General features: G+C 63.3%; 50 protein-coding genes (1 of these 50 running past the window's edge). 21 read left to right on the top strand and 29 right to left on the bottom strand.

Annotated elements, in window-relative coordinates; translation table 11 throughout:
• The 3 genes from BX591_RS32725 to BX591_RS32715 all read left to right on the top strand — a co-directional run.
• Positions 1-602, top strand: partial view of a PIN domain-containing protein gene (locus BX591_RS32725; RefSeq protein WP_111935462.1) — the 3' portion only. It extends 451 nt beyond the left edge of the window; only the last 602 of its 1,053 coding nucleotides appear in the window; the start codon falls outside the window, past its left edge; it ends in the stop codon at positions 600-602.
• 87 nt (positions 603-689) lie between these two features.
• The gene (locus tag BX591_RS32720; RefSeq protein WP_146749844.1) at positions 690-1,466 is read left to right on the top strand and encodes a hypothetical protein; all 777 of its coding nucleotides are present in this window, start codon (positions 690-692) and stop codon (positions 1,464-1,466) included.
• 318 nt (positions 1,467-1,784) lie between these two features.
• On the top strand, positions 1,785-2,228 hold the full coding sequence (locus tag BX591_RS32715; protein ID WP_146749843.1) for a hypothetical protein: 444 nt from the start codon (positions 1,785-1,787) through the stop codon (positions 2,226-2,228).
• Between the two features lie 73 nt (positions 2,229-2,301).
• On the opposite strand, the gene BX591_RS32710 is transcribed toward BX591_RS32715, so the two are convergent.
• The 4 genes from BX591_RS32710 to BX591_RS32695 all read right to left on the bottom strand — a co-directional run bounded on the left by BX591_RS32710 (position 2,302) and on the right by BX591_RS32695 (position 7,569).
• On the bottom strand, positions 2,302-3,282 hold the full coding sequence (locus BX591_RS32710; RefSeq protein WP_111935459.1) for an integrase: 981 nt from the start codon (positions 3,280-3,282) through the stop codon (positions 2,302-2,304).
• Between the two features lie 435 nt (positions 3,283-3,717).
• Positions 3,718-4,953 (bottom strand): glycosyltransferase, encoded by a 1,236-nt coding sequence (locus BX591_RS32705; RefSeq protein ID WP_111935458.1) that lies wholly within the window; start codon positions 4,951-4,953, stop codon positions 3,718-3,720.
• On the bottom strand, positions 4,950-5,651 hold the full coding sequence (locus BX591_RS32700) for a TetR/AcrR family transcriptional regulator (RefSeq protein ID WP_420849450.1): 702 nt from the start codon (positions 5,649-5,651) through the stop codon (positions 4,950-4,952). Before BX591_RS32700 ends, BX591_RS32705 begins: the two co-directional genes overlap by 4 nt.
• A 223-nt stretch (positions 5,652-5,874) precedes the next feature.
• A complete protein-coding gene (locus BX591_RS32695) occupies positions 5,875-7,569 on the bottom strand; it encodes a methyl-accepting chemotaxis protein (protein WP_420849451.1) in 1,695 nt (564 codons plus the stop codon).
• Positions 7,570-8,040: 471 nt separating this feature from the next.
• Here BX591_RS32695 and BX591_RS32690 point away from each other — a divergent pair, with 471 nt between their 5' ends.
• From BX591_RS32690 to BX591_RS32655, 8 genes are all read left to right on the top strand, one after another.
• Positions 8,041-8,613 (top strand): TetR/AcrR family transcriptional regulator, encoded by a 573-nt coding sequence (locus BX591_RS32690; protein WP_111935455.1) that lies wholly within the window; start codon positions 8,041-8,043, stop codon positions 8,611-8,613.
• A 56-nt stretch (positions 8,614-8,669) separates the two neighbouring features.
• Positions 8,670-9,545, top strand: coding sequence for an SDR family NAD(P)-dependent oxidoreductase (locus BX591_RS32685; RefSeq protein WP_111935454.1), 876 nt, complete (start codon positions 8,670-8,672; stop codon positions 9,543-9,545).
• Positions 9,546-9,677: 132 nt separating this feature from the next.
• Positions 9,678-10,628, top strand: coding sequence for an SDR family oxidoreductase (locus BX591_RS32680; RefSeq protein ID WP_111935453.1), 951 nt, complete (start codon positions 9,678-9,680; stop codon positions 10,626-10,628).
• Positions 10,625-11,326, top strand: a complete 702-nt coding sequence (locus tag BX591_RS32675; RefSeq protein WP_111935452.1) for an NAD(P)H-binding protein — start codon at positions 10,625-10,627, stop codon at positions 11,324-11,326. The genes BX591_RS32680 and BX591_RS32675 overlap by 4 nt, the downstream gene beginning before the upstream one ends.
• A 155-nt stretch (positions 11,327-11,481) precedes the next feature.
• Positions 11,482-12,993 carry a sensor domain-containing diguanylate cyclase gene (locus BX591_RS32670; protein WP_111935451.1) on the top strand — a complete coding sequence of 504 codons (1,512 nt, stop codon included), beginning with the start codon at positions 11,482-11,484 and terminating at the stop codon, positions 12,991-12,993.
• Positions 12,994-13,127: 134 nt separating this feature from the next.
• Positions 13,128-13,757, top strand: a complete 630-nt coding sequence (locus BX591_RS32665; RefSeq protein ID WP_111935450.1) for a DUF2239 family protein — start codon at positions 13,128-13,130, stop codon at positions 13,755-13,757.
• Positions 13,758-14,132: 375 nt separating this feature from the next.
• A complete protein-coding gene (locus BX591_RS32660) occupies positions 14,133-15,698 on the top strand; it encodes a methyl-accepting chemotaxis protein (protein ID WP_111935449.1) in 1,566 nt (521 codons plus the stop codon).
• Between the two features lie 204 nt (positions 15,699-15,902).
• Positions 15,903-17,210 carry a solute carrier family 23 protein gene (locus BX591_RS32655; protein ID WP_111935448.1) on the top strand — a complete coding sequence of 436 codons (1,308 nt, stop codon included), beginning with the start codon at positions 15,903-15,905 and terminating at the stop codon, positions 17,208-17,210.
• A gap of 94 nt (positions 17,211-17,304) precedes the next feature.
• On the opposite strand, the gene BX591_RS32650 is transcribed toward BX591_RS32655, so the two are convergent.
• Entirely contained in the window at positions 17,305-18,960 is a 1,656-nt protein-coding gene (locus BX591_RS32650; protein ID WP_111935447.1) for a Na+/H+ antiporter, read from the bottom strand.
• A 423-nt stretch (positions 18,961-19,383) separates the two neighbouring features.
• Between BX591_RS32650 and BX591_RS32645 the strand changes: the two genes are divergently transcribed.
• A complete protein-coding gene (locus tag BX591_RS32645; protein WP_111935446.1) occupies positions 19,384-20,652 on the top strand; it encodes a sensor domain-containing phosphodiesterase in 1,269 nt (422 codons plus the stop codon).
• A gap of 57 nt (positions 20,653-20,709) precedes the next feature.
• Positions 20,710-21,399, top strand: a complete 690-nt coding sequence (locus BX591_RS32640) for a copper homeostasis protein CutC (RefSeq protein WP_111935445.1) — start codon at positions 20,710-20,712, stop codon at positions 21,397-21,399.
• Positions 21,400-21,538: 139 nt separating this feature from the next.
• On the opposite strand, the gene BX591_RS32635 is transcribed toward BX591_RS32640, so the two are convergent.
• The 4 genes from BX591_RS32635 to BX591_RS32620 form a co-directional block, all read right to left on the bottom strand.
• Positions 21,539-25,126, bottom strand: a complete 3,588-nt coding sequence (locus BX591_RS32635) for an indolepyruvate ferredoxin oxidoreductase family protein (protein WP_111935444.1) — start codon at positions 25,124-25,126, stop codon at positions 21,539-21,541.
• 223 nt (positions 25,127-25,349) lie between these two features.
• Positions 25,350-26,831 (bottom strand): YfcC family protein, encoded by a 1,482-nt coding sequence (locus tag BX591_RS32630; RefSeq protein WP_111935443.1) that lies wholly within the window; start codon positions 26,829-26,831, stop codon positions 25,350-25,352.
• A gap of 17 nt (positions 26,832-26,848) precedes the next feature.
• Positions 26,849-27,619: an IclR family transcriptional regulator gene (locus tag BX591_RS32625; RefSeq protein ID WP_111935467.1), complete on the bottom strand. Its 771-nt coding sequence runs from the start codon at positions 27,617-27,619 to the stop codon at positions 26,849-26,851.
• 10 nt (positions 27,620-27,629) lie between these two features.
• Positions 27,630-28,538, bottom strand: coding sequence for an N-formylglutamate amidohydrolase (locus tag BX591_RS32620; protein WP_111935442.1), 909 nt, complete (start codon positions 28,536-28,538; stop codon positions 27,630-27,632).
• 399 nt (positions 28,539-28,937) lie between these two features.
• Between BX591_RS32620 and BX591_RS32615 the strand changes: the two genes are divergently transcribed.
• Positions 28,938-30,044, top strand: a complete 1,107-nt coding sequence (locus tag BX591_RS32615) for a porin (protein WP_111935441.1) — start codon at positions 28,938-28,940, stop codon at positions 30,042-30,044.
• Positions 30,045-30,124: 80 nt separating this feature from the next.
• Here BX591_RS32615 and BX591_RS32610 read toward each other — a convergent pair whose 3' ends face one another.
• The 8 genes from BX591_RS32610 to BX591_RS32575 all read right to left on the bottom strand — a co-directional run bounded on the left by BX591_RS32610 (position 30,125) and on the right by BX591_RS32575 (position 38,474).
• On the bottom strand, positions 30,125-31,105 hold the full coding sequence (locus BX591_RS32610) for an ion channel (RefSeq protein ID WP_111935440.1): 981 nt from the start codon (positions 31,103-31,105) through the stop codon (positions 30,125-30,127).
• Between the two features lie 130 nt (positions 31,106-31,235).
• A complete protein-coding gene (locus BX591_RS32605; RefSeq protein ID WP_111935439.1) occupies positions 31,236-31,481 on the bottom strand; it encodes a hypothetical protein in 246 nt (81 codons plus the stop codon).
• A gap of 69 nt (positions 31,482-31,550) precedes the next feature.
• Positions 31,551-31,781: a hypothetical protein gene (locus BX591_RS32600; RefSeq protein WP_035553892.1), complete on the bottom strand. Its 231-nt coding sequence runs from the start codon at positions 31,779-31,781 to the stop codon at positions 31,551-31,553.
• A gap of 120 nt (positions 31,782-31,901) precedes the next feature.
• Positions 31,902-32,837, bottom strand: coding sequence for a carbohydrate kinase family protein (locus BX591_RS32595; RefSeq protein WP_111935438.1), 936 nt, complete (start codon positions 32,835-32,837; stop codon positions 31,902-31,904).
• Positions 32,834-34,117: an AGE family epimerase/isomerase gene (locus BX591_RS32590; RefSeq protein WP_111935437.1), complete on the bottom strand. Its 1,284-nt coding sequence runs from the start codon at positions 34,115-34,117 to the stop codon at positions 32,834-32,836. Before BX591_RS32590 ends, BX591_RS32595 begins: the two co-directional genes overlap by 4 nt.
• Positions 34,114-35,100: a LacI family DNA-binding transcriptional regulator gene (locus BX591_RS32585; protein ID WP_111935436.1), complete on the bottom strand. Its 987-nt coding sequence runs from the start codon at positions 35,098-35,100 to the stop codon at positions 34,114-34,116. Before BX591_RS32585 ends, BX591_RS32590 begins: the two co-directional genes overlap by 4 nt.
• Positions 35,101-35,322: 222 nt before the next feature.
• Entirely contained in the window at positions 35,323-37,173 is a 1,851-nt protein-coding gene (locus BX591_RS32580; RefSeq protein WP_111935435.1) for an EAL domain-containing protein, read from the bottom strand.
• Between the two features lie 275 nt (positions 37,174-37,448).
• Entirely contained in the window at positions 37,449-38,474 is a 1,026-nt protein-coding gene (locus BX591_RS32575; RefSeq protein ID WP_111935434.1) for a bile acid:sodium symporter family protein, read from the bottom strand.
• A gap of 568 nt (positions 38,475-39,042) precedes the next feature.
• Here BX591_RS32575 and BX591_RS32570 point away from each other — a divergent pair.
• From BX591_RS32570 to BX591_RS32560, 3 genes are all read left to right on the top strand, one after another.
• Positions 39,043-39,606 carry a hypothetical protein gene (locus tag BX591_RS32570; RefSeq protein WP_111935466.1) on the top strand — a complete coding sequence of 188 codons (564 nt, stop codon included), beginning with the start codon at positions 39,043-39,045 and terminating at the stop codon, positions 39,604-39,606.
• Between the two features lie 576 nt (positions 39,607-40,182).
• Complete coding sequence (locus BX591_RS32565; protein ID WP_111935433.1) at positions 40,183-41,268, top strand: porin; 1,086 nt, start codon at positions 40,183-40,185, stop codon at positions 41,266-41,268.
• Between the two features lie 221 nt (positions 41,269-41,489).
• A complete protein-coding gene (locus BX591_RS32560) occupies positions 41,490-42,428 on the top strand; it encodes a LysR family transcriptional regulator (protein ID WP_111935432.1) in 939 nt (312 codons plus the stop codon).
• A gap of 32 nt (positions 42,429-42,460) precedes the next feature.
• Here BX591_RS32560 and BX591_RS32555 read toward each other — a convergent pair whose 3' ends face one another.
• Entirely contained in the window at positions 42,461-43,420 is a 960-nt protein-coding gene (locus tag BX591_RS32555) for an NAD(P)H-dependent flavin oxidoreductase (protein ID WP_111935431.1), read from the bottom strand.
• A gap of 292 nt (positions 43,421-43,712) precedes the next feature.
• Between BX591_RS32555 and BX591_RS32550 the strand changes: the two genes are divergently transcribed.
• A complete protein-coding gene (locus BX591_RS32550) occupies positions 43,713-44,603 on the top strand; it encodes an alpha/beta fold hydrolase (RefSeq protein ID WP_111935430.1) in 891 nt (296 codons plus the stop codon).
• 47 nt (positions 44,604-44,650) lie between these two features.
• Here BX591_RS32550 and BX591_RS32545 read toward each other — a convergent pair whose 3' ends face one another.
• Positions 44,651-45,121 (bottom strand): Lrp/AsnC family transcriptional regulator, encoded by a 471-nt coding sequence (locus tag BX591_RS32545; RefSeq protein ID WP_111935429.1) that lies wholly within the window; start codon positions 45,119-45,121, stop codon positions 44,651-44,653.
• A gap of 120 nt (positions 45,122-45,241) precedes the next feature.
• Here BX591_RS32545 and BX591_RS32540 point away from each other — a divergent pair, with 120 nt between their 5' ends.
• A complete protein-coding gene (locus tag BX591_RS32540; protein WP_111935428.1) occupies positions 45,242-46,141 on the top strand; it encodes a DMT family transporter in 900 nt (299 codons plus the stop codon).
• 255 nt (positions 46,142-46,396) lie between these two features.
• Here the strand turns inward: BX591_RS32540 and BX591_RS32535 are convergent, their stop codons facing one another.
• The 6 genes from BX591_RS32535 to BX591_RS32510 all read right to left on the bottom strand — a co-directional run bounded on the left by BX591_RS32535 (position 46,397) and on the right by BX591_RS32510 (position 50,600).
• Entirely contained in the window at positions 46,397-47,350 is a 954-nt protein-coding gene (locus tag BX591_RS32535; RefSeq protein ID WP_111935427.1) for an MBL fold metallo-hydrolase, read from the bottom strand.
• Positions 47,347-47,814: a MaoC family dehydratase gene (locus BX591_RS32530; protein WP_111935426.1), complete on the bottom strand. Its 468-nt coding sequence runs from the start codon at positions 47,812-47,814 to the stop codon at positions 47,347-47,349. The genes BX591_RS32535 and BX591_RS32530 overlap by 4 nt, the downstream gene beginning before the upstream one ends.
• On the bottom strand, positions 47,811-48,038 hold the full coding sequence (locus BX591_RS32525) for a DUF1289 domain-containing protein (RefSeq protein WP_111935425.1): 228 nt from the start codon (positions 48,036-48,038) through the stop codon (positions 47,811-47,813). Before BX591_RS32525 ends, BX591_RS32530 begins: the two co-directional genes overlap by 4 nt.
• 4 nt (positions 48,039-48,042) lie before the next feature.
• The gene (locus BX591_RS32520) at positions 48,043-48,564 is read right to left on the bottom strand and encodes a YbaK/EbsC family protein (RefSeq protein WP_111935424.1); all 522 of its coding nucleotides are present in this window, start codon (positions 48,562-48,564) and stop codon (positions 48,043-48,045) included.
• A 55-nt stretch (positions 48,565-48,619) separates the two neighbouring features.
• The gene (locus tag BX591_RS32515) at positions 48,620-49,546 is read right to left on the bottom strand and encodes a hydroxymethylglutaryl-CoA lyase (RefSeq protein ID WP_111935423.1); all 927 of its coding nucleotides are present in this window, start codon (positions 49,544-49,546) and stop codon (positions 48,620-48,622) included.
• Between the two features lie 112 nt (positions 49,547-49,658).
• On the bottom strand, positions 49,659-50,600 hold the full coding sequence (locus tag BX591_RS32510; protein ID WP_111935422.1) for a 2-hydroxyacid dehydrogenase: 942 nt from the start codon (positions 50,598-50,600) through the stop codon (positions 49,659-49,661).
• Positions 50,601-50,961: 361 nt separating this feature from the next.
• On the opposite strand from BX591_RS32510, the gene BX591_RS32505 reads away from it, so the two are divergent.
• Entirely contained in the window at positions 50,962-51,564 is a 603-nt protein-coding gene (locus BX591_RS32505; protein ID WP_111935421.1) for an RBBP9/YdeN family alpha/beta hydrolase, read from the top strand.
• 149 nt (positions 51,565-51,713) lie between these two features.
• On the top strand, positions 51,714-52,739 hold the full coding sequence (locus BX591_RS32500; protein ID WP_111935420.1) for a sulfate ABC transporter substrate-binding protein: 1,026 nt from the start codon (positions 51,714-51,716) through the stop codon (positions 52,737-52,739).
• A gap of 109 nt (positions 52,740-52,848) precedes the next feature.
• On the opposite strand, the gene bioB is transcribed toward BX591_RS32500, so the two are convergent.
• Genes bioB through bioA form a run of 4 tightly spaced genes read right to left on the bottom strand, consistent with a single transcriptional unit; the run spans position 52,849 to position 57,239 of the window.
• On the bottom strand, positions 52,849-53,928 hold the full coding sequence (gene bioB / locus BX591_RS32495) for a biotin synthase BioB (protein ID WP_111935419.1): 1,080 nt from the start codon (positions 53,926-53,928) through the stop codon (positions 52,849-52,851).
• A gap of 34 nt (positions 53,929-53,962) precedes the next feature.
• On the bottom strand, positions 53,963-54,694 hold the full coding sequence (gene bioD, locus BX591_RS32490; RefSeq protein WP_111935418.1) for a dethiobiotin synthase: 732 nt from the start codon (positions 54,692-54,694) through the stop codon (positions 53,963-53,965).
• Positions 54,691-55,875 (bottom strand): 8-amino-7-oxononanoate synthase, encoded by a 1,185-nt coding sequence (gene bioF, locus BX591_RS32485; protein WP_111935417.1) that lies wholly within the window; start codon positions 55,873-55,875, stop codon positions 54,691-54,693. Before bioF ends, bioD begins: the two co-directional genes overlap by 4 nt.
• On the bottom strand, positions 55,875-57,239 hold the full coding sequence (gene bioA, locus BX591_RS32480; protein WP_111935416.1) for an adenosylmethionine--8-amino-7-oxononanoate transaminase: 1,365 nt from the start codon (positions 57,237-57,239) through the stop codon (positions 55,875-55,877). Before bioA ends, bioF begins: the two co-directional genes overlap by 1 nt.
• Between the last annotated feature and the right edge of the window lie 432 nt (positions 57,240-57,671).

The raw sequence follows: 57,671 nt of genomic DNA, 5'->3' as shown, positions 1-57,671 counted from the left end.
TGGCTGACGCTGTGCTGATCGAGACGTACTTCGAGTGTGTGCGAACGATGAGCGGTGCAGGCCAGCGGTTCGCATTTGTAACCCACAACAAGCACGACTTCAGTAACGTCAACGGCAATCAGAAGCTGCCACACGCAGACTTGGCTGCTTCGTTCTCGAAGATCAAGTCGATGTACTTCATCAACTTGGCTGAGTGTTTGCGACGTATCGACCCGATGCGCTCTACCTATGCAATGTGGGAACAGGAATGGGACCAAGAGCCGAGAAGTCTTTCGGAGATGCTAGATGCTATGCACCGGCTGACGACGCAGGTCTGGTACAACCGGCACAAGTACACCGCATGGCAAGTCGAAAAGGGCAAGGTCAAGATCGTCAGTCGGGAAGAATGGGAGGAACGATGGAGCAGACGCAGGAGGAGTGCCCAAACTCACATCGCGGAAGACATTTGGAAAGGTGCGTTGAAGTCCGCAAAGAAGGCCGAGCGGGAACTCGGCGAAGGTAACTTCGGACCTTGGTCCGACTTCGAGTGGGGAATGATTAACGGCAAACTGTCGGCGCTGAGATGGATGCTGGGCGAGGATTGGGACGAGTTGTACACGTAAGCTGCTTTGCCGTTATTGCTGCAAGCGTAGAATCGTTGGCGATCAAGATCAACAAAAATCCGAGGGTGCCCTATGCCGACATGCTTTGTGATTCAACCGTTCAACGACACTTATAACAAGCGGTTCGACAGCCTTTATAAGCCAGCCATTAAAGCGGCAGGTATGACGGCTTATCGCGTGGATCAGGACTCGTCCGCCGTGGTTCTGGTGGAAGCCATAGAGAAGAACATTAAGCGGGCGGCTGTTTGCCTCGCCGACATCTCGGAAGACAATCCAAATGTTTGGTACGAGCTTGGGTTCGCCTATGCAGCCGGACGACCGGTTGTGATGGCATGTTCCGACCAGCGAGGGAAGACCGGGAAGCCGTTCCCATTCGACATCCAGCACCGCGCCATCGTCACGTATAAGACAGAAGCACCGCAGGACTTTCAGGTGTTTCAGGAACGGCTGACCGAGCGGCTGAAGGCGATGCTTGAACAGGGCGAAACGCTGGAAGAAATGGCGGAACAAGCTAGTGTTGCCAGCGTAGATGGTCTCTCATCTCAAGAACTGAATGTTCTGGCGGTAACAGCCAGCAGTGTCACTCAAGACGACCACGCAACATCCGTATGGTCGGTTAGGAATGACTGTGAACGGGCGGGACTGAACAACCTCGGATTCAACCTTGGGTTACGGCGATTGAAGGTCAAGAAGTTCGTTGAAACGGTCGATATTGAGGACGAGCGTGGTGATCCATACCCCGGTATTCAAGTTACCGATCTGGGATGGCAGTGGATCGAGGCAAATGAAGACAAGTTCACTTTTCACTCAGCGGGCGTTAAGAAGGGCGGCTTTGAAGAGATGGATGACAGCATTCCGTTTTGACGCATAACTCTTCTCTTCGTCGCAGACAAAGGGGGAATGGTGACGCCTTGCTATGCTTGTACCGCGCTGATTGACACTGATTGCCATAAGGGCCCGCATCGGGAACTGGCGGCGTTCACTGGCGACTTGCAGTTGAACACTCACGCGATATTAATCGGGTGGGAGAGTTCGACATACAGGTGCCGGGAGTGCGCTACGATCTTGATTCGGCCAAACTACAAGCACTCGCCGAACGAAACGTGGCGTCGCTGTCCGTGGACGGTCGCGTCGTGATTCCATCGATCATATTGCGCGGAGCGGCTCTCGGGGTACCGAGGTATGACCAAGGCGAAGCATCCACACCACCGACGCGAACTGCTGAGTCGGTACGGGCGCATCACAAGTTGGCACGCGAGCCTAACGGAGCGTGTGGATCGACCTCGCGGTTGTCCCCCGGAGCGCGAAAGTCGTACCTCAATTGTGTTGGAGGGAGAGTTCACCGAACCGGTACGCGACGTGACCCGGTTCTTGATCCAAGTGTCGCCGACTGACAAGCCGGATGTTGGAAATACTGATGTGCCTAACGTCGGGGTATTCATCTCCCTCAAACCGGAGTTGCAGGGCGTGGTTGATATGACAGATGGCCATTTTCGGGAGTTGCTGACTTTCGCCTCGTCGGGCCGTTTGACATGGTGCCACGTCGCATTCACGGTGCCGTTTCGTCGGTCTGCTTTCATCGTCAGTATCGATTTCACCACGCGCCCGCCTGACGACGAGACTTAAACGGTGTAGATGCGCCCCTCCGATCTGCGTTCCGTCGAGGGGCGAACTCCATAACGCGGCGTTCTGGCGACGGTCATCCAAGTTTCATGGCTAATTCGCCGGGGTCAATCGACACGTACCGTTGAAGCATGTTCGCCGTTGTGTGACCGGATATAGCACGAAGTTCCAGAACGGACAATCCCTGCTTCGCCAACCTTGTCAGTGCATCGTGCCTGAGATCGTGGAACGTGAAGTTGACGACACCGGCCCTCGCAACCGCCCGTTCGTATGCCTGCTTTACGGCTTCCATTGAGACAGGGAAGACTCGTCCGTCAAGGCTGCGAGGTAGCGTTTCCAGAATCGCGATGCATGTAGTGGATAGTGGAATCTTTCGCGGATGCCCTGCCTTCGTCATTTGCAGGGTCGCCGTTCGGCGTGTCAAGTCAACGTCTCGCCATAACAGCGCAAGGATTTCGCCGCGTCGCGCAGCGGTTTCCAGCGCGAACACCACAACAGGCTTTATCCACGGGTTATGGCACTGACCGCATGCCGAGACAAGCGCAATTCTTTCTGACGTAGTCAGCACACGATCTCGGGCTTTGCCGGACCTTGGCTTCCTGATGAGGCCAACGGGATTGCTCGGAAGATGAATTCCCCATTCTCGGATCGCGACGCTGAAAACGTGTCCCAGAAGCTGAAGTTCGCGCAGTGCCGTGCCGGACGAAACTTGGCTTAGCCGGGAGTCCCGCCACGACGCGATCATCTGTGGCGTTATGGTTGACGGAGCATGCTTCGCGAGGCTGAGTTTCTTGAAGCTTTCAATTCTGTAGGATTCGGCGCGACCTCCCCGTTTTCCATTGCTGACTTCCTTCGCGTATCTGTCAAGAAGTTCTCCTAAGGTCGTCTGGCGATCTTTTCCGTCGTCGATCCAGTGTCCGGCGTCGATAAGACGTTCTTGCTGTCTCGCCCACTTCTCCGCATCTTTCTTCAGGGCGAATGTCTTGGATTGGACCGGGTAGCCTTGTCGTTTGACGATTGCCTGCCAACGGTCGTTGCGTTGTCGTATGGTTGCCATCACTTCTCCGAGGGTGACAGCAGGGTGACAAGCCAGTCCGACAAACGGGGGCACGTAACGCTAACTCCTTGAATCCCAAGATCGTTTGTACGGTCCCGAAGCTGGGAGAGCGTCGCGTTCGCAATGCGAAGGTCGGGAGTTCGATCCTCCTCCTCTCCACCAATGAATATTGAAGGGTTACAGGTCATTTTCCTGTAACCCTTTTTTGTTCCTGCCTCCCGGGAAGGACCCGTACACCCATGTCGTGTCCTCGTCCCCACCAAGTGAGACCTACGTATAAAAAAATAACGAAATTATTCTCGATAAAAAACTCCAAACCTCCAGCCACAAAGCTTTTTCGAACAAAATTTTCGACGCCGTCAACGAGCCACCTGTCACGAAACTCGACACCACCGAATAACGCCCACGGGCACGATCACGTCCATTAACTGGACACTACCCGCCCCCCATCATCGCCTCAATCAACAACACCGCCCTGCCCACCCCATCCTCCTCCCGCATCCGCCCACCAACCGCTCGAGCGCGACCGCGAACCTCAGCTCTCTCCGCATAATCGATAGCACGAGAAAGCGTGGCCGCCCGCAAATCCCTCCCATCCACCGCTTCACCCGCAATACCAGCGCCCTGAAGCCGGCTAGCCCAAAAAAACTGATCCCCCGCAAACGGAACCACCACCGAAGGAATGCCGGCCCGCGCGGCGGAATGACTCGTCCCCGACCCGCCGTGATGAACCACGACGGACGTCCTCGGAAACAACCAGTCATGAGGAACATCGCCGACCACATGAAAGTTCGCGGGCAAGCGTGAAACGTCCATCTCGCTCCAGCCGCGATGAATCAAAGTCCGCCTGCCGTCCGCAGCGGCAATCACTTCCGCCAGCGTCGCTTGTGCATCGAACGACGTCATGCTGCCGAAGCCGACGTAAATCGGCGCCTCGCCTTGAGCCAGAAACTCCGCCAAATCCGGCGGCGGCGTCCAGCCAGACGACGGCGCAACCCATTGCCCGCACAAGTTCGCATTGGCAGGCCAGTCCGCAGGCAATCTCACCAGACCAGGCGAGATGCCGTAGAGCATCGGATGGTCGCTCCACAACCGTTGCCTCGGCGGCAGCTTGCAAACCGCCGCACGCGCCGCGTTGATCTCCTTGCGAAACGCGCGCCACAAAACGCCGTTGACGAATCCATGGCTGGCGCGGTTCAGAAACGAGGGAAACCGTGCCGACGGTAAGAAAGGCGAGGCAAAGGCCCGCGTCGGGGTGATGGGAATGAGGCCGGCGCCGATCGCTTTGACGCCCAGGTACTCCGCAGCCGAGAACCCCACGAATGCCGCGAGCCCCGAGGCGATCACGGCGTCGCATCCCTCGCCAGCCATCACCGTTTCGCGCAGCCAGGATTGCGCGTTGTCATTCGCAATACCGGCCAGCGCCTTCGCGGTGTTCCTGAAGCGGCTTCTTCCCGCCACCGCGCCGGCGCCCATCAACGCCGGCTGCAACGTAGCCTTGATATCGCCGGCCAATGCGCTCACCGGAACACCCAAGGCCCGTGCCGAATCGAGCGTTGCGGCGTCGCCCAGTAGGCGCGCGTCATGCCCCGCCTCGGCGAGCGCAGCACACAACGCCGCTAACGGTCGTGTATCGCCCTCGGTGCCGTAAGTGACGACGACGAATTTCATGACTTCCGTGCCTTCCCGCCTGCCGAGATGGTCGACCTGCTCGCGCCGTTGACGAACAGATCGGTAACCGCGGCGAACTCGCGTTTCAGTTTGAGTCCCGGCAAGGTCAGCCAGCGCATCAGCGCACCGAGATACAGGTGATGGAAGAGGGCGGCCAGATGAGCCGCGGGGAGATCGTCGCGCAACTCGCCTGAGGCCTGGCCTTTGGCGATCAGCAACGCAAAACCGTCGGTCATATCGGCCTTCGGAGCGTCGTCGTCGCGTTCCGGCGCTGGCGTCAGGCTGAGAAAGCGGAACCGCACATACGGCAACAGCAACGTGCCGTGTTTCTCGCACCACGCCGCTGACGCGTCAAGCAGCACGGACAACGCCGGCACGAAAGCAATCTGACGGGCTATGCGTGGTTGCAGTCGGACCAGGTCCGCCTCCAGTTGCGCGTGAATCCAATGCGCCAGAACAGCTTCTTTGGTTGCGAAATGGTTGTAAAGGGTTCCCTTTGCGACATCCGCCCGGGCTGCGATCTGTTCCATCGTCACAGCATCGAAGCCGTGCGCTTCGAACAGACTGATAGCGGTTTCCGCCAGCAGCGCTTGTGTCCGGATCTGCTTTCGCGCGCGTCGGCCTGCAAGGTCGGGATCGGGCATGATATTTTGTAAAAGTAAACGACGTTTAAAATTGAACGCCGTACAAAATATCATGCCACGTTGCGGCTGGCGACGTCAACGGACGGGTTATTCGGCACCTGACCGCGTACAAGGCCCGAGCGTTGCCGTCGACGAACCGCCTGCGCCGTCGCCGTAGGCTGGCGAGGCGGGTTCGCTCGTCGATCCTGTCGAAACCGCAGTTGCGCGGCGGCGATCCGCTATACCGACGCGATTCCAGCGAGGCACGGCGCGACGCGAAGCACAACGGCGCTCACGATCAGAACTTATCCCAGCCATCCTCGCCATTGGCGCCGGCGCCGGCCAACGCGACCACCGGCGCAGTGCGCGCATGCACAACCCGACGCACCGGTTGCGCCGTCACCGCGCGCCGTGGTGCTTCTTCATGCGAAGGCAAAGTCGAAGTCGAAGTCGAAGTCGAACGCAAAACATGCCCTCCCTCCCCATTCACAATCCGAAAAAACGCCACCACCTCATTCAACTGCTTTCCCTGATCTTCCATCGACTTTGAAGCCGCCGCCGCTTCTTCCACCAGCGCCGCATTCTGCTGCGTCACGTTGTCCATCTGCGTAATCGCCAGATTGACCTGCTCGATGCCACGGCTTTGCTCCGTCGACGCCGCCGCGATCTCCGCCATGATGTCCGTCACCTGCGCGACCGCCTGCGTAACTTCAGTCATTGTCTTGCCCGCTTCGCCCGCCAGCGCGGACCCATCGCGAATCTTCTCCACCGAGTTGGCGATCAGATCCTTGATCTCCTTCGCCGCGCTCGACGAACGTTGCGCGAGACTTCTCACTTCGCTCGCCACCACCGCGAAACCGCGGCCTTGCTCACCAGCACGCGCCGCTTCAACCGCCGCGTTCAGCGCCAGAATATTGGTCTGAAATGCAATCCCTTCGATGATGCCGGTGATGTCCGCGATCTTCGTCGAGCTATCGCTGATGTCGTGCATCGTGCTCACCACCTGGCCGACCACCGTGCTGCCCTTCTGCGCCACCGCCGAAGCATTCGCGGCCAACGTGCTGCCTTGCTGCGCGTTGTCGGCGTTCTGCTTCACCGTCGAAGTCAGCTCTTCCATGCTGGACGCCGTTTCCTGCAGCGACGCGGCCTGCTGTTCGGTGCGCTGGCTCAGATCCATGTTGCCCGCCGCGATTTGCCGCGCCGCGCCGGCAATGCTGACGCTGCTGTCGCGCACGCGTCCGACGATCGCCGTCAGGCGTTCATTCATCTCGCGCAGCGCGCCCAGCAACTTGCTGGTTTCGTCGCTGCCCTCGACGGTAATGCGCGTGCGCAGATCGCCTTCCGACACCGTGCGCGCCACGTCGATCGCAAAACGCAACGGGCCGGTTACCGCGCGCGTGATCATCACGCAGGCGCCGAACGCGAGAGCCAGCGCGATCAGGCAGATCGCCATCAACAGATTGCGCTGGCTCACGTAGTGCGCCGCGTAATCGTTGATCCGCTGTTCCTGACGGCTACGCGTGTACCCGGCGTACGCGTCGGTCGAGCGGATCAGCGCGGCGAGCAGCGGGCGGCATTGGTCGTCCATCTTGACAATGGCTTCGTCGCGCTTGTTGGTCAGCGCGAGGTTGACGATGTCGGTGGCGACCGGACCATACAAGGCCTCCACGCGGTTGATTTCGGCGACGAGGCTGCGCGCTTTGTCCGAGCTGTCGGACGCGCTCGCGATCATGTCGTTGAGTTTTTTCAGGTCGCTCTGCACGTCTTCATGCGCGCGCATCACGTCGGCCTTCTCTATTTCGAAATCCTGAGGTTTGGTGACGAGCACCAGATTGCGCGCGGCAATGGCGCGCCGGTCGACCGCGGTGCGTACCTGCACGGCCATGTCCGCGCGCGCGTTGATACCGTGGACAAAGTCGGTAAAGCCATCGGTCGAATCGCTCAAAGCCTTGAGCGACAGGCCGGAAACCGCGACGACGATGACGGATAGCATGCCGAAACCGGCAATCAGTTTGGCTTTGATAGACAGATGCTGAAGTGTCACGATTGTTTCTCCAAAAACGAAACGTTAGAAAGCGTTCGCAATGGACTCTCAGGTCCGGGCATGGGAGCGTCTATGTGGCCACTTCAACTGCAAATCGGCCCTGCGCGGTTGATTTCCCCAAAATGGGTATCCCATTTACCGGATATCGGAATAGAGGCTCGTGGACTTAAGGGGTATCGGGTATGTCTCTATAAGCTTGCACGCGATGAGCGAAGAAGCCGTAATTTCCTCATGAGATGAGTAAATTTAAGCACTCGGTGACAACATTGGAATGAGGTTTGATGTCGGCGTAAGCGGGCGGCGGCACGCTTACGGTCCATTCAAAAAAAGCGAAATCCAAAAAACGGCTTGAACAGGCGCTGGTTCGTCGTTATGATTGAGCAATCACTCATTTATTGAAATTTGCCGGATCGAATCAGCATGGCCCGTCCCAAAAGCGAAGACAAACGCAACGCCATCCTTGCTGCCGCCGCCACGGTGATCGCGGAGCAGGGACTGGGCGCGCCGACCGCGCGGATCGCGAAGCTCGCGGGCGTCGCGGAAGGCACGCTGTTCACGTACTTCGACAGTAAAGACGCGTTGCTGAACGCGTTGTACCTCGACATCAAGGCTGAACTGCGCGAAGTGATGATGACCACGTATCCACAACACGCGAGCGTGAAGGAACGTGTGCAGCACGTGTGGAATCAGTTCGTCGACTGGGGCGTCGCGCAGCCGCAAAAGCGCCGCGCCATGGCGCAACTCAGCGTGTCCGAGCGGCTCACCGAGCCTACGCGGGCCACCGGCATGCAGTCGTTTGCCGACATCAACGGCATGATCAAGGCGAGCGTGGCGAGCGGCGTGTTGCACGATCATCCGCCGGCGTTCCAGTCGGCGATCATGAGCGCGCTCGCGGAAACCACCATGGATTTCATCGCGCGGGAACCGGATCAGGCCGCGCGCTATCGGGCGGCTGGCTTTGACGCGTTCTGGAACGCGATCGCTAAACGCTAATTTTTTTGTCTTATTAATGAGTGATTGCTTGCTCATTTAACTCGAAGGAGCGCATCATGTCGAAAGTCTGGTTGGTAACGGGAAGTGCTCGCGGCCTTGGGCGCGAGATCGTCGACGCCGCGTTGCAAGCGGGCGAGCGAGTCGTGGCCACGGCGCGCGATCCGGGCCGTCTGCAGGATCTGGTGGCGCGCTACGGCGAGCAGGTTCGCGCGATCGCGTTGGACGTCACCGATCCGGCGGCGGCGCACGCTGCGGTGCAGAGCGCCGTCTACGCATACGGCCGCCTCGACGTGGTGGTCAACAATGCGGGTTTCGGTCATCTGGTGCCATTCGAGCAAACCAGCGAGGACGATTTCCGCGCGCAGATCGACACGAATTTCTACGGTGTGGTCAACGTGACACGTGCCGCGTTGCCGGTGCTGAGACAGCAGCGCGCGGGGCACATCATCCAGATTTCGTCGGTCGGCGGACGTGTCGGGATCGCGGGGCTCGGAGCGTATCAGGCGGCGAAGTGGGCGGTCGGCGGGTTCACCGAAGTGCTGAGCCAGGAGCTCGCGCCGTTCGGCGTCCACGTCACCGCGCTCGAGCCGGGTGGCATGAAAACGGAGTGGGGCAACGAGGCGTCCGGCGCGACGCCCGCGTTGCTGCCGGACTATGAGCCGTCGGTTGGCGCGGTCGTTGAAATGCTGAAGCAGTACATCGGTCGCGAAGCCAGCGATCCGGCGAAGGTGGCGCAAGTCGTGCTGAAGCTCGCCTATCACGACGTATTGCCGGCGCATCTGTTGCTGGGTAGCGATGCGTTGCACTACTGCGGTGAGGGCGACAAGGCGCGCGCGGCGAACGCCGAAGCCTGGCGCGCCGTCAGTCTGTCGACGGATTTCTCCGCACCGGCGCAACTGCCCGCGTTTCCGGCCGTAGCGGCGAAAGCTTGAGCGTCTGGCGTGACAAGCGTGCAAGCCTGAGCGCCAGCGTCACGCCCGGCGCACCGACACAAGCCTGAGCGCTTATCGCAGCAATCGCCACCGCGGCGCGCAACCGGCGCCGCACAAATGAGGACACGTTACATGCCCAACTGGACCACTGCGGACATTCCCCAGCAGACCGGCCGCCTCGCGGTAATCACCGGCGCGACCGGCGGCCTCGGTTTCGAAACGGCGCTGGCGCTGGCCGGCGCGGGCGCCGATGTCGTGCTGACCGGACGCAACGCGCAAAAAGGGCAAGCCGCGCTTGAAAAGATTCGCGCGCAACATCCCGCCGCGTCGATCCGCTATACGCATCTCGATCTGGCGAGCCTCGCGTCCGTGCGCCAGTTCGCCGACCAATTCGCGTCCGCGCACGCGTCGCTCGATCTATTGATCAACAACGCAGGCGTAATGACGCCGCCCACGCGGCAAACCACCTCGGACGGCTTCGAACTGCAATTCGGCACCAACTACCTCGGTCACTTCGCGCTGACCGAACGCCTGCTGCCGCTGCTGCGCGCAGGACGCGAGCCGCGCGTGGTCAATCTGAGCAGCGGCGCACACAAGATCGGCGCCGCGATTCATTTCGACGACCTGCAATGGCAGCACGGCTACAAGCCGTGGCCCGCTTACGCCCAGTCGAAACTGGCGATGCTGATGTTCGCGCTCGAACTGCAACGCCGCAGCGACGCCAACGGCTGGGGACTGCTGAGCAATGCCGCGCATCCCGGCTACGCGCGCACCGACCTGATCGCCAACGGTCCGGGCGCCGACACGTTGCTGCAGTCGATCAACCGCATGACCTTCGAGCCGCTCGCGAGCCAATCGGCCGCGGACGGCGCATTGCCGACGCTGTTCGCCGCGACGTCGCCCAACGCCGAACCCGCCGGTTACTACGGACCGACCGGCCTGTTCGAACTGAAAGGGCCGCCGGGTGAAGCGCGCATTTCCCGTCTCGCGCAAGACAAGGCGATTGCCGCGCGCCTGTGGGCGGTCTCCGAAGCACTCACCCACGCGCGCTGGCCTCGCGCGACCATGGAGCATGCATCATGAAGGTTCTGATTTTCGGCGCGACCGGCATGGTCGGCCAGGGCGTGTTGCGCGAATGCCTGCGCGCACCGGATGTCGAGGTGGTCCAGACGATCGGCCGCACGCGCAGCGGCCAGCTCGATCCGCGCCTCGTGGAGGTGATCCAGCCGGACCTGATGGACTACGGCGCGCTGGAAACCCAGCTCACCGGTTTCGACGCGTGTTTCTTCTGCCTCGGCGTGTCGTCTGCGGGCATGCAGGAGGCGGACTATACGCGCCTCACCTATGACCTGACGCTGGCGGCGGCACGCACGCTCGCGCGTCTCAACCCGCGCATGACCTTCGTCTACGTGTCCGGCGCGAGCACCGACAGCACCGAGCGCGGCCGCAGCATGTGGGCGCGCGTCAAGGGCCGTACCGAGAACGCGCTACGGCAGCTGCCGTTCAAAGCCGTCTACCTGTTCCGCCCCGGCGTGATCGAGCCGCTTCACGGCATCCGCTCGAAAACGCGTTCATACCGGTTGTTCTACGCGCTCGCCAAACCCATTCTGCCGATGCTGCGCGCACTGCTGCCCAACTACGTGCTCAGTACCGAAGACATCGGTCTGGCGATGCTGACGGTCGCGCGCCACGGCGCCCCGAAGGCGGTGCTCGAAACAATCGACATTCGCGCGCTCAGCCGCCCGGCGTCCGCCGCCGCGCTCGATCTGCACGCCGGCTAGCGCCCCAATTTTCGTTCAAGCCCGGAAAAAGCCATCTATTCAACCGTTTGACGGATTGCCGCGTCTGGTACCCTACGGGCAAACGGGACGCGCTATTGCGGACGCGGCCTCCTTCTTCACGCGCGTGGTTCAGCGCCTGCTTGAACGAATCTGCCATGGTGACGCGCCGACCGAACATCGTGATTGCGATCAGTATCGTGCTGGCCAGCGCGATACTCGCGATCGCCGTGTGGGTGCTGGCGCAAATGCGCGACGACGCGCTGCGGCGCGCCCAGGACTCCGTCTTCAACGTTTCCCTGCTGATCGAGCGCGACGTGTCGCGCAATCTGGAAATCTACGATCTGTCGCTGCGCGCGGTGATCGACGGTTTGAAGCAGCCCGGCGTGCTGGACCTGGATCCCGCCCTGCGGCAGATGGTGCTGTTCGACGGCTCGGCCAGCGCCAAAGACCTCGGCTCGCTGCTCGTCGTCGACGAAGCGGGCAACATCCGCTTCGATTCGCAAGCCTCGCCGCCGCGCAAGATCAATCTCGCCGATCGCGACTACTTCAAGGTGCAGTGCGATTCGCCCAACGTCGGCCTCTATCTCAGCCATCCGTTCGTACCTAAGGTGACCGGCAAGGAAGTCAGCATTGCGCTGAGCCGGCGGATTACAAAGCCGGACGGCAGCTTCGGCGGCGTGGTGGTGGGCACGATGCGCCTGACTTACTTCCGCAGCCTGTTCGCCGGCATGAATCTCGGCGCCGGCGGCTCGATGGCGCTGATGCTGAGCGACGGCACGATGCTGATGCGGCGTCCTTACGATCCGAAGATCATCGGCATCGGCCTCGCCGGCACCGCCAACTATTCGCGCTTTCTCACCCAGCCGAGCGGCGACTTCTTCGGCACGGCGGCGATCGACGGCGTCGAGCGCTGGTACGCGTTCCGCCATATCGACATGTATCCGCTGATCCTCGACGTCGCGCTGTCCACGCGTGACATCTACGTGGAATGGCGGCGGCGCGCGTGGATCATCGGTTCGCTGATCGCCGCGCTCGATCTGACGATCATCGCGCTGGCGTTGCTGTTTTCGCAGCAGTTGCGGCATCGCCGCGCCGCCGAGGAAGAGTTGCGCATGCTGGCGCGCACCGACGGCTTGACCGGCCTGAACAACCGTCGAACCTTCGAGGAAGAGGTCGACGCGGAATGGCGCCGCGCGCAGCGCAACGGCTGGGCGCTGTCGATGCTGCTGATCGACGTCGACAATTTCAAGGGCTTCAACGATCTGTACGGTCATTCGGCGGGCGACGATGCGCTCGTCACCGTCGCCCGCTGCATCTCGCAGAACGTGCGGCGCCCGGGCGACACGGCGGCGCGTTACGGCGGCGAAGAGTTCGCGGTGCTGCTGCCGGATACCGACGCGGCCGGCGCGGCGCACATCGCCGAGAAGATCCGCGCCGCGATTCACGCTCGCGAGTTGCGCCATGTGGCGAGTTCGCATCATGTGCTGACGGTAAGCGTGGGCGTCGCCACGACCCACGGCCACGCCTTCGCGACGAGCCGCGCGCTGATCAATGCCGCCGACGAGGCGCTTTACGAAGCCAAAGACGCGGGCCGCAATCGCGTGACGGGTTATCGCGCGACGGTTCATACGCACGCTCGCCATGCAGTGGTCACACCGGGACACTGAGGCGGCAACGGCGACCTGAAGCGCGCGCCGTCATCGCAGGCTAGCGCGGTCGTTTTGAATTTGGCCCGGGTAATATATTGCACTTCAATTTCATCCGGGTATAATTCGGCAAAATCTTCTATCAGGAGTTTGCCGTGACCTCGTCTATCTCCACTTGCACCGCCTTTGAAGGCCATCGCCGAATCGCCTCGGGTTCGCTGCCGGACGTCGCATTGGCGGTCAAAGCAGTGCTCGCACGCGGCGAACAGGCGCCCGTGCTGATCTTCGACGACATCACGAGTCAGCCGGTGGAATTCGATCTGCGCGGGACGTCGGAGGAGATCGTGGCGCGGCTGGTTGGCCAGCCGGGAGACAGTGAAGCAGCCTCCGAAGCGGCCGCCGAACCCGCCACTGCAAAGCAGGACGACACGCCGCGCGGCCGCGGCCGGCCCAAACTCGGCGTCGTGGCCCGCGAGGTCACCTTGCTGCCGCGTCACTGGGACTGGCTGAACGGACAATCCGGCGGCGCGTCGGTGGCGCTGCGCAAGCTGGTCGAGGCGGCGCGCAGCGCAAGTGAGGACAAGGACCGGCGACGCGCGGCGCAGGAGTCCGTGTATCGCTTCATGACCGCGCTGACCGGCAATCTGCCGGACTACGAAGAGGCCACGCGCGCGCTCTACGCGAACGACCGGCCGCGATTCGCGGCGATCGTCGCGGCCTGGCCGGACGACGTAGGCGCTCACGTGTTGCGGCTCGCCGAAAGCGCTTTCGCCGCGAGCGAATAAGCGCCAGACGAAAAAAAGCCGCTCACGCCGGGGAAGCGTGAGCGGCAAGTCGGAGAGTTACAACATCGCATGCAGTTCATGGGGGTGAACGCAGCAAACGCAGTGTAAGAGACCGGTTTACCCCAATACATCGGACAAGTCCCAAACGCCGTTCTGGCTTGCGGCCGTACAGGCATGGCGCCGCGATCCGGCCCCGCTCGACACCCCTCGCTTACATCATCCTTTCCCCGTTATTCCTGCCATTTGTCCGATCAAGACTCCGTCATGACAGCCGTAAAGGAGAAGGAGCGTCGCTACGTACCCGACTGAATTCGAACGGGGCGTGACGGCGCGATGGCGAAACAGCCTGTCGAGACCTTGTGAAGGGATGATGAGATGAAGTGGTTCGACCGCATGACCGTATTCCGCAAACTGTTGCTGGCGTTCGCCCTCGTGATCGGCTTTTGCGTCGTGATCGGCGCGACGGCGCTGAGCACGTTGTCGTCGATGCATGACATCACGACCGTGATCGGCGACAAACATATGAACGGTCTCTACTGGATGGAAGAAGCCAATCGCCACAAGATCGATTCCGATCTGGCCGCGGCGAACCTCGGCTATGCCACCGACGACGCCGGTCGTCAAAAGCTCAAGGATGGCATCGTCGCGTCGCTGAAGACCATGCACAGTGCCTACGACGAATATCGCAAGACCATCGGCACCGGCAAGGGTCAGGAGATGTTCGACGGCGTGCTGCGCGAATCGGCGGTGTGGGAAGGCATCGTGCATCAGCAGATCGGGCTCGAGCCGATTCCCGCAGGCGTCGACAACAACGAACTCGTGCGTCGCGCGATTGCCGCCAGCGAAGCACTGCGTGACCGCATCACGGCATTGATCGATTACCGCCGTCAGCAAGCCAACGAAGCGCAGCAGGAAGCGAGCGACGACTACCAGCACATGCGGATCGTGATGAGCGTGCTGGTGCTGGGTGCGATCGTGGTGGGCATGCTGCTCGCCACACTGATCGCCCGCCGTCTGGCGCGTCAGCTCGGCGGCGAGCCGGACTACGCGATGCAGATTGCCAACCGGATCGCCGGCGGCGACCTGAGCGTACGCGTCGACACCCGCGCCGGCGACACGACCAGCATGCTGTTCGCGCTGCGCAACATGCGCGAGCGGCTGGCGGGCATCGTCTCGGGCATCAGCGAATCGAGCGAGTCGATCCTGATGGCGTCGGGCGAGATCGCGCAGGGCAATACCGATCTGTCGCAACGCACCGAAGAGCAGGCCGCCGCCTTGCAGGAAACCGCGTCGAGCATGCAGGAACTCACGTCGACGGTGAAGATGAACGCCGAGAACGCACAGCAGGCGGGCGGCGTGGCGCATGGCGCGTCGGAAGTCGCGGCGCGCGGCAGCAGCCTGGTGGGCGACGTGGTCGAGACCATGCGCGAGCTGGCGGCCGGATCGAAGCGCATGACCGACATCATCGCGGTGATCGAAGGGATTGCATTCCAGACCAACATTCTTGCGTTGAACGCCGCGGTCGAAGCTGCACGCGCCGGCGAGCAGGGGCGCGGCTTCGCGGTAGTGGCGGGCGAAGTGCGTTCGCTCGCGCAGCGCAGCGCGGTGTCCGCCAAGGAGATCAAGGAGCTGATCGAAAGCTCCACGGCACGCGTGGGCAGCGGTGCCGAACTCGCCGAGCGCGCCGGCCAGACCATGGCCGAAGTCACGCACGCGGTGAAGCGCGTGACCGACATCATGGGCGAGATTTCGTCGGCATCGCAGGAGCAGAGCACCGGCATCGAGGAAGTCAACCGCGCGGTCGCGCAGATGGACGACGTGACCCAGCAGAACGCCGCACTCGTCGAGCAGGCGGCGGCCGCGGCGGCGTCGATGGCGGATCAGGCGCGGCAACTGCAAACGGCCGTGACGGTGTTCTCGCTCGAAGCGCGCGCCGCCTGAGGGGCATTCGTGCGCGCCGCCTGAGCCGCCAGCGCCGTGTGCATCGCGGCTCGCAGCGCGCTCGCACGTTAGTGAAAGCCACGTGTTTAACCACCCTTGCCAGGCCCATTGGCACTCCGTACACTCGCGCCTGATTCTTGAGCGGCGGCGACTCGTTCCGTGCCGTCCACGATAAAACACGCCGAACAGAGGAGAACCCCCGCCATGGCCGATTCCTATTTTCCCCGCTGGCGCCGCCAGTCTGCCGGCGCCGAAGGCCGCATCGTCGGCACCGACGAACGGCTCGCGTGGCCGCAAATGGTTGCGATGGGCGTGCAGCACGTCGTCGCCATGTTCGGTTCGACCGTGCTCGCGCCGCTGCTGATGGGCTTCGATCCGAACCTCTGCATCTTCATGTCGGGCGTCGGCACGCTGCTGTTCTTCGTGCTGGTGGGCGGCCGCGTGCCGAGCTACCTCGGTTCGAGCTTCGCGTTCATCGGTCTGGTGATCGCGGTGACGGGCTACGGCGGTCACGGTCCGAATCTGAATATTCCGGTGGCGCTGGGCGGGATCATCGCGTGCGGGGTGGTATACGCGATCATCGGGCTGATCGTGTCGGCGGTCGGCACGCGCTGGATCGAAACGCTGATGCCGCCGGTCGTGACGGGGGCGATCGTCTGTGTGATCGGTCTGAATCTCGCGCCGATCGCGGTACACGGCGTGAGCGGCAGCAACTTCGAATCGTGGATGGCGCTGGTCACCGTGCTGTGCGTCGGCGCGGTGGCGGTGTTCGCGCGCGGCATGCTGCAGCGTCTGCTGATTCTCGTCGGCCTGCTGATGGCCTATGTGATTTACGCGATCGTCACTAACGGCCTTGGCATGGGCAAGCCGATCGATTTCGCGATCGTCGCGAACGCCGCGTGGTTCGGCATGCCGCATTTCACGGCGCCGGTCTTCAACGTGCAGGCGATGACCTTGCTCGCGCCGATCGCGGTGATTCTCGTCGCGGAAAATCTCGGCCATATCAAGGCCGTCAGCGCCATGACCGGCCAGAACCTGGACGCCTATGTCGGCCGCGCGTTTCTCGGCGACGGGCTCGCGACCATCGTGTCGGGCTTCGCCGGCGGCACCGGTGTGACGACGTACGCCGAAAACATCGGCGTGATGGCCGTCACCAAAATCTATTCGACGCTGGTGTTCGTGATCGCGGCCTTGATCGCGCTGGTGCTGGGTTTCTCGCCGAAGTTCGGCGCGGTGATTCAAACCATTCCGGGGCCGGTGCTGGGCGGCGTGTCGATCGTCGTGTTCGGGCTGATTGCCGTGACCGGCGCGCGCATCTGGGTCGTCAACAAGGTGGACTTCTCCGACAACCGCAACCTGATCGTGGCCGCGGTGACGCTCGTGCTGGGCGCGGGCGATTTCTCGTTGAAGCTCGGCGGATTCGGGCTCGGCGGGATCGGTACCGCGACCTTCGGCGCGATCATTCTGTACGCGCTGCTGCGTAGGAAAGCGGCGCAAGGGCCGCTCGCGTGAAACGAGTTTTAGACCGGCGCTAAGTGCGGTCCCGGCGGCGACGTTGGTTTAAAGCGGTCTCCAGACCAACGCCGCCGCGATGGCAAATGCGGCTTTATTTCTTGCGCGCGGTTAGCGCCGTCTCCGACAGATCCACCTCGCGCATCAGCTTGTTCAACGTCTCGTCGTTGATCTGCTGACTATTGCGTAGCGCCAGCAAGGTCTTGCGTTCGGCGCGCATCGCAGCGAGCTTCATTCGGAACTCCAGCGCATCGGCGAGGCGCGCCAGCTCGCGCGGCTCCTGTTCGTCGTCGAGCGTGGCGAGCCGGCGCCGATACAAATCCATCACCCGTGCGGTGACATCCGCCGCGTAGGCCGAGGCCGATTCTTCCAGACCGGCACATTCTTTATCGTGCATCACGTCGATCGCGCGAATCGCGGCTTGCGCGGCCATCGTGCGGGCGAGTGCTTCTTCGGCCGCATGCGGATCGCGACCCTTGCGCCAGCCGCGCAACAACAACGGCAGTGCCACGACCGCCACCAGCAGCGACACCAGAATCACGCCCGACGCGATGAAAACCGCCAGATCGCGGCCCGGCAGCGGCGCGCCGTCCGGCAGCATTTCCGGCAACGACAACACACCCGCCAGCGTCACCGCGCCGCGCACGCCGGCCACGGTCGTCACCGTGACCGTGCGCAAACCCGGCACCGCGTTCGCCACGCCGCGCTTCGTTGCGCCACGGCTCGCGAACCAGCGCAGCAGCCACACCCACACGAAGCGCATTGCGTAGAGCGCCAGCGCGACCGCTGCGATGTAACCGATCAGCAGGCCGACCTGGGCGTTGCTGGTTTCGTGCGCGTCGAGCAGCGCGCGGCCGAGTATGTGCGGAAACTGCAGCCCCAGCAGAATGAACACCATGCCGTTGAAGACGAACTCGATCATGGTCCACGTACTGTTCGAGCGCACTCGCGACGACACCGGCCCCGCGTTCGCAATGCTTGCGTAGTTCATCATCATGCCGGCTGCGACCGCGGACAGAATGCCGGACAACTCGAAACGCTCGGCGATCAGATAGGCGGCGAACGGAATCAGCAAGGTCATCACGACGCCGGGCGCCGGATCGCCTTCTTCGTTGAGACTCAGAAAATGCGCCGACACGAAGCTGAACAGCCAGCTCACCGCGGCGCCCGTCGCAAGCCCACCGGCGGCGATGATCACGAAGCTGATCGACGCGTCGCGCAGCGAGAACACGCCGGTCAGCGCGGCGGCGATCGCGAACTTCAGTGCGACGAGACCGGACGCGTCGTTCATCAACGCTTCGCCTTCGAGGATATGCATCAGCCGGCCAGGAATCTTGCCCTTGCCGACGATGCCGGACAACGCCACCGCATCGGTCGGCGACAACACGGCGGCGAGCGCGAACGCGACCGGCAGCGAAATCGCCGGCACCAGCGCATGCACGAAATAGCCGACCACCAGCACCGTCATGAAAACGAGGCCGAGCGCGAGCATCAGGATCGAGCGGCGCGCCATGAACAGCTCGCGTTTCGGAATGCGCCAGCCATCCGCGAACAGCAGCGGCGGGATGAACAGCATCATGAAGATGTCCGGATCGAACGTGACGTGCAGTCCGAGTTTCGGCCAGGCGAGCATGGCGCCGATCGCGATCTGCACGAGCGGCAGCGGCAAAGCGAACGGCAGCAAACGGGTGACGATGCCCGACGCGGAGACGGCCAGCAGAAGAATCAATACGGTAAAGACAATGTCCATCGGTCTGTTTCTGGGGAGATGACAGGGGTGACTTGAGAGAGGGGCGACGCCGTCGCGTCGGCTTTGCAACGACGCGGCGGCGACGTGTCGCCCGCGAAGCTTAGCCCACGGAGTTTATCCCGCGAAGTTTAGCCCGATGAGCTCGCGCCTTCCTGCGAGCCCGGCATCGGGGCCAAGCGTTAGCTCACCGCCCGTCCCAATGCGTGGCAATCGCCCTACGCACCGAAACGGTGCGCGCTGCGCCCGCGTGCGGCGCATTGGCCCTTGCGCCGTGCAATCTCCGATGCAAACTTCATTCGAATGTGCGCCAGCGTGCGCATGGAGCTTGCTTAAGAGATATCGATGACGCACATTTTGAGAATTGGCGCCGCCGTTGTTCGCTTCCGCGTTCGGACCGGCCCGGCTCTCGCGTGAGAGGATTGCATGACGATTGCGCAACAGGAAAGAACGGCCAGCGTGCCGCATGGCTTCGACGTCGAAGTGACGTCGGGGCTCGAACGCTATTCGGTTCAGCATGGCGAACTGACGCTGACCAGCGTGTTTCAACCGATTTTCAGCCTGTCGCATATGCGGGCGGTCGGCTACGAGGGACTGCTGCGCGCGCACGACGCGCTCGACCGCCCCGTGTCGCCGCTCGACGTATTCGGCGAGGCCGCTCGTCTGGGCGACGTGCTGCAAGTGGACCGGCTTGCGCAGACCCTGCATCTGGAGAACTTCAAGGTGCTCGGCGCCGAGCGCGAATGGCTGTTCCTGAACGTGCATCCGGGCGCGCTCACCGATCCGTATCTGTCGGCCGCGTTGCTGGCCACGCTCAAGCGCCTCGATCTGCCGCCACGGCGCATCGTGCTCGAAGTGCTCGAGCATCGCGCGGAAGACCTCGAACGTCTGGCCGATGCCGTGCGTCAATTCCGCGAGCGCGGCTTCCTGATCGCGCTCGACGATTTCGGCGCGGGGCATTCGAACGTCGAACGGATCTGGCAGTTGAATCCCGATATCGTCAAGCTCGATCGCATCATGCTGTCGCACGCCGCGCATCGCGCGGATATGGCGACGATTCTGCCGGGGCTCGTCGCGCTGCTGCACGAAGCGGGCAAACTGGTGCTGATCGAAGGCGTGGAAACCGAGCACGAAGCGCAGATGGCGCTCGCCTGCAACGCGGACTTCGTGCAGGGCTTTTTCTTCGGCCGGCCAAATCCGGCCGCAGCCGATGCGGCGCATGCCGCCGAGTGCATCAGCGAACTCACCGAACGCTATCGCGATCAGACCGAAGCGCGCGAGCGCCGCAGCGCGAGCCGTCTCGTGCCGTATCTGCGGGCCTTCGAACGCGCGGCCGAGCGGCTGGCGGCCGGTGAACCGCTCGAAGAAGTGTGCTGGAATTTCCTCGCGCTCGATCACGCCGCGCGCTGCTTTCTGCTCGATGCCAAAGGCAAGCAGGCCGGCCGCAATGTCGTGTTGCGCGCGGATCGTGCGGCGCATGAAACGCGCTTTCTGCCGCTGGCGGACGCGCAAGGGGCGAACTGGTTGCGTCGTCCGTATTTCCGCGACGCGATCAATGCGCCGGAACGTGTGCATGTAACGCGTCCGTATCTGTCGATCAACGAGGCGTTGCCGTGCGTGACGCTTTCGGTGGCGACGCGCGTCGGCGAGCAGACCTGCGTGCTGTGCGGCGACATCGATTGGGTCGAGGAATAAGCCAGCTCAGCCAGTCTGCGATGATGTCGTTTTCAACGACGACACTCAGACGCGCCTATGTCCGTTCTACTCGAAGTCATTGCCACGACCGTTGCCGATGCGCGCCTTGCCGAGCAAGCGGGCGCCGACCGTCTCGAACTCATCACGGCGATGGGCGAGGGCGGTCTGACGCCGAGCATCGGCCTGATCGAAGCGGTGGTGGCGGCCGTCGATATTCCCGTGAACGTGATCGTGCGGCCGCATAGCCGCTCGTTCGTTTATGACGCGGACGACTACGCGGCGATGTGGCGCGACGTGCGTGCGGTCAAGGCGGCGGCTGCGAACGGTGTGGTGATCGGCATGCTGAACGAGGCGGGGGAGATCGACCGCGAAGCGCTTGCCCGCGCGATCGATGCCGCCGATGGTTTGGCCATTACCTTCCACCGGGCGTTCGACGAAACGCGCGATTTATGCCGGTCCCTGGACGTGCTGCTGGGTTTCCCTGAAGTGACGAACGTGTTGACGTCGGGCGGACAGGCGTCGGTACTGAATGCGGAAGCCACGATCCGCGAGTTGGTACAGCAGGCATCGGGTTCGCATTGCACCGTGTTGGCGGGCGCGGGTCTAACCGTGGATGCGATCGCCGGCTTTGCGAGCCGAACGCGAGTCGACGCGGTGCATTTCGGTTCGGGCGTTCGGGTGGGCGGTAACGGCCTCGCGCCGGTCGACGCTGATCGAGTCGCGAAGGTCCGGGCATTGCTAACGTGAACGCATGAGCGCGAACGCATGAGCATAAAGCCGTAATCTCGCGCGCAACTGCAATCCAAACTCAAACGAAAATGCCGCTTCGAGCCCAAAACTCGAAGCGGCATTGCTTTACCGACGTCCTGATCGCTACCCGCGAAACCTACTTCGCGACCACCACCGGAATCCCGCGCAACTGCCCGGCGCCCTTCACCTCATCCAGCGACTGACGCACCGCCGCGCTGGTTGCCGGATCGATCTGCAAGCGCGCCGCCAGATCACGCTCGCCGCGCTTCACGCCCGCCAGATTAGCCAGCTTCACGTGACCATAACCGCGCACACGGGCATGCAGATCCGCCAGCTTCGCGACATCTTCCAGCGTGGTCGTGTCGAGCTTCGCGAACGCGCGTTGCAGCGTGGTTTCGTAATCGCCGGCCAGGTCGCGTTCCATCTTGCGCTCCAGCGTGCGGCCGAACGGATCAAGCATCGTGCCGCGCAGACCACGCCATTTCGCCATCATGCCGAGCACCGGCCACATCCATTGACCGAAGACTTTCTTGGTCGGATTCTTGCCGTGCTGCGGACGCGCAATGGTCGGCGGCGCGAGGTTGAACTTGATGCCGAAGTCCTTGCCGGCCACGCCCTCGAATTGTGCTTCGAGTGCTTCACGGAAAGCGGTGTCCGTGTGCAGGCGCGCGACTTCGTATTCGTCCTTCACCGCCAGCAGACGATAGAACGTCGTCGCGACGGCGCGCGTGACGCGCTCGCTTTGCGCATTCACGGCGGTTTCGGCGCGGCGTGCCGCGTCGACCAGCGCGCGATAGCGTTTCACATAGCTCGCGCCGCCGTAAATCTGCAGGCGGCCTTCACGATGGGCGATCAGCTCGTCCAGCGTATCCACCTTCACGGCCTGTTTCGCCAGATGCCGCGCTTGCCACAACGCGTCGAGCGCGGCCGGATCTTCCGCCGCCAGACGGCCGATCGAAAACGCCAGTTGATTCATCTGCACCGCGACGTTGTTCAGTTCGATCGCGCGCATCATCGCGGCGAACGACACCGGCACCAGACCGAGTTGCCATGCGTAGCCGAGCATCAGAATGTTCGCGCCGATCGTGTCGCCGAGAAAACGCGTGGCGAGTGCCTGGGCGTCGCAGGTCGACAGGCGTTCCGCGCCGGCCGCGTGACGCATCTTGTCGATCAGCGCGTCGGCGTGCAGCGTCGCGTCCGGGTTCGTCACGAAGGTCGCGTTCGGAATCGCATGCGTGTTCACGACGATGCGGGTACGGCCGTGACGCACCGTTTGCAACGCATCGGCGCTCGCGCCGACCACCATGTCGCAGGCGAGCAGGACGTCGGCCTGTTGCGTGTCGATACGCACCTGGTTGAGCCACTCGTCGCGTGCGGCGAAGCGGACGAACGACAGCACCGAGCCGCCCTTCTGCGCGAAGCCCATGAAGTCGAGCACCGACGCGCTCTTACCTTCCAGATGCGCGGCCATGCTGATCAACGCGCCCACTGTCACGACACCCGTGCCGCCCACACCGGTCACGAGAATGTCGTACGGCGCGGCGTCCAGATGCGTCGCGGGAATCGGCAGCGTGCCGACGCGCGCGGCCAGCGCTTGCGGATCGAACGCGGCGCCTGCGGCTTTTTTCAGCTTGCCGCCTTCCACGGTAACGAAGCTAGGGCAGAAGCCGTTCACGCACGAAAAGTCTTTGTTGCACGACGATTGATCGATCCGGCGCTTGCGTCCCAAGGCCGTTTCGACCGGCTCGACCGACAGGCAATTCGACTGCACGCCGCAATCGCCGCAGCCTTCGCACACTTCCTCGTTGATGAAGAGGCGCTTGTCGGGGTCGGGAAATTCGCCTTTTTTCCGGCGCCGGCGTTTTTCCGCGGCGCAGGTCTGGTCGTAGATCAGCACGGTCACGCCGTCGGTGTCGCGCAACTCGCGCTGCACGGCGTCCATTTCGCTGCGATGGTGAAATGTCGTGCCCTTCGGAAACAGATCGTGATGGCCGTCGTATTTCTCCGGCTCGTCGCTCACCACGACGAAGCGCGACACGCCTTCGGCTTCCACCTGACGCGCGATCTGCGGCACCGAAATGCTGCCGTCCACCGGCTGGCCGCCGGTCATCGCGACCGCGTCGTTATAAAGAATCTTGTAGGTGATGGTGGCTTTCGCCGCCACGGCCTGGCGGATCGCGAGAATGCCGGAATGGAAGTAGGTACCGTCGCCGAGATTCTGGAACACGTGGCGCGTTTTCGTGAACATCGAATGCGAGGCCCAGTCGACGCCTTCGCCGCCCATCTGGATCAGGCCGGTGGTGTCGCGCTCCATCCACGACGCCATGAAGTGGCAGCCGATGCCCGCATGCGCGATCGAGCCTTCCGGCACTTTCGTCGACGTGTTGTGCGGGCAGCCCGAGCAGAAGTACGGCGTGCGCTTCACGCTGTCCGCGGCGTTCGAGAGAATATGCGGCGCGACCAGTTCGACCACGCGGTCGCGGCGGTCGAGCGCCGGTTTGTGTTTCGCGAGCCAGTCCGCGAACACCGGCAGAATGCGCGAGGGCCGCAATTCACCGAGCGAAGACAACAACAGCGTGCCGTCTTGCGCGTTCTTGCCGATTACGATCGGCCGCGTGCCTTGCGTGCGGTTGTACAGATAGTCCTTGATCTGCTGTTCGATGACCGGGCCTTTCTCCTCGATCACCAGCACTTCGGACAAACCGGAGACGAACGCGTCGATTCGCGTCATCTCCAGCGGAAACGACAGGCCGACCTTGTAGATGCGCACGCCGGCCGCTTCCAGATCCGCCACCGTCAGATCGAGACGGCGCAGCGTTTCCATCAGGTCCAGATGCGCCTTGCCGCAGGTGACGATGCCCACGTTGGCGTGCGGGCTCGGTGCGATCCATTTGTCGATACTGTTCACGCGCGCGAAGTGACGCACCGCGTCGAGCTTCGCATGCATCCGCGACTCGATGGTCAGGCTCGGCAGGTCCGGCCAGCGGTTATGCAGGCCGCCGGCGGGCGCGGTGAAATCTTCCGGAGCGGCCCATTCGGTTTGGAGTGCGTCGAGATCGACCGTGGAGCCCGATTCGACCGTTTCGGAGATCGCCTTGTAGCCGACCCAGGCGCCCGAGAAGCGCGACATTGCCCAGCCGTACAGGCCGAATTCGAGCATGTCGGCGATATTCGACGGATTCACCACCGGCATATGCCATGCCATCATCGCGAAGTCGCTCTGATGCGGCATCGACGACGACACGCAGCCGTGGTCGTCGCCCGCCACCACCAGCACGCCGCCGTGCGGCGACGAGCCGTACGCGTTGCCGTGCTTGAGCGCGTCGCCCGCGCGGTCCACGCCCGGGCCCTTGCCGTACCACATCGCGAACACGCCGTCGACGGTGCGCTCCGGGTCCGATTCCACCCGCTGCGTGCCGAGCACGGCGGTGCCGCCGAGTTCTTCGTTGATCGCGGGCAGAAAGCGAATATCACTCGCGGCGAGCAGTTTTTTCGCCTTCCACAACTGCTGGTCGACCATGCCGAGCGGCGAGCCACGATAGCCGCTGATAAAGCCGGCGGTGTTCATGTCGCGCGCCTTGTCGGCGGCGCGCTGCATCAACACCAGCCGCACCAGGGCCTGCGTGCCGGTCAGGAAGATCCGGCCGCGCGTCGCGGTGAGGTTGTCGGACAGCTTGTAGTCGGCGAGAGCGGGCGTGCCGTCGATGGGCAGGCGAGCGGTCATGGGTGAGTCTCCAATATTTTGCATCCGCGCGCGGTGGTGGGGACCACGGAGGTGACGCAGCGAAAGAGACTCTATTTTTTAGCGCCGATTAGAGTGAATTTTTTCTAGTTTGATCAGAGTGCAAGCCATGGGCGAGAAGAGCCGCGCGTTTTAATGAAGTTTTGAGGTGGATCTTCCACGCGGCTGGCGGATTCGGGTATGCCCTGGTGCGTTTCGGCGGTGCTCAATACCCCGTCCAGACGGCCAACGCGAGTGCGCCGCCCGACAGCAGCAATAGCACCACGAACAACGGCAGGATGAAGCGCAGCCACTGGCCGAAGCCCACGCGCGCGGTGGCGAGATAGGCGAGCAGCATGCCCGAGGTGGGCGTCACCATGTTGGTCAAGCCGCCGCCGAGCACGAACGCGAGCACGGAGGTCTGGCCGCTCACGCCGGACAACTGCGCGATCGGCCCGATAATCGGCATGCTGACCGCGGCTTTGCCGGACACCGAAGGAATGAAGACGTCGAGCACCATCTGCACGGCCATCAAGCCATTGGCGACCCACACGGCGGATTGGCCGCGTGCGAGGCGCGTGAAGTGATCGATCAGCGTGTCCAGCACGAGGCTGTTCTGCAAAATCAGTTCGACCGATGCCGCGAGGCCGATCAGCAGTCCCGCGAGAATCATGCTCTTCATGCCGTCGACAAATGCGTCGGCCGCGCCGCGCGAATCGAGTCGCCCCACCACCGCCGTGACGACGCTGATGAACACGTAGAACGCGGACAACTCCACGTTGCCCCACTTCAGTTCGCGCGTGCCGATCACCAGCATCGCGGCGGCCACGCTCAGCACGAGCAGCGTCGCTTTGTGGCGGCGCGAAAGCCGCGTTTGCGGATGCGCTTCGAGACTGGCGCGCGCCGCGGTCAGCCGGAAGCCGCTCAACCGCACCTGCGCGAGCAGATACAGAATGCCGAGCGTCATGAACACGACGAACACGCCGATTCGCATGCCGATGCCGCTAAACAGCGGCACGCCGACGATCGGCTGCGCGACCGCGAGCGAGAGCGGATTGGTCACCGAGGCGATATAGCCGACCTTCGCCGCGATGGCCACGAGCGCGACCGCGAACAGATTGGACAGCCCGAGGCGGCGCGTCAGCACCATCACCATCGGAATGATCACGAGGTATTCGGAGATGAAGCCGAGCAGCGTGCTGCCGAGACCGATCAGCAGCATCAGCAGCGGCGCGAGCACATAGACGTTGCCGGCGGTGAGCTGCAACAGCCGGTCGATGCCCGCGTCCACCACGCCGGTTTTGCGCATCACGCCGAACATGCCGCCGACGAACATCACCATGAAGATCAGCGGCGCGTTCTTGATCAAGCCGTTCGGCACGGCGACGAAGGCCGACACGAGGCTGGCCGGCGCGGCCTGATCCGCCGTGCTCTTGCTGACGCTGGGCGCGACCAGCGTGGCGAGAGTGCGGCTCTTCGGCACGACGTGATACGTGCCCGGCACGACCAGTTTGTCGTGGCGCTCGAAGCGACCGGCGTCGATCAGATACGTCATTGCCACGGCGGCGAGCAGCACCCAGATCATCATCACGACCGGGTGCAGCATCTTGCCGTGCGGTTTCTTGTCTTCTTCACCGGCGCCGTTGCCGGACTGGCGCTCGTGCGGATGATCGTCGTCGGCGGTGGCGGAGGGGGCGAGCGTGGTCATGTGGGGATCTTGGGCGCTCACGCCGGTTGAGTCGCCGCTTGTGGCGCGGTGTAGCCGAGTTCGGCGGAGATCGTGCGGCTGCAGGCCTGCAGACGTTCGAGGTAATCGGGAATCTCGATCCGGCTGATGCGCATTTCCGGCCCCGACACGCTGATCGCTGCCACGGCCTCGCCGCTCATATCGCGCACCGGCACCGAAATAGCCACCGCACCCGCCGTCACTTCGCCGACGCTCACCGCGTAGCCTTTGCGCGCGATCGCATCCAGTTCGTCGACCAGCTTCATCAGATCGGGCGGCTGCGGCAGCTTCTTCAGACGCGCGAGGTATTCGGTCTTGACGGCGTCCGGCGCGAATGCCAGCAGAATCCTCCCCGACGCGCCGCTATTGAGCGGGCGGCGATTGCCGACCGCGCCGATGGTGCGCATTTCATGCGTGCTTTCGCAACGTGCGACGCATACCGTCTCCAACCCTTCGCGCACTCGCAGCACGACGTTTTCGTTGATCGCCTGGTTGAGCACCAGCATGTGCTTCTGTGCCGAGCGCACCAGTGTGTTCTGCTGCGCGGCAGCCACGCCGATCACGAAAGCCTGCGGCCCGAGCGAATAGGTCGACGCGCGCGTGTCCTGCACGACGAAGCGATGCAGTTCGAGCGTGCAGAGCATGCGATACGCGCGCGATTTGTTGATGCCGAGTTGATTGGCGAGTTCGGTGACGCCCAGGCCCGGATGTTCGGCGACATGGCTCAGCAGCTTCAGCGCGCTGTCGACGGAATCGACGATGTAGTTCACGGTCATTCCTTTATTGCGCCGCGCGGGGCGCGGCGAGCTGCGCGCGCACGTAATCGGCGAGCGCGGCGACGAAGGCGTCGAGCGCGCGTTTGAGCGTGTCGAAGCCGGCATGTTTGACGAACGCGGCTTCGTCCATATACAGCCCGCGATTCAGTTCGATCTGGATGCTGTGGCGCCGCCGCGCCGGATCGCTGACGGCGGTAAGCAGGTCGCCGCCCTGATACGGCTCGTTGACCTGTACGCGGTAGCCGGCGCGGCTGAAGTAGTCGGCGACCCATTGCGTGAAGGCCGGATCGGCGGTGCTGCCGAGGCGGTCGCTGATCACGAAATCGGGACGCGCCGCGCCCGCGTCGACATTCATTGCGTTGCCACGCGATTTCATCGAATGACAGTCGACGTGCCACAACGCGCCGTGTTCCGCGACCGCGCGTTCGGCGGCGGCGGCAAGTGCCGCGCGATACGGGAGGTAGTACGCATCGATGCGATGCCGCACTTCGGCCACGCTCAATTTGCGGTCGTACATCGGCAGGTTCGGCAGTGCGTCGCGGCGGATCAGGCCCATGCCGCGCAACGTGTATTTCTCCGGCGCGAGCGGTTCGGGCCACGGCTCGTCGAGCAATTGCGCGTCGATGTCGCCGATCGCGCGGTTCGGGTCGATATAGGCGCGCGGGAAATGCGCGCCGATCAGCACGCCGCCCTGCTCGGGCACGGCGCTCCACAACTCGTCGACGAAGGCGTCCCATGAACTGTGGATTGCGGCGAGCGGCGCGCAGGCGCCGAAGTCGGCCGGCAGTGCGATGCCGCTATGCGGCGAATCGAACAGGATCGGCAACCGGACGCCGGCAGGTTCGGCGACGAAGTACGGCGCAAAAGCAGGCGCAAAAGCAGGCGCGGCAGAAGTGTTGCTGGCGGACGTCAAAGCAAATTCCTTTCGGGTGGCCGACGCGCTGTAAAAGGTCGTCTTGACCGGGATAAGTGCGGTTCGTGTTTTATTAAATAAAACAACATATCAATATTTAACGACGAACCCTATTGTTGGTCAAGTGAGTCGTCAAAAGCCTTGCTATCCGGGTCATTCAATCACAGTCCCATACTGGGCAAGACTTTGCGCCGTATTGGCTACTAAAACCCCCAGCGCCAGGCGTTAGCGTCAATGCGGGCAAACCAGTATTTTTGCCGAGTCTTGACCGGACAATTTTGCATTTCGAATAATAAACGATACGTTGTTTTATTCAATAAAACATAGGGGCCGAGTGATTTATCCGATAAGTACCGGCTTCGTCGTGCGGGCTCACACACTCACCACAAAGGAACGCAGATGAACAGCAAAGGTTTGGCGATGGCGCTCGCGGGCGCGGGCATCGGTGCCGCGTTATGCGCTAGCGCCATGGCGCAGTCGAGCGTGACGTTGTACGGCATCGTCGACGCGGGCTTCACCTACACGAGCAACCAGAAAGGCAGCGCGGCCTATCAGGCGACCGGCGGCAACGAGCAGGGCACGCGCTGGGGCATGGTGGGCACCGAAGACCTGGGCGGCGGCAACACGGCGATCTTCAAACTGGAGAACGGTTTCAACATCGAAACCGGCACGGCCAGCGCGAACGGCCGCATGTTCGGCAGGCAGGCATGGGTCGGTTTGTCGAACCCGCGCTGGGGGACGTTCACGATGGGTCGGCAGTACAACGCCGCGCAGGATTCGCTGGCGCCGTTGCAGATCGGCGCGAGCACGTCGCTGACGCAGTACGCGCTGCATCCGTTCGATACCGACGACCTGAACAACTCGTTTCGCACCGACAACTCGGTGAAATACGTGACGCCGACGCTGGCCGGCTTCCAGGGCAACGCCATGTACGGCTTTTCCAACTCGACGAACTTCGCGGCGAACCGTAGCTGGAGCGTAGGCGGCACCTATGCGCAAGGTCCGTTGCGGGCGGGCGTGGCGTATGTGGTGCTCGATAATCCGGCGCTCGACACGACTGGCGCGATTCCGTCGGACAACTACTTCACCTTCCTGAAGGGCATCACGAAGCAGCAGATCTGGGGCGCCGCGAGTACCTACGATTACGGCAACGCGACCTTCGGCCTGCTGTACACGAGCACGCTGTTCAACCTGCAAACGGGCGCCTCGCAGCGCTTCAACAACTACGAAGGCAGCTTCCGCTATCGTTTCACGCCGTCGGTGCTGTTCGCGCTCGGCGAGACTTACACCCAGGTTCATACCACGCAAGGCGCCACGCCGAGCCTGCATTATCTGCAGACCAGCGCGGGCGTGCAGTACTACCTGTCCAAGCGCACCGATCTGTATGTGAACGCGATCTACCAGCGCTCGTCGGCGAATACGGTGGCGGCGATCGAAGGGATCAGCAATCCGTCGAGTTCGCGCACGCAGGTGGTGGGTGTGGTGGGGATTCGCCAGAAGTTCTGAGGGCGCGGCCGCAAACGCGCGTAATGCGCGGCATCTCATCGGCGCAACGTGATCGGCGTGATCCGATCGCGTTGCGCGGTTTATTGCCCTTTGGTTTTGGCCACATTAACCACACCGGCGGTGAGCGGCGCGGCATCGAGCGGCACGATTTCGTCGAAGTGCGCGTAATCGATGTGGCTCACACCGTCCTGCTCGCTCATGATGTCGACGAAACGGTAATGCCAGCGAATCTCGTCGCAGCTCCACATGTGGCGCGCCTGCATGGTTTGCGAGGTCGATTCGTCGACGCCTTCGAGCGTCAGCACCAGCGACGTATCGCTGCCTTCGAGCGACTCGGCGGTCTCGCCGAACAGCGGGCTGCTTTCGTCGATGATGTGCATGAGGCTCCAGCCGAGTTTGAAAACCGGATGTTGATCGCGCACCAGCGTCAGGTCGTAGAGCCTGCGCAGCACGAGGCCTTCGGCGGTGGTTTCCTTGCGCAGAATGCGCAGCCTCGCGTGTGCCTCGGCGATCACGTTTTGACGCGCGTTGGCCGAGCGCACCATCAACGTCATGCGGCCGTCGAGCGGGCGGATGATCGCGTAACGCGCAAACATGATCTTGGCGTGTGGCCGCGAAAAGCGCGCGAAGATCAGCCCGGTGGCCAACGCGACGCTGGACATGCCGAAGAAGATTTCGAGCGTTGCAATCCAGTGCGCGTAGACGGTTTGCGGATGCATGTCGCCGTAGCCGACGGTTGCGAGCGTCTCGACGCTGAAAAAGAACGCGCCGCCGAAACCCGGCGGATACTGATTGGCGATGGGCGCTTTGCCGAGCATATACAGGCCGGCGAATGCCGTATTGAGCAGCAGGAACAGCACGGCGAGCGAGGCGAAGAACATCGGCCAGCGCGCCACGACCGCACGATGATAGAGATCCTGCCAGAGCGGCGTCGGCATGCCGTGCGCAATGACCACGCGGTCGTCCAGACGCAATTCGCGGCTGCCGCGCGCGCGGCGCTTCGGGCCGCTCTCCTTGGCGTCGCCAAGGCCGGCCAGTCGGTCTGACGGTTCGGTAGCCATCTCTTGCTCGCGGGATATGAAAACGCGCAAAGCGTAGCACGGCGTTCACAAGTGCAAGGGCACGATGCCGCGACCTTTGACCCACGTCTCGCGCACCGTTCGGGGCGGCTAAGGACGTGTGCGCCGCAGCTTACGGAAACGCCCTTGGCTTCGGAATGCCGGCGCCGTGCTCGATATCGTCCACTGCTTGCCGATGCGCCTCGGCGATCGCTTCGGTCGCGTCGCCGTAGCCGTGATCGCCGCCCACGGTCGTCCATGCTTTCACTGCTTTGTCGCGATGGCGGATTTCGTATTCCGCATCCCAGCGCGCGCCGTTGAGTTCGAGAGGGCGGACGTGTATCGAATACACGCCGTAGAGGAAAAGTTGTTCCGCCATGATCGCCTCCAGCGGGTTGGATCAAGGTGGCGCGGCGCGCCTTCGACGCGCGCGGCGCCGGACTGCTGCCTAAAGTTCGATGCTGCCGAGAATGCGGTGCGCGAGCGCCTTGGCTTCCTCGAGCGCTTCCTCCGGCGTCGACGAGGTGGCGTCCACTTCGTAGACCGTGGTTTCCTGATCGGCGGTGACGTCGCCTTCGTCGCGCGAGAGCGTGACCACGCCCTGCCAGGTGTCGCTCTGTACTTCTTTTATCGACGCCGTGGCCGTGTAGATGCCTTTGGTGTAGGTGATGTCTTCCATGACGACGCTCCTGGTTCCAAAGGGTTCGGATTTTTCATCGTAGCACGATGACGGAGCGCCGGCTTTCGCATTGGCGGCGCGCCTTGTCAGTGACAATGCGCGCCGCACAAGGCAGCAGAATTACAGCAGTGCGACGACTTCATCGAGCGTGGGCGCGTGCGCGCCGGCATGCCGGCAAGCCGCCGCGCCGGCCGCCAGCGCGAACGCCAGATGTTCGGGCCACGCGCGCTGCGGCGCCGTCATCAGACTGAACAGCAGGCCGCCGATCGACGCGTCGCCCGCGCCCACCGTGTCGACGACTTCGACGCGCGGCGGGCGCGCTTCGACCACCATCGCGCCGTCGATCAACAGCGCCGCCTCCGGTCCACGCGTCACCAGCACGGTGGCGGCCGGATTCATGGCTTGCAGTTGGGCGAGCGCGGCGGCTTCGTCGTCGGTTTTGAACAGCAGGCGCAGATCTTCGTCCGAGACTTTGATCAGATCCGCGAGCGCGGCCATCTTGCGCAAGGTCGGCTCGTAGCCGTGCTCCATCAGATTGCGGTAGTTCGGATCGAAGCTGATCTTCACGCCTTGCGAACGCAACTGCGCCGCGAGCGCCGCCAGCGTATCGCCGAGCGGCTGCCGCACGAGGCTGATGCAGCCGAAGTGCGCCCACTTCACATACTCGCGCCAGCCGGCCGGCAACTGCGCCGGATCGAAGGCCAGATCGGCGCCGTTTTCGCCCATGAAAAAATACGCGGGCGGATGCGTCTGATGCACGATCGCCAGCAGCGGGGGGCGCGTAACGCGCTGCATGAAGCGCATGTCGAGTCCGGCGGCGACGCTCGCGTTCCACAGCTCGTCGGAGAAATTGTCGACACCGAGCGAGCCGGCGCAGGCGGTCGGCAAACCGAGCCGCGCGACGCAGCGCGCCACGTTCCAGCCGGCGCCGCCGGGCCGCGATAGCCATTGCGAAGCGCCGGTGCGCACGAGATCGGTGAGGATGTCGCCGGCCGAGACGAACAGCGGGAATGCGGTGTCCGCGCGGCTTGTGTGGTTTGCGTTGAGTTGGCTCATTTCGTGTGCTCCGCGGATTCGGACGCAGCGGCGGCCGCGCCGTCGGACAGGGCGTGCGCCAGCACTTCGTAGCACGCGCCCATCGTGTGGTAATCGGTCTTGCCGGCCGGACTCTTTTCGTCGCTGTATTTGCGGTTGTCGCAGGTGAGGATGCGATACCACGCGCCGTACTTGTGATCGACGAAATGCGCCCAGCTATAGCGCCAGATCTCGTCGTACCAGTCCCAGAAGCGTTCGTTGCCGGTGCGCTTGCCGAGCAGCGCAGCGGTCGCGAAGGTTTCGGCCTGGACCCAGAAGTATTTGTCGTGGTCGCACACGGTGCCGTCCGGGCCGAAGCCGTAGTAGAGGCCGCCGTGGTCTTCGTCCCAGGCGTGCGTCATGGCGGCGTCGAACAGTTCGATGGCGCGCGGCAATAGCCACGGCAACGGGCGGAAGCGCTCGAGAATCAGCAGCAGCTTGGCCCACTCCGTTTGATGCCCCGGCTGAAAGCCCCACGGACGGAAGATGTTCGAACTGTCTTCCTCGTTGTAGTGCCAGTCGACCGACCAATCCGCGTGAAAGTGTTCCCACACCAGACCTTGCGAGAGCTTCGCCTGGCGCAGCGTGATGTTCGACGCGACCCGTTCGGCGCGATCCAGATAGACCAGATGGCCGGTCGCTTCGTGCGCGGCGAGCAGCGCCTCGGTGGTGTGCATGTTGGCGTTCTGACCGCGATACGAACTGACGCGCCATTCGGGCGAGGCTTCGTCGGCGTAGAGGCCGGCCGCGGCGTCCCAGAAGCGGTGCTCCATCAATTCGAAGGTCGCGCCGATCATCGGCCTGGCTTCTTCGATGCCGGCCATTGCCGCATGCGAATACGCAAGCAGCACGAATGCGAGGCCGTAGCAGTGGCGCGTGGCGTCGAGCGTGCGCTTGCGGCCGTCGCGCCATTCGAGCTCCCAGTCGTAGCCTTCGTGCTGGGCGTCCCAATGCGCCTCACGCAGAAAGCGCAGACCGTGGCGCGCGTACTCGAGATGCTGCGGGTCGCCGAACTGGCGATACGCCATCGCGTAGTTGAACACATAGCGGCAACTGCTCACCAGGTGCCGCGTGGTTTTGTCGTAGATCGACCCGTCGTCGCGGAAAAAATGGAAGAAGCCGCCGCTCGGATCGAACACGTTCGGCGCGTAAAAACGCAGTGTGTCCTCTATGTGCGCGAGCAGAAACTCGCGGCTGCGGAAATTGTCGACGGACGGCGCGGCAACGCCGCTGGCGGGATGAAGCGAATCGGATTGCGTCATGGCGTTTTCACCAAAGTACTGGCACGGGCAATGAGATGGACGGGCAAGCGGACTTCGAGTTCAGCGGGGGCGTCTTCGAGCAGCAACTCGACGCCGCGCCGGCCGAGCGCTTCCTTGTCGACCGAAATGGTCGACAGCGGCGGCGTGGCATGGGCGGTGGCGGGAATGTCGTCGAAGCCGATGATGGCGATATCTTCAGGTACGCGCAGGCCGCGCGCGAGGCACGCGCGCAGCGCGGCGAGCGCGGCGGCGTCGTTGTATGCGAACACCGCGTCGGGGTGCGGGCCCGGCGCATCGAGCAACTGATGCATGGCGCGCGCGGCGCCGTTGTCAGGGTCGAACCCGGCGTCGATCGTCACTTCCAGCGACGGATCGAACAGCAGGCCCGCTTCGAAAAACGCGCGCCGGTAACCGAGCGCGCGCTGCGCGATGCTGAAGTGCGCGAGCGAGCCGCCGATAAACGCGACGCGCTTGCGTTGCTGCTCGAACAGATGCCGCATGGCGAGGGTGGCACCAGCAGCGTTGTCGAGATTCACCGAGCGCAAGCCCGGCGCCCACAGATCGATCAGCACGAGCGGCCGCTGCATCGCGACCAGCGTGGTGAGCGTTTCCGGTTCGACGAAACCGGCAATCGCCACCGCGTCGGGCGCGTGCAGGCGTAGTTGCTGGAGCACGTCTTCGGTGGGGCCGGCGGTCAGCACCGACGGCACGATGCCGCGTTCGCGACAGGCGTCTTCCACCCCGTGCAGCACGTGCGAAAAGAACGGGCTGACGGCGAAGTTGTTGTGCTGACGGTGCAACAGGAAGGTGAGCCGACGGATGCGCGGCCGCAATTGGGCAGCGTCGTAACCGAGTTGCCGCGCCGCTTCGACGACGCGTTCGCGGGTCGCCTCGGACAACCCCGGCTGGTTCTTCAAGGCGCGTGAGACGGTGCCGATCGACACGCTGGCCGCGCGGGCGACGTCGCGGATGGTTGTGGCCATCGAAATCAGGCGGCTGCGAGCACGCGACCGCACGGTGTTGGAGTCCGGCGATTGTATAGTAAAACGTGCCTTGCCTTGCCGAAAAACGCCTCGCCTAGCACCCGGAAATACCCTTGAGTGCTGGTGTTGGCCCGAAACATGCTGTTTAGTAAAATTGACTAAACAGCCGCGTAAAAGGATATTTCAGTCACGCTTCGTGTCATGCGCTTTCGTTTGGGTCCGTCAGTCGATATGCGCGTGAGCCGCCTCAGCCTGGCCGCGCAGCAAGACGACGCTTTCGTCGGCGTCGATCAGCACGAAGCCGCTCGCTTCGTGTTTCGCGCGCCGCTTGGCCACCGCCGCGACCGACGCGATTTCCTCGCTGTTGTACAGCGACGGACCGCTGGCCGGTTCGACGCGCACGCAGCCAATCGCCATCGTCACGAACGCGAAGAAGCTCGGATTGCCGCGCCGGTCTTCGCCGTGAATGCCGCCCGCCAGCCGGTCGGCCGGCGCGTAGAAACGCTGCGCGCCTTCGTTGAAGACGTGGATCGCGCGCAGCACGCGCGCCTGCCAGTCATCGCTCTGGAACAGGATCATGAAATCGTCGCCGCCCACGTGGCCGAGAAAATCGCGGGTCGGGTCGCACACCTCGGCGAGCACGGCCGCGGCGAATTTCAGCACCTCGTCACCCTGCCAGTAACCGTACTGGTCGTTGAACGGCTTGAAGTGGTTCAGATCGACGTAGCACGCGTGAAAGGCCGCGTCGTTGCCCAGCAGGCGGGCAATGTGCGAGCTGATCGGGATGTTGCCCGGCAGGAAGGTCAGCGGGTTCGCGTAGCGCGCCGCTTCGATGCGCACTTCGGTCACCGCGCGCACCAGCTTCTCGCCGGTGCCGAGTCCCGCGTACTGACCGTTCTCGGTAATGACGAAGCCGTCGGCGAGATAGCGCTGGTCGTCGCTCGCGAGGAGTTTGGCCATCTGCTCGACGGTCATCGACTTTTCGATAATCACCGGCGACGCGTTGGCGAATTGCAGGCAAGGGCGCTTGCCGAACAGCTCGCGGTGGTACGGCAATGCGTAGCGGTCCATGAAGCTGCGGCGGTTGATCAGCGCGACCGGCTGGTCGTTCTCGACCACCGCTACCGCGTGCAGGTCGGGCAGGCGGTTGAACAGGTCGAGCACGTCGTTGTTGGTGGCGTGACGCGGCAACGCGGGCGCATGCACCAGCATTTTCGCCGACGCCATGCCGCCGGACGGCGACGCGCTACTCACCGCGCGCGTGGTCTCGGGGAATACGGCGATGTGATTGGCGCGCAAGGCGTCGCGAGCGTCGTCGCTCAATTTGCGCGCCGGGTGCGCATGCGGACGGCCGAAGAAATAGCCCTGCCCGCAGCCGATCCCCATGTCGCGCACGACGATCAGATCCGCCTCGTTCTCGATGCCCTCGGCCACCAGTTGCGCGCCGCTCGCGTTGGCGAAATGCTGCATGGCGCGCACGGCTTCGAACTTGAGCGGGTCGCAGGCAATCTCGTGGATGAAGAAGCGGTCGATCTTCACGACGTCCGGTTGCAGACGCACCCACAGATTCATGCTGGCGTTGGCGGTGCCGTAGTCGTCGAGCGCGAATTGCGCGCCGGCCGCGCGCAGCGTCGATATCACCGGCAGGAAGCTGCCGATGTCGGGAATCGAACTCTGTTCGGTCAGCTCGATCACGAGCCGCCGCGGATCGACACCGCGGTGCCGTAGCAGTGCGAGCGTGTCGTCGCGCGCGTCGGTGAGTTGACGCATCGCGCCTGCGCTGAAATTCAGGAACAGCTTGCCGTCGAAATCGAGCTTGGCGAAGGCTTCGACGCAAGTGCGCGCAGCGGCCTGTTCCAGCGCGATCGCGCAGCCTTCGGCGAGCGCTTGCGAGAACAGCGCGAACGGCGTTTCGAGCGGCGTGCCTGCCGGACCGCGAATCAAACCTTCGTAGCCGAGGATCGCGCCGTCTTCGAAATCGACGATCGGCTGAAATACCGCGAAAAGATCACGCCGGGCGATCAACTCCTCGATGCGCGGCGTGGCGGACCGGGAGGGCGAGCGAAGTTGCATGGCAGTAGGCGTAGCAGGAGACGATCGGCTTATCGGCCCGGTCGGTGCAGAGTTAAGTGAATTTTTAGTGACGCGACGCACTGGTGTGGTGCGTGTCCTGGATGCCGGGACGAGCCGGACTTTAGGCCCGCCCAGGACTCGGCTTATGCCATCTGGCTGAGGCGACAGCGCGGGCGTTTGCGCGTGAAATAACAAAAAAGCCGCACGAGGCGGCTTTCTTCGAATCACGCTCAGGGAGGGCGCTTATGAATGTCCTGTTTGCATTGCGCGCGTATTTACCGTCGGACCATGGCGGCGGCGGATCCTTCGCGCGCGGCAGCGCGCTTTTCGCCGCTGGTGTCGCGAGCGCCCCAGCGCTGCGCGAGCGCGGCGCACACCATCAGCTGGATCTGGTGGAACAGCATGAGCGGCAACACCACGGCGCCCACCGCGTGCGAGGAAAAGATCACCTTGGCCATCGGCACACCGGCCGCGAGGCTCTTCTTCGAGCCGCAGAAGATGATGGTGATCTGGTCGGCGCGGTTAAAGCCGAGCCGCTTGCTGACGAAGATCGTCACGGCCAGCGCGAGCGCGAGCAGTACCACGTTGATCAGCAGCAACCCGCCGAGCGCGGAGAGCGGAATCTGATGCCACAGGCCTTCGTTCACCGCTTCGCTGAAGGCGCCGTACACCACCAGCAGGATCGAACCCTGGTCGACGAATTTCAGCACACCGCGATGGCGCTCGATCCACTTGCCGATCAGCGGGCGCAGCAACTGCCCGGCCACGAACGGCACCAGCAGTTGCAGCACGATATTGCCCACCGTGTGCCACGGCGAACTGCCGCCCGCGGCCTGATTGGTGACTACGACGCTGACGAGTGCGGGCGTGATGAAGATGCCGAGCAGGCTCGAGGCCGACGCGCTACACACAGCGGCCGGCACATTGCCTTTGGCGATGGACGTGAACGCAATCGACGACTGAACTGTAGAAGGCAGCGTGCAGAGGAAGAGGACCCCCGCATAGAGCGCCGGCGTGACAAGTGGCGAAAGCAGCGGCTTCAACGCGAGGCCGAGGAGCGGAAACAGCGCGAACGTGCTGAGCAGCACGACCAGATGAAGCCGCCAATGCGTCGCGCCCGCAATAATCGCTTCGCGTGACAGCTTCGCGCCGTGCAGGAAGAACAGCAGGCCGACCGCCACGTTCGTCAGCCAGTTGAAGCCGACGGCGGCCTGCCCGTGAACCGGCAGCAAGCTGGCAAGGATCACCGTGCCGACGAGACATAAGGTGAAGTTGTCGGGAAGCAGTTTCGGGCGAGCCATGGCGGAATCTCAATTCGGTGATGCGGATGCGGACAATGCGCGAGAGGCGCGCGCGAAGGCCGCCTCCGGTCGTGGCAAAAGGCTATTGTTATTTTATATCGATTAAAAATGCAAATTCATTTGCCGAATCGATTAATGAGAAAGGCGCATCAACACGACGGAGCGGTGAGTGGCAGGCCGACGTTAGCCATCACGTTTCCAGTATTGGCGACGCACCCGGTTTGGTCCATGCGGTTTTAACGATCGGGCCCAAAAAAAGGGCGCCGATTCGTCATACGCATATCTGCTCCGGGCCTGCGGCAAAGCCTTATGAACAAGCGGTTTCAGGGCCGCGGCGCAAGGGTTGTGTCGTAGAAAAACGTCGCAGTAACAAGGTGTTACATCCGCGGCGGAGGCCTAACACTTTTTGGCTCGACACCCTTTGCCGCCACCCATAAATTACGGTTCAAAGGCCGTCGGGATGCGTCGCGCTGCGCTAGAAACGCAGCGCTCGCGCCAGTCCCCAAACCAGTCCATCGCAGCTCGAACGGTGGGCTCCAGGCAAGTCTTCGGGCGTGTGAGTCATCAGGTGGACGGGTTGTCGAGAACGAAGCACTGGGCGTTGGGCGCGGTTATCGCCGCGCTGTGCTCGTTCGCCTATGCGAAAGCGCCGGGCGTGCCGCACTTCGGCGGCGGTGGTGGCGGCGGTTATTCGCATGTCGCCGCGAATCGCGTCATGCGCGGCGACGTGCGCGGCGGTGGCCGCGACTACGGTATGCCGGCCGCAAGACCTGCTCCTGTCCGTAATCTCGCGGTCGATCGCAACGCAGGCCTGCCGCAAGGCGGTGCAGCCTACGCCGGCGGCAATGGCGGCAACAACGGCTTCGGCGCGTATCACCCGGGCATGCATCGCGTCACCGGCCCGAGCGGGTATCCCGGCGACAGCCGCGGCGGCATGCAGTACGCCGGAGCCATTACGCCGGTCAGCGCCGAATCGCGTGGGGTGCCTCGGCCGCCGGCCAATGCGCCGGTTCGCGCGGGTTCGATTCGCGCCGACGTGGCCCGCTACAACGAAGAGCGCGGATCGGGGCGCGGCATGCCGCGCCAGGGCGAGGATCAGCGTCAGCCGGAAGGCTCGCCCTACCGCAACTAGCCGCCCGCTGGTCGTCGCTTCGGATTCGACCGCGCAGCGCTCGGCCGCGCCTACTTGGTTCAACACCCTTCAGTGCCTGTCGGCTAATACGCCATTGCGTCGGCCACGATCGTTTCCGCCGGCTTTCAAGTCGCCTGCTTTATCTCTGCGTCCCATCCCCGTCCATTAAGCCGCTGTCAATGTGACGTTTCGACGCCACACTTTTTTGAAAACACCGGGCGGTCATCCTCCTGATGTCGTCAAATTTCGTCGTTGCTGCGGCACTGCGTCATCCACAAGTCATTTGATGCGTTATCACCCCTTCGGACGTGGTGTTGGCCATGCTTTGCGCGTCGCAGCAAAACGGGTGACGGCAGTGCGTGGACGTTAATCGGCACGGCTTTATCAGGCCGATATTCGACAAAACTAACCAGACCGATATACCGGCAATAACCAGCGATATTTTTGTCCATAAAAATGGTCCGCAAAGATGGTCCCGCCCAGATTGGCTCGACGATCGAACGGACAACAAAAAATGGTTCGCGCGAGCTCCCCCTTTCGCACAGCCACACCCTTTTGACAAAGACAGGAGAACCCATGAATACAAGCATCAGCAGTGCGCTGAAGACCACCCTCAAGGCCACTGCGTGCGCCGCTTTGCTGGCCAGCGCATCGGCTGCCTTTGCGCAGTCGAGCGTGCAGCTTTACGGTCAGGTCGACGAATGGGTCGGCTCGCAGAAATTCCCGAATGGCAAGAGCGCCGCCGAAGTGTCCGGCGGCGGCATGTCGACGTCGTACTGGGGTTTGAAGGGGGCGGAAGATCTGGGCAACGGCTACAAGGCGATCTTCACGATCGAAGGCTTCTTCCTCGCACAGAACGGCCAGTACGGCCGCTTCACCGGCGACACGATGTTTTCGCGTAACGCGTATGTGGGTATCGAATCGCCGTACGGCACGATCACGGCCGGCCGTCTGACGACGCCGCTGTTCGTCTCGACGATTCTGTTCAATCCGTTCGTCGACTCGTACGAATTCTCGCCGATGGTGTGGCACACGTACCTCGGCCTCGGCACGTTCCCGACCTACAACACCGACCAGGGCGTGACTGGCGATTCCGGCTGGAGCAACGCGGTGTCGTATTCGTCGCCGAACTTCAACGGCCTGAGCGCGACGGCCATGTACGCGCTCGGCAACACGACCGAGAACGGCGCGAAGAAGTGGAGCGGCCAGGTGCTGTATTTCCACGGCCCGTTCGCGGCGACGGCGGTGTACCAGTACGTGAACTTCAACAACGTGCCGAGCGACCTCGGCAGCTTCGCCGCGTCGGGCGTGCCCGGCCTCAAGAGCCAGAGCGTCGCGCAAGTGGGCGCTTCGTACGACCTGAAGTTCGTGAAATTCTTCGGCCAGTACATGTACACGTACAACGATCAGCAAATCACGAGCTGGCACGTGAACACGGCGCAGGGCGGTGCTTCTATTCCGGTCGGCCCGGGTACGGTGATGGCGTCGTACGCGTATTCGCGCGACGGCGGCGGTCTCGACCAGACCCGTCAGACGGCTGCACTCGGCTACGACTACCCGCTGTCCAAGCGTACGGACGTGTACGCCGCGTACATGTACGACCACATCACCAATCAGTCGAGCGGCAACACGTACGGCGTCGGTCTGCGCGCGAAGTTCTAAGCGCGTTGCGTTGCCGGGCGATCCGCGCGGCGCGTCGACGCAGTACGGACCGCCGCGTGACGTCGTAGACCGGTGGCATCGGCAAAGCCCGCTTTCTTCGGAAAGCGGGCTTTTTCGTTTCTGGCGAGGCGCGCACGGCGATGACGGCAACGTCTTTGCTCACCAGTTTTTTATAAACCCGGCAGAATGGCGTCGATTGATTCCTCAAGCGAGCGATTGAGATGGATACCCTCGTCAGCATGAAAGTGTTCCGCCATGTGGTGGAGGTCGGTAGCTTTGTCGGCGCGGCGGAACGGATGGAGATGTCGGCGGCGATGGCCAGCAAGCATGTGATGCACCTCGAGCAGCAGCTCGGCGCGCGTCTGCTGAACCGCACCACGCGGCGCGTCGCACCCACGGAGGCCGGCCGCGAATACTACGAGCGCCTGAGCCAGGTGCTTACCGAACTGGAGGAAGCCGAGCAAGTGGTCGGCGCGGCGAGTGTCGTGCCGCAAGGGCGCTTGCGGGTGTCGTCGCTATCGGCGTTCGGTTTGAGCCATGTGATGGCTGCGGTGGCGGACTATGCCGCGCAGTATCCGCAGGTTACCGTCGATATCACCTTGTCCGACCGCGTGGTCGAATTGATCGACGAAGGTTTCGACGTCGCGATCCGGGCCTCGCCGAGCGGGCTGAAATCGTCGTCGCTGATCGCGCGGCAGATTGCCACCGCGCATCTCGTGCTGTGCGCGTCGCCCGCTTATCTGAAGCGGCACGGCACGCCGAAGACGGCCGCCGAACTGGCGCGCCACAATTATCTGCAGTACGCAGGCGTCTCGACGCTCGAACTCGCGACTGCTTCCGGCGACGCGTCGCCGCGCGTGCGTTTGTCGGGCAATCTGATCGTCAACCATCTGGAGGCGCAGCGCGTGATCGTGCTGCAAGGGGCGGGCATTGCGATGCTCGGCACCGAGGTGATCGGCGACGATCTCGCCACCGGGCGGCTGGTGCCCTTGCTGGTCGACGAAATGCCGCCGCGCGAACTGCCGATCCACGTGGTCTACGCGAGCCGGCGGCATCTGTCGGCCAAGGTGCGATCGTTCGTCGACTTTCTGGCCGAGCGGTTCGCGAATGAGTCGTTGTGGCCAAGCCTCGAGCAGATCAAGGCGATGGCGGTGCGCTGATTCGCCGTGCCGCCCGGCGGCGGATGAAGCGATTAGCGCGCGATGCCCAGCCGCGCCTTCGCGTCGTCGTATTCCTTCGACAGGCGCTGCACCAGTTCGGCGACGCTCGGCACGTCGTCCATCAGGCCGACGCCCTGGCCTGCGCCCCAGATGTCCTTCCACGCCTTCGCCTTGTCGCTGGCGAAGTTCATCGCGGTCTTGTCCGACTCCGGCAGCGCGTCCGGGTCGAGCCCTGCGTTGACGATACTTTCGCGGATGTAGTTACCGTGCACGCCGGTGAACAGATTCGTGTAGATGATGTCCGACGCGGTGGAGTTGACGATGGCCTGCTTATAGCTCTCGACCGCGTGCGCCTCTTTGGTCGCGATGAAGCGCGTGCCCATGTACGCGAGGTCCGCGCCCATCGCCTGAGCGGCGAGGATCGAGCCGCCGTTCGCGATCGAGCCCGACAGAATGATCGGGCCGTCGAACATGCGCCGCACTTCGCCGACCAGCGCGAACGGCGAAGTCGTGCCCGCATGGCCGCCGGCGCCAGAGGCCACCAGGATCAGACCGTCGACGCCCGCTTCGAGCGCCTTCTGCGCATGACGCAGATTGATCACGTCATGCAGCACGATACCGCCGTAGCTATGCACCGCGTCGACGATTTCACGCGACGGCGCACGCAGGCTCGTGATGAAGATCGGAATCTTGTGGTCCACGCACACGCGCACGTCGTGCTCGAGCCGAGTATTCGATTGATGAACGATCTGGTTGACGGCGATCGGCCCGATGATCGCATCCGGATTCGCTGCCTTGTGCTCGGCGAGCTGCGTCTGAATCTGCGTGAGCCACTCGTCGAGTAATTCGGCCGGCCGCGCGTTCAACGCGGGAAACGAACCGACGATACCGGCCTTACATTGAGCCAACACCAGTTCGGGATAGCTGACGATAAACATCGGTGAGGCAACGACGGGCAGCGCGAGTTTTTGCAGAACGGCGGGTAATGCCATGATGCGAGTCTCCATTTTTGATCGGACCGGTACGGCGTTGGCGTGTCCGGCGTGTACGAGTTTAGCGGCACATGACGCGCATTGCGCCGAGGTATGCGCGAGTCGACACGTTCCGCCCGGCAATTAAAGAACGATCGTTCGATTATAGGCGACGTGTGTCGATCGAGTCATGCAGGTCTGTTTAGAACGGTTGGAAGGAGAGTTCAGGTTCTACGCTTGCGTGGGCTAGCCCACCTCGCGTGGACACATTGGCCTCCTACAATGCGTTGACTCGCAATGACAAGGAGACGCCATGGCCTTCGAGAATTTCACGCCCTTTCGCGTCGCCGTGGGCGATGTCGATATTTTCGGAGTGAAGGGCGGAGCGGGGCCGCCTCTTCTGTTGCTGCACGGCCATCCGCAATCGCATCTGATCTGGGCGCGTTGCGCCGAGCAACTGGCGGAGCACTTCACCGTGATCGCCACCGACCTGCGCGGCTATGGCGCATCCGCAAAGCCGCCGAGCGACGCGACTCACTCACCGTATTCCAAACGCACAATGGCAGCCGATCAGGTCGCCGTGATGCGGCATTTCGGTTTCGAACGTTTTCTGGTGTGTGCGCATGATCGTGGCGCGCGGGTCGCGCATCGAATGGCGCTGGATCATGCCGACGCGGTCGAGCGTTTGATGCTGCTCGACATTGCGCCGACGCTCGCCATGTACGAGGCGACGGATCGCACGTTTGCGACGCTTTACTTCCACTGGTTTTTTCTGATTCAGCCGGAGCCGTTGCCCGAGACTTTGATCGGTGCCGATCCGGCCGCGTATGTCGATGCGGTGATGGGCAGCCGTCATGCGGGGCTGGCGGCGTTTGATCCTGCTTCGCTCGATGCTTATCGTGCGGCGCTCGCGCAGCCTGGTGCCGTGCATGCCATGTGCGAGGATTATCGGGCGTCGGCGAGTGTCGATCTCGAGCATGATCGCGCCGATGTCGAGCGCGGGCATAAGATCGGGTGTCCGCTGCGCGTGCTCTGGGGCGATAAGGGCGTCATCGAGAAGTGCTTCGACGCGCTCGGCGAGTGGCGGCACGTGGCGCGGGACGTCAGCGGCAGGGCGCTTTCCTGTGGGCACTATATTCCCGAGGAAGCCTCGGACGAGCTCGTTGCCGAGATGCTTTCCTTCTTTGAGGCGGTCGAGCAGTGAGTTGTTTGGCCCATTGCTCCGCACCAGCATGAAATGCAAAACCGTCGTCACCCAAGCGGCGGCAACCGCCTGGCAACAGTCGTAGCCTTGACGATCGCAGTACTGGTCTCCGCCCGCTCAGTGACCTTCGCCAGGATCCCATCGAGCTGTTCGATCGAATGCAGATACAAGCGACAAATAAAGCAATCATCCCCCGTCACCTTGTCGCATTCGACGAACTCCGGAATCCGCCGAATCACCTCCTCGACCAGATGCAACTGACCCGGTAACGGCTTCACCCGCACAATCGCCTGCAACGTGTAGCCAAGAGCACGTGGATCGATCTGCACGGTGAAGCGTTCAATCACCCCCTGCGCCTCGAGCCTGCGCACGCGTTCCGCCGTGCTCGGCGCTGACAGACCAATCAGACGAGCCAGTTCACTAACCGGCTGGCGAGCGTCTTCGGCAAGCGCGGTAAGCAGCGCGCGATCCGTATCATCGAGCGGAGCCGGCGCGGACGACGAAAGGCGTTTCGACATAATCATCTTCGATTATTAGGTTTCATCGCAGCAGGTCTTTAGTTTAGCCATGTATTCAGCCAATCAGATTAATTACACTGCTTGGCATGCAGGTATCCATAGAAATTCGAGGATCGAATCATGGCGTCAAACGAAATCCGCCGCGGAGCCGCGGAGATGACGATGGCAATGCTGATGTCCGGCACCATCGGCTGGCTGGTGGTGTCGTCGCAGCAGAATCCGTTCAACGTGGTGTTCTTCCGCTGCATCTTCGGCGGCGCGACGCTCGCCCTCGTGTGCGCGGTACTCGGTCTCTTCAGGCGCCCACTCTTTTCGTGGAAGATGCTCGCGCTCGCGTTGCTCGGCGGCGCGGCGATCGTTATCAACTGGGTGTTGCTGTTCGCGGCGTATTCGCGCGCGTCGATCTCGATGGCAACCGCCGTCTATAACACCCAGCCGTTCATGCTGGTCGCGCTAGGCGCGCTGGTGTTCCGCGAACGTATCAGCGCGTCGACCGTCGCGTGGCTGGTGATCGCGTTCATCGGCCTCGTCTTCGTCGTGAAAGTCGAGCCGGCGGTGCTGGCCGTACCCGGGCAATACCTGACCGGCGTCGCGTACGCGGTCGGCGCGGCGGCCATGTACGCGGTGTCGTCGATCATCACGAAGCGGTTGAAGGGCACGCCACCGCATCTGATCGCGCTGATTCAGGTGTCGCTCGGTGTGCTGATGCTCGCCCCGTTCGTGCATTTCGACGCGCTGCCGGCTCGCGGCGTGCAGTGGCTCGAACTGATCGTGCTCGGCATTGTGAACACGGGCCTCATGTACGTGCTGCTGTACGGCGCGATCCAGAAGCTGCCGACTTCGATGACCGGCGCGCTGTCCTTCATCTATCCGGTGGTCGCGATCATCGTCGATCGGGTGGCGTTCGGGCAGACGCTCGCGTGGATTCAGGTGCTCGGTGCGGTGCTGATTCTGCTGGCGGCGGCAGGCGTCAATCTGGGGTGGCGGATCGTGCCGCAGAAACGTTTGTCGTCGACCTGATGGATGTCGCGGCGGAAAATATCCTCGATGCTACGGATTCCAGATTAAGCGTTTAGCCTGATTATTCATATCGACAGGCTAATCCGTGCTAACGCCGTTGACTACGGAGCCTCGTAACGCCGCGCGTATGCCGCTTTAAAAGGAGACGTCAAACTTCTGTAGGGAAATCACCGATGCGGTCAAAAATCCGCCGCGCGTATCATTGACCCAGACGCTGATCACGTCCGACAGAATTTCCGCCGCTCGCCTTGTTGTTCAGGTCGAGCGGTTTTCTTTTTGTGGCGCCGATTTTGAGTCCCGCGCAAAGATCCGCTCGCCCGCCACCGCAAGCGGCCCATTCTTCGCCGCAAGCTCCCCGACGATTCCGCTCAGCAACGCGGTCCATTCGCCACTCGGCGCAAGCATCGCCGCCGCCGCGCGCATCACCTCGGCGCTATCCACCATCCGCACCAGCGCGTCGAAGCTCATCTCCCGGACTTCAAGCAGCTTGAACACGATCAACACCTTCAGCGCATTCCTCGCGTTGCGCGTGGGATCGGCACGCAACCACGCGACGCGCGAAAACGCGCGTTCAAGCGCCTGTTCGACATTCGTGAACGGCGCACCGTGGCCCGGAATCACGACACGCACGTCGAGTTTGGCAATCGTTTCGAGCACCGCCTGTTCCTCGGCGAATCCGCTTTCGCCTTCCAGCTCTGGAAAGATCACGCCGAAGCCGTTCTCCCACAACGCGTCCGCGCTGATCAGGAGGCGCTCGTCCGCGCAATACAACATCAGCGAATGCGGATCGTGACCGGGCGCGCCGAGCACCTCCCAGTCGAGCGCGCCGAGCTGCAGCCGCGCGCCGGCCGTCGTCGTGCCGGTGAAATCGAAGCGCTCGCAGGTCTGGCCCGTGGCGCGAAACGTCAGACGGCTTTCGTCCCAGTCACGCACGACATCGGCTTCGGAAGCCGGAATAACGGTGCGGCACGGCCACGCCGCCTGCAACCGCGCGTTGCCGCCGCAGTGGTCCGAGTGCAGGTGCGTGTTGACGATCAGATCGAGCGGCCGGGTGCCGAGCGCTTGCCGCACGAGTGCGACCGTTTGCGGTGCGTGGCTGGCATAACCCGTATCGACGAGCGCGGCGCACGCGTCGTCGACCAGCAGCACGTTATTCGACGACAACCAGCCGCGTTCGAAAACCCGCATCGATTCCGGTAGCGTGATCATGAGTTGCCCGTGTTGGTGGAGCCATCCGCTTCGGGTTTCGGCATCACGAGAATGGTGGACGTGCCGAGCACCATCACGTCGCCGCGCTGATTTACGACCTTGCCGTCGAGATGCGTCAGATCGCCGTTCAGGCTCGCTTTCCAGTAGGCGTCGCGCACGCACCAGGTGATCGTGAGCGTATCGGTCGCGCGGACGGCCTTCTTCAGCTTGATATCGAACTCGAGGCCGAGCGGCTGGGCGTAACTCGAAAAATGCGTCGCCAGCAAGGCCATGAAATGCGCGGTCGGTTGCGTGCCGGACGCGATCAGCCCGCCGAAGCGGCTCTGCGCGGCATACGCGTCGTCGTGATGCAGCGGGTTGAAATCGTTGACGAGCGCGGCGAACGATTTCACCGATTGCGCCGACAGTTCGAGCGTCGCGCTGAACGTCTCGCCGATCGTGACGATACGCGGCGCGGGCTTCACCGCCGCTCCTTCGCGTGCTTCGCCATGAACTCCGCGTGCCGTACTTCGATCGTGCGCCAGACCGCGCGTTTCGCGTCGTCGTCGAACAGCGACCAGCCTGCGATTTCGTCGATGGTGCGCAGGCAGCCTTCGCACCAACCGGTCGACTCGTCCATGCGGCACACGCTGATGCACGGCGACATCACGCTGCCGTCCTCGTCTTCGATATCGTTGCCGGCCGTCATCGCGTCACGCGGTCTCGCGCAGCGCCACGTCGACCACCGGCGCGCCCGTCAGCGCGACCAACTCCTGCGCGGTCAGGTTGAACACCGCATGCGGATGTCCCGCCGCCGCCCACAGGCTGTCGAGTTCGAGCAGATCGGCGTCGATCAGCGTGACCGGCTTGACCGCGTGGCCGATCGGGCAGACGCCGCCGATCGCATAACCGGTTTGCTCGCGGACGAATTTCGCGTCCGCGCGGCCGATCTCGCCGACTTGCGCGGCGACTTTCTGTTCATCGACGCGATTCGCGCCGCTGGCGACCACCAGCACCGGCGCGTCGTCTTTACGGCGGCGAAACAGGATCGATTTGGCGATCTGTGCGACCGAGCAGCCGAGTCCCGCGGCGGCTTCGGCGGAAGTCTTGCCGGTTTCGGGCAGCATCACGATCCGGCCCGCGTGGCCGCGTTCGCGCAGCAGCAGTGCAACACGTCGTGCGGATTCCGGCAGCGCGGCGAGATCGTCGGCGTCGAAGGAAGCGTGGTCCGTCATCGTTTCAAGTCCTGATAGATGAGCAAAGGTGAGTGACGAATAGTGGCGACGACGATCAGACGCAATTGCCCGCTTCGCTGCGCGCCTTGGCGAGCAGGGCTTTACCGGCGCGCGACACGTTCGGCTTGCCGGTCGCCGTCGAGATGAAATCGCCGATCGCCACGACTTGCGCGAGGTCGATACCGGTCTCGATGCCGAGGCCGTTCATCAGATACAGCACGTCTTCGGTCGCGACGTTGCCGGTCGCGCCCTTCGCGTACGGACAACCGCCGAGCCCCGCCACCGACGCGTGATAGATCTCGATACCTTCCTGCAGTGCGGCGTAGATATTCGCGAGCGCCTGGCCGTAGGTATCGTGGAAGTGGCCGGACAGACGTTCGCGCGGAAACACGCGAGTCACGGCCTCGAACACTTCGCGCGTGCGTTTGGGCGTGCCGACGCCGATCGTGTCGGCGATATCGATTTCGTCGCAGCCCAGCGCCGCGAAGCGTTCGACCACATCGACCACCGAGGCCACCGGCACCTCGCCCTGATACGGGCAGCCGAGCGCGCACGACACGCTGCCGCGAATCCGCAGGCCGTGTTCCTTCGCCGCCTGCGCGACCGGCGCGAAACGGTCGATGCTTTCCGCGATGCTGCAATTGATGTTCTTCTGCGAGAACGCTTCGCTGGCGGCGCCGAAGATCACGATTTCGTCGGCGTGTGCCGCGAGCGCGCCTTCGAAGCCGCGCAGGTTCGGCGTGAGTACCGAGTAGATCGTGCCCGGGTGGCGCGCGATGCCGGCCATCACGTCGGCGCCGTCGGCCATTTGCGGCACCCATTTCGGCGACACGAACGAGGCCGCTTCGACATTGCGGAAACCCGCCGCCGACAACCGGTTGATCAGCTCGATCTTGGTTGCGGTGGGGACGAATTCCTTTTCGTTCTGCAGTCCGTCACGCGGACCGACTTCGACGATTTTGACTTGCTGGGGTAAGGCCATGATTGTCTCCTTTCGACCCGAGCTTGCGGCTTGGCGCTGGCTCGGATTCCATGCCATTGAGTTGCGAGCCGCGCGAGGCGGCGCTCCAACGATTGATTCAGTCGCGTCGGATTCAATATCCGCGTTCGATATTCACCACCCCGCCGACCGTGTCGCCGCGCATCAGCGCTTTGATCTTGCGTGCGACCTGCTCGACGCTTTCCGAGCGTAACGTCAGCGCGGAGACGTGCGGCGTGATCGTGATACGCGGTTCACGCCAGAACAGATGATCGGCCGGTAGCGGTTCCTCGCGGAACACGTCGAGCGTCGCGGCGGTCAGTTGACCGCTGGCCAGCGCGTCGAGCAGATCCTGTTCGACCAGATGGCCGCCGCGCGCGACGTTGATCAGATACGCGCCGCGCGCGAGCTTCGAGAAAGTGCGCGTGTTCAGTAAGTCGCCGGTTTCAGGCGTGTGGGGCAGCAGATTCACCAGCACTTTGACGCCATCGAGAAACGCGTCGAACTGCGCATCGCCGGCGAAGGTCGTGATGCCGTCGATCTGCCGCGCACTGCGGCTATAACCACGCACCGGTAAGCCGAAGCCCGCGAGCGTTTGCGCGACATGCGAGCCGAGCACGCCCAAGCCCAGCACGCCGACCGTAAACGTCTCACGCGCATGCGGCTCGAGCACTTGCCAGCGGCGATCGCCCTGCAACATCTGATACTCGTCGAAACGACGCAGGTAGCGCAGCACCGCGTGCGTCACGTACTCGGCCATTTGCAGCGCCATGCCGGAATCTTCGAGCCGGATCAATTGCGCCTTGCGCGGCAGCGTGCCGGGTTGCGCGTGTTCGAGTCCGAGGATCGCGTCGACGCCCGCGCCGAGATTGAAAATCGCGCGCAGATCGTCGCGGCCGGCCAGCATCTCGCGCGGCGGTCGCCACACGACCGCGAAGTCGGCCGGTGCGGTGTCGCCCGGCTGCCACTCGCGCAGATCCGCTTCGGGCAGCGCGCGGGCGAAGTCGTGCAGCCACTCGGCGGCGTCGGCATGCGTCATGTAGAAGAGGACTTTCATACGGTCGGGCAGGTCCCTGCGTAGTCGGATCGATTGACGGCGAAGGCCCGGCCGCGCGGCGGCACGACGCGCGGCGCATCGGTCGACGCTCGTGGCATGGGGGCCTCCTCCTTTTATGGGTAGGCTTCATTCTACTTTTTCGGGGCGAAACGCGCGCGTTTGCGTACGGGCGTACGGTTTCGGCCGCGCGGGCGTGCCCGGATGCCACAATCCGCGGCATGCGTGACCATGCCGTTGTGCCTGCCTTCACCCGCGCCTTCACCCCGGCCTTTACTCGATAACCAAAGCACAAAATCTTGGTTCACCCACAGCGGACCGGGCGGGACAATACTTTCCCGGATTCCCGCTGCGAGGGACAGACATGCTTTCATGCATCAAATCGACGTGGCCGCCGCGGCTCGTGACCGTGCCCGGCCTGCACGGCAGCGAAGGCGCGCACTGGCAAACCTGGCTCGAACGGCAGTTTGCGCGCTCGTTGCGCGTCGAGCAGGCCGACTGGGAAGCACCGAACGTCTCGCGTTGGGCGCAGTCGCTGCGCGATCTGCTGGCGCGCGAGCGCGGGCCGTTCGTGCTCGCCGCGCACAGCTTCGGTTGCCTTGCGACTGCACACGCGTTGCAGCAGGCGTCGTATGCGAACGATGTGGTCGGTGTGCTGTTCGTCGCGCCCGCCAGCCCGGAGAAATTCGCCTTCGCGGGCCCGTTCGACGCGCGCCGTCTCGGCGTGCCCTCCATTCTGATCGGCAGCGAAACCGATCCGTGGATGTCGCTTGCCGGTTCGCGCGAGCTCGCGCAGCGTTTCGGCAGCGCGTTCGTCAACCTCGGCGATGCCGGACATATCAACACTGCGGCCGGCTTCGGTCCGTGGCCGCGCGCCAAGTATTTCGTCGACACGCTGGTGCATTGCGCGGCGCCGCTGCGCTTTCGCGAGGAGACCTTCGAGGCCGCGCAGCACGCGTTCGTCTGAACGCGGCGGTGGCGCTCGGCGCCGCCGCTTTACGTCGGAATTCGGTCCGACCTCGGTCCGAACGAGCCAGTAAGCAATCCGTTAGAATCCCGCTTCACGCCGCGCGCTCGTGCGGCCACAGGTTTTCATCATCGATAGGCGGGGACAAGATGGCAGGCAACACGGGGACATCGCGCTGGCTCGCAGCCGGCATGACGGCAATCACGCTCGCGATGGGCGGCATCTCGACGGCGCACGCCGACACGTCGCTGCTCAACGTGTCGTACGACGTGACACGCGAGTTGTACAAAGACATCAACGCCAGCTTTATCGCGGCGTACAAGCAGAAGAGCGGCGAGACCGTGTCGGTGCGCCAGTCGCACGGCGCGTCGAGCGCGCAGGCACTGTCGGTCCTGCAAGGCCTGCAGGCCGACGTGGTCACCATGAACCAGCCGAACGACATCGACCTGCTCGCCGAGAAGGGCCAACTGGTGCCGGCCAACTGGCGCGCGCGGCTGCCGGACGACAGCGCACCGTACACCACCACGATGGTGTTCCTCGTGCGTAAGGGCAACCCGAAGCACATCAAGGACTGGGACGATCTCGCGAAGCCGGGCGTGCAAGTGGTGATCGCGAATCCGAAGACCTCGGGCAACGGGCGCTATTCGTATCTCGCCGCATGGGGTTATCGCAAGCAGCACGGCGGCACGGATGCGCAGGCGCTCGACTTCGAAAAGGCGATCTTCAAGAATGTGCCGGTGCTCGATACAGGCGGCCGGGGCGCGACGACCACCTTCACGCAGCGCGGCATCGGCGACGTGCTGGTGACGTTCGAAAACGAAGTGTCGTTGATCGACACCGGCGTGGGCGCGGGCAATTTCGAAGCGGTGTATCCGTCGGTGAGCTTGCTGGCGGCGCCGCCTGTGTCGATCGTCGACAAGGTGGTCGACAAGCGCGGCACGCGCAAGGAAGCGCAGGCGTATCTCGACTACCTGTGGTCGCCGGCCGCGCAGGAAATCATCGCGCAGCATCATCTGCGTCCGCGTGACAAGGACGTGCTGGCGAAGCACGCTGCAGAGTTCAAGCCGATCAAAACCTTCACCGTCGAAGAGATGTTCGGCAGCTGGCAGAAAGCGCAGCAAACCCACTTCTCGGATGGCGGCACGTTCGATCAGATCATCGTCGACAAGAAGTAAGCGGCCGTTCTGGAAACGCAAAGGGCGCCTCGATATGAATCGAGGCGCCCTTTTTTAACGCACGCGGTTTATCGCGCGCGTTCCATCAACTCACCCGCTTCAACACCGCTCAGTTCGGCGCGGCATGCTTGTCGCAAGCATGCTCGCAGCCGCTCTGATCCGCCGGCATTTGCTGCGAGGCCTCGGCGCTAATGCCCAGACGTTGCAGCAGCTTGCGGTCGGCTTCAGCTTGCGGATTGCTCGTGGTCAGCAATTGATCGCCGTAGAAAATCGAGTTCGCGCCTGCGAGGAAGCACAGCGCCTGCAACGCCTCATCCATCTGCTCACGGCCGGCCGACAAACGCACCATCGCCTTCGGCATCGTGATACGCGCCACCGCGATCGTGCGCACGAATTCGAACGGGTCGATCGGTTCGGTGCCGGTCAGCGGCGTGCCTTCCACCTGCACCAGATTGTTGATAGGCACCGATTCCGGATACGGCTCCATGTTCGCCAGTTGCGTGATCAGCCCGGCGCGTTCGCGGCGCGATTCGCCCAGCCCGACGATGCCGCCGCAACACACGTTGATGCCCGCGTCGCGCACGCGTTCGAGCGTGTCGAGACGGTCCTGATACGTGCGCGTCGAAATGATCTGGCCGTAGAACTCCGGCGACGTATCGAGGTTGTGGTTGTAGTAGTCGAGGCCCGCGTCGCGCAGCGCTTGCGCCTGGTGCGTTTCGAGCATGCCGAGCGTCACGCAGGTTTCGAGGCCCATCGCCTTCACACCGCGGATCATGTCCTTGATCGGTTCGAGGTGACGGTCCTTCGGGTTACGCCACGCCGCGCCCATGCAGAAACGTGTCGCGCCGTTGTCCTTGGCGACCTTCGCGGCGGCGAGCACTTCGTCGACCGGCATCAGCTTGTCGGCCTGCAGGCCCGTGTCGTGATGCACCGACTGCGGACAGTACGCGCAATCTTCTTCGCAACCGCCGGTCTTGATCGACAGCAGCGTCGACAGTTGCACGGTGTTGGCGTCGAAAAGCTCGCGATGCGTTTGCTGCGCGCGGAACATCAGGTCGTTGAACGGCAGTTCGTACAGCGCGACGATGTCGGCGACGCGCCAGCGCGCCAGTTGTTTGGCGCCTTCGGCGGCGTTGTTGTTGGCGGCGGCCGTGTCGGCTGGCGTCGAAGCGATGTTCAGTTGCGTCATGTCGTCAATCCTCGTGGATGGATGTGTGTGGGGATCAGCGCTGCGTGTGACGCAGCGTCTGCAAAAGTCGGTCGATGTCGAGCTGGTCCGCCGCGAGTTCGGGCGAAGCCGGGCTCAGATGCGGCACGATGCCGAGCAGGGGGGCGTCGTACGTGCGAGCAAGCTGCTCGCGAATCGAGGCAATGTTTTCGTCGGGGAACGTCATGTCCGGATCGACGCGATTCGCGACCCAGCCCGCGAGCGTGAGCCCGCGTGCGGCGATCGCTTCGGCGGTGAGCAGCGTATGGCTGATGCAGCCGAGACGCATGCCGACCACCAGCACGACCGGCAGATTCAGCGCGACGGCGAGATCGGCGGTGTCCTCGGTGGCGGTCAGCGGCACACGAAAACCACCGACGCCTTCCACCACGACGATCTCCGCGCGCTGCAACGCCTGCGCATGACACGCGACGATGTGGCCGAGATCGAACGTGACGTTTTGCAGCGCAGCGGCAATGTGCGGCGCGGCCGGTTCCTTCAGCAGATACGGCGTGCGCATCTCGGGCGGTAGCAGCACGTTCGACGCGGCGTCGAGTTGATCCGCGTCTTCGTTGTGCAGCACGCCGTTCACTTCGAACGCGCCGGCGGCGATCGGCTTCATCGCGGCGGCTTGCAGTCCCGCGCGCACGAAACCACGCAACAGTGCGGATGAAACGAAGGTCTTGCCGATTTCCGTATCGGTACCGGTGACGAACAGCGACAGCGCGTTGTGATCGAGGCTGGTCATGCCGCTTTTGCTCCGAGCTGTTGCAAGCCAACGTCGAGCCGGTCCAGATCCGCCATCGAGTGCGCGGCCGACAGCGAAATGCGCAGGCGCGACGTGCCGACCGGCACGGTCGGCGGACGGATCGCCGGCACCCACAGGCCGGCGCGGTCGAGCGTGGCCGCGATATCGAGCGTCGCGTCGTTCTCGCCGATGATCAGCGGTTGCACGGCGGTGTGCGAATCGACGGGCGTCCACGGCGTTGCCTTCAGCATGGCGCGCGTGCGTTTGATCAGTTGCTGGAGATGCGCGCGTCGCGCGTCGCCTTCTTCGCCGCCGATAATGCGCAGGCTCGCCGACACCGCATGCGCGGCCGCCGGCACCGATGCCGTGGTGAAAATGTACGGACGCGCGCGCTGCACGAGCCATTCGATCACGGTTTCATGCGCGACGACGAACGCGCCCGAGACGCCCGCCGCCTTGCCGAGCGTGCCGATCGAAATCAGATTCGGCGAGCGCAGCGCCGCTTGCGCGACCGCGCCGCGGCCTTGCGGACCGAGCACGCCGAAGCCGTGCGCGTCGTCGACGATCAGCCAGGCGCCGTGCTGTTCCGCGAGCGCGAGCAGACGCGTGAGTGGCGCGATGTCGCCGTCCATGCTGAAGACGGTGTCCGACACGATCACCTTGATCGCGGCGGTCGACGCTTCGAGCAACGCGCCCAACTCATTCATATCGCAGTGCGGATAGATCTGCACGTCGGCGCGCGACAGCCGCGCCCCGTCGATCAGCGACGCGTGATTCAGTTCATCGGAGAACAGCGTCGCGCCGCGGCCCGCGAGCGCGGTGAGCGTGGCGAGGTTCGCCATGTAGCCGGTGCTGAAGTAGAGCGCGCGCGCATTGTCGACGAAGCCGCCGACGAATGCCGCGAGGTCGTCTTCGAGTTGCGCATGCGCGCGCGAGTGGCCGCCCAGCAGATGCGAGCCGCCGCTGCCCGCGCCGTAGCGCTGCGCGCCTTCGGCGATGGCCGCGATCAACTGCGGATGCGCGGCGAGGCCGAGATAGTCGTTACTGGCGAAGCCGATCATTGCGCGGCCGTCGACGGTCATGTGTGCCGCGCATGCCGTGTCGGCGGTGCGGCGGCGGCGGCGCAGACCGTGGTCGTCGATGTCCTGCAGGCCTGCTTTGAGTGTGTCGAGCAGATGCATTAGCGGGCCTCCGTGAGCGTGGCTTCGAAGGTTTCGCGCGTGCGCGATGCGAGCAGCGCGAGTTCTTCGTCGTCGAGGATGTAAGGGGGCATCAGATACACCGTGGTCGAGATCGGGCGCAGCAGGAGTTCGCGCTGCAACGCGTTGTCGAAGAAACGGCGTGAGAAGGTGCGGGCTTGCTGCGGGTCGTCGATCACGGCGTCGAACGCGAAGATCGTGCCGCACTGGCGCAGATTGCGTACGTGGCTGTGTTCGGCGAGCGGCGCGAGCGCGGCCTTCAGCGTCGCGGATTTTTGCGCGTTGGCGGCGAGCACGTTGTCGCTGACGAACAGGTCGAGCGTGGCGAGCGCCGCGCGGCAGGCGAGCGGATTGCCGGTGTACGAGTGCGAGTGCAGGAAGCCGCGCGCGGTGTCGTCGTGATAGAAGGCCGCGTAGATTTCGTCGCGCGACAGCACGATCGAGAGTGGCAGGTAGCCGCCGCTGATGCCTTTCGACAAACACAGAAAGTCCGGCCACATGCCGGCCTGTTCGCAAGCGAAGAACGTACCGGTGCGTCCACAACCAACGGCGATTTCATCGGCGATCAGATGGACGCCGTACTGGTCGCACAGGGCGCGCAGTCCCGTGAGATACGACGCGTCGTGCATGGCCATGCCGGCGGCGCATTGCACGAGCGGCTCGACGATCAGCGCGGCGATTTTGCCGGCGCGCGCTTCGAACAGCGAGCGTACGTGATCGAGCGCCCGACGCGCGACATCGGCGGCGGTTTCGCCGGGTTGCGCGAGACGCGCGTCGGGCGATGCCACGACGTGAGCGTGACGGATCAGCGGATCGTAGGCGTCCTTGAAGAGCGCGACGTCGGTGACACCAAGCGCACCGATGGTTTCGCCGTGGTAGCTATTGGCGACGCAGACGAATTCCTGCTTGTCGGCGAAGCCGCGATTACGCCACGAATGAAAGCTCATTTTCAGCGCGATTTCGACGGCGGACGCGCCGTCCGATGCGAAGAACGCGTGACCGAGCGTATTGTCGGTGAGGGCGCTGAGGCGTTCCGCGAGTTCGATGGCCGGCTCGTGCGTGCAGCCGGCGAGCATGGCGTGTTCGAGGGTGTCGAGCTGGTCTTTCAGGGCCGCGTTGATGCGCGGGTTGGCGTGACCGAACAGGTTGACCCACCAGGAGCTGATCGCATCCAGATAACGATGGTTGGCGCGGTCGTAGAGCCACGCGCCTTGACCCCGTGCGACGGGGACGAGCGGTAGGCGCTCGTGGTGCTTCATCTGGGTGCAGGGGTGCCAGACGGCACGCAGGCTGCGGGCGACCCAGTCGTCAGGGTTTGCGGTGGTGGGTTCTGCGGTCTTGTTCAATGCGGTGCTCCGGGTGCTGGTTTGCTGCTGGGTTTGCGCTGCGCGTTTGGCGGTTTGAGCTGACGCGCGGGGTCGAGATTAGCGGTTTCTTTCGTGCTGTGCACTAGGGGCGGTGGGGGTGTTTTTGCCCGTGGCGCGGGGGTTTGGCGACGTTTGCGACAGGTCGGTTGGTTTGCTTTGAAAAGGTCGCTAATCGGCGGAGTTGGCGACGGCAAAGTAGTGGGACCTTGTGGGCGGGAATTTGGTTTGTGTGTGATTTTTTTTGGGCCTTTCCTTGAGGTCGTGGTGGTCTATTAGCGTTGCCCCTGTGCGGGGGGGCACCTACTTTTCTTTGCATGCGGTGTGTGTCAAGGTAGTTGTCGCCTGAACCGTTACGCGGCCTGCCTATACATTTCGGCTGAGGCCTGGGTTCGCTCCGGATTCAGATAGACC

Origin of the sequence: Paraburkholderia bryophila (assembly GCF_003269035.1) — a bacterium.
Classification (GTDB): Bacteria; Pseudomonadota; Gammaproteobacteria; order Burkholderiales; family Burkholderiaceae; genus Paraburkholderia; species Paraburkholderia bryophila.
Note: the sequence above shows the minus strand (reverse complement) of the source record. Positions and strands in the feature narration are given on the sequence as shown.

Excerpts from the sequence above, each read along its gene's own strand:
- BX591_RS32715 (WP_146749843.1), top strand. The coding sequence starts at position 1,785 with ATGACCAAGGCGAAGCATCCACACCACCGACGCGAACTGCTGAGTCGG.
- BX591_RS32710 (WP_111935459.1), bottom strand. The coding sequence starts at position 3,282 with ATGGCAACCATACGACAACGCAACGACCGTTGGCAGGCAATCGTCAAA.
- BX591_RS32705 (WP_111935458.1), bottom strand. The coding sequence starts at position 4,953 with ATGAAATTCGTCGTCGTCACTTACGGCACCGAGGGCGATACACGACCG.
- BX591_RS32700 (WP_420849450.1), bottom strand. The coding sequence starts at position 5,651 with ATGATATTTTGTACGGCGTTCAATTTTAAACGTCGTTTACTTTTACAA.
- BX591_RS32695 (WP_420849451.1), bottom strand. The coding sequence starts at position 7,569 with ATGCTATCCGTCATCGTCGTCGCGGTTTCCGGCCTGTCGCTCAAGGCT.
- BX591_RS32690 (WP_111935455.1), top strand. The coding sequence starts at position 8,041 with ATGGCCCGTCCCAAAAGCGAAGACAAACGCAACGCCATCCTTGCTGCC.
- BX591_RS32685 (WP_111935454.1), top strand. The coding sequence starts at position 8,670 with ATGTCGAAAGTCTGGTTGGTAACGGGAAGTGCTCGCGGCCTTGGGCGC.
- BX591_RS32680 (WP_111935453.1), top strand. The coding sequence starts at position 9,678 with ATGCCCAACTGGACCACTGCGGACATTCCCCAGCAGACCGGCCGCCTC.
- BX591_RS32675 (WP_111935452.1), top strand. The coding sequence starts at position 10,625 with ATGAAGGTTCTGATTTTCGGCGCGACCGGCATGGTCGGCCAGGGCGTG.
- BX591_RS32670 (WP_111935451.1), top strand. The coding sequence starts at position 11,482 with ATGGTGACGCGCCGACCGAACATCGTGATTGCGATCAGTATCGTGCTG.
- BX591_RS32660 (WP_111935449.1), top strand. The coding sequence starts at position 14,133 with ATGAAGTGGTTCGACCGCATGACCGTATTCCGCAAACTGTTGCTGGCG.
- BX591_RS32655 (WP_111935448.1), top strand. The coding sequence starts at position 15,903 with ATGGCCGATTCCTATTTTCCCCGCTGGCGCCGCCAGTCTGCCGGCGCC.
- BX591_RS32650 (WP_111935447.1), bottom strand. The coding sequence starts at position 18,960 with ATGGACATTGTCTTTACCGTATTGATTCTTCTGCTGGCCGTCTCCGCG.
- BX591_RS32645 (WP_111935446.1), top strand. The coding sequence starts at position 19,384 with ATGACGATTGCGCAACAGGAAAGAACGGCCAGCGTGCCGCATGGCTTC.
- BX591_RS32640 (WP_111935445.1), top strand. The coding sequence starts at position 20,710 with ATGTCCGTTCTACTCGAAGTCATTGCCACGACCGTTGCCGATGCGCGC.
- BX591_RS32635 (WP_111935444.1), bottom strand. The coding sequence starts at position 25,126 with ATGACCGCTCGCCTGCCCATCGACGGCACGCCCGCTCTCGCCGACTAC.
- BX591_RS32630 (WP_111935443.1), bottom strand. The coding sequence starts at position 26,831 with ATGACCACGCTCGCCCCCTCCGCCACCGCCGACGACGATCATCCGCAC.
- BX591_RS32615 (WP_111935441.1), top strand. The coding sequence starts at position 28,938 with ATGAACAGCAAAGGTTTGGCGATGGCGCTCGCGGGCGCGGGCATCGGT.
- BX591_RS32610 (WP_111935440.1), bottom strand. The coding sequence starts at position 31,105 with ATGGCTACCGAACCGTCAGACCGACTGGCCGGCCTTGGCGACGCCAAG.
- BX591_RS32605 (WP_111935439.1), bottom strand. The coding sequence starts at position 31,481 with ATGGCGGAACAACTTTTCCTCTACGGCGTGTATTCGATACACGTCCGC.
- BX591_RS32600 (WP_035553892.1), bottom strand. The coding sequence starts at position 31,781 with ATGGAAGACATCACCTACACCAAAGGCATCTACACGGCCACGGCGTCG.
- BX591_RS32595 (WP_111935438.1), bottom strand. The coding sequence starts at position 32,837 with ATGAGCCAACTCAACGCAAACCACACAAGCCGCGCGGACACCGCATTC.
- BX591_RS32590 (WP_111935437.1), bottom strand. The coding sequence starts at position 34,117 with ATGACGCAATCCGATTCGCTTCATCCCGCCAGCGGCGTTGCCGCGCCG.
- BX591_RS32585 (WP_111935436.1), bottom strand. The coding sequence starts at position 35,100 with ATGGCCACAACCATCCGCGACGTCGCCCGCGCGGCCAGCGTGTCGATC.
- BX591_RS32580 (WP_111935435.1), bottom strand. The coding sequence starts at position 37,173 with ATGCAACTTCGCTCGCCCTCCCGGTCCGCCACGCCGCGCATCGAGGAG.
- BX591_RS32575 (WP_111935434.1), bottom strand. The coding sequence starts at position 38,474 with ATGGCTCGCCCGAAACTGCTTCCCGACAACTTCACCTTATGTCTCGTC.
- BX591_RS32565 (WP_111935433.1), top strand. The coding sequence starts at position 40,183 with ATGAATACAAGCATCAGCAGTGCGCTGAAGACCACCCTCAAGGCCACT.
- BX591_RS32560 (WP_111935432.1), top strand. The coding sequence starts at position 41,490 with ATGGATACCCTCGTCAGCATGAAAGTGTTCCGCCATGTGGTGGAGGTC.
- BX591_RS32555 (WP_111935431.1), bottom strand. The coding sequence starts at position 43,420 with ATGGCATTACCCGCCGTTCTGCAAAAACTCGCGCTGCCCGTCGTTGCC.
- BX591_RS32550 (WP_111935430.1), top strand. The coding sequence starts at position 43,713 with ATGGCCTTCGAGAATTTCACGCCCTTTCGCGTCGCCGTGGGCGATGTC.
- BX591_RS32545 (WP_111935429.1), bottom strand. The coding sequence starts at position 45,121 with ATGTCGAAACGCCTTTCGTCGTCCGCGCCGGCTCCGCTCGATGATACG.
- BX591_RS32540 (WP_111935428.1), top strand. The coding sequence starts at position 45,242 with ATGGCGTCAAACGAAATCCGCCGCGGAGCCGCGGAGATGACGATGGCA.
- BX591_RS32535 (WP_111935427.1), bottom strand. The coding sequence starts at position 47,350 with ATGATCACGCTACCGGAATCGATGCGGGTTTTCGAACGCGGCTGGTTG.
- BX591_RS32525 (WP_111935425.1), bottom strand. The coding sequence starts at position 48,038 with ATGACGGCCGGCAACGATATCGAAGACGAGGACGGCAGCGTGATGTCG.
- BX591_RS32520 (WP_111935424.1), bottom strand. The coding sequence starts at position 48,564 with ATGACGGACCACGCTTCCTTCGACGCCGACGATCTCGCCGCGCTGCCG.
- BX591_RS32515 (WP_111935423.1), bottom strand. The coding sequence starts at position 49,546 with ATGGCCTTACCCCAGCAAGTCAAAATCGTCGAAGTCGGTCCGCGTGAC.
- BX591_RS32510 (WP_111935422.1), bottom strand. The coding sequence starts at position 50,600 with ATGAAAGTCCTCTTCTACATGACGCATGCCGACGCCGCCGAGTGGCTG.
- BX591_RS32505 (WP_111935421.1), top strand. The coding sequence starts at position 50,962 with ATGCTTTCATGCATCAAATCGACGTGGCCGCCGCGGCTCGTGACCGTG.
- BX591_RS32500 (WP_111935420.1), top strand. The coding sequence starts at position 51,714 with ATGGCAGGCAACACGGGGACATCGCGCTGGCTCGCAGCCGGCATGACG.
- bioB (WP_111935419.1), bottom strand. The coding sequence starts at position 53,928 with ATGACGCAACTGAACATCGCTTCGACGCCAGCCGACACGGCCGCCGCC.
- bioD (WP_111935418.1), bottom strand. The coding sequence starts at position 54,694 with ATGACCAGCCTCGATCACAACGCGCTGTCGCTGTTCGTCACCGGTACC.
- bioF (WP_111935417.1), bottom strand. The coding sequence starts at position 55,875 with ATGCATCTGCTCGACACACTCAAAGCAGGCCTGCAGGACATCGACGAC.